This is a genomic window from Rossellomorea aquimaris, from assembly GCF_020171925.1.
In the GTDB taxonomy this organism is placed as follows: domain Bacteria; phylum Bacillota; class Bacilli; order Bacillales; family Bacillaceae_B; genus Rossellomorea; species Rossellomorea aquimaris_F.
The window spans coordinates 1-57,671 of record NZ_JAIVAR010000009.1 but is presented as its reverse complement, the minus strand read 5'-3'; the positions used below and the strand labels follow the sequence as shown (position 1 = coordinate 57,671).

Sequence of the window (57,671 nt, the reverse complement as noted above, 5' to 3'; positions counted from 1 at the left end):
ATATTCTGAGCGTGGATGACTCTTGTATATGGAGAGTGTAAAGGTGGGCGGGCGGTGAATTCAATTGTGGTTTGAGGATTACTGATTACGACCAGAAACTCTATGTGCTGCGGAACCATCATCCCTTGTTTTAAAAGCCATTTCTTGAATAAAAGGGTAAGTTTCTCAACTTGCGAGATGGGGTCGATGAATCCTTCCTGTGTATCCCCTAGAATCCGAGTGCACTGCCTTATACTGGGATCGATGCGGATGATACCAGCCAAATTCTTGACTTCAATAATGACAATGTAACGTGTATTGATGATGAGAGTATCAATTTGAAAATATTGAGTACCGATCTTGAGCCTGACGTTGTGAAAAATCGAATAGTTTTTCTCTTCCAGAAACCCCAACTGATAATCAACTGCCTTTTCTCCCTTGTAACCAGCCGTTATTTTCTTCAAATCGGACTCGATTCGGGGGATCGCTGTATGATTTTTTCTAATCCTTTTTAACAATGCTTTGTTTTGGTGAATCCTGATTGGAAATTCTCGTTCTTTTACGACCAAACTACCACTCCTTTTGTTTTGATTCCTAATATATATTCTCTTCATTGATGTGAAGTCCTTTATTTTTTCTTGGATTTTCCATTTGCGCGTGATTTTTTCGTTTTATGCGCCATTTTTGAGATTTGCGCGTGAAAATTTCAATTCGCGCGCGATTTTTTGGTTTTGCGCGCAATTATTTCATTTTGTGCGTATTTTAGCATTTTTTACCACAAAACCATCTAATAATGCACCCCCCCACAAAAAAACAAACAAAAAACACGACAACCCAAAAAGGTCATCGTGTTCTCATCAAACATATTAGTTATTATTATAAGACTTGCGTCGTCCGCCGGAAGATTGTGGTCTGCCACCGCCGCGTCGGTCTCCACCGCCACGGTTTGATCCACCGCGTGAACCGCCGCCACGAGGGCCGTTGCCTCCGCGTCCGCCGCCTTTACCGCTGCGGGATCCGCCTTTTTTATAGCCGCCGCCGCCGCGATTGCCGCCTCTTGATGGCAATGGACGTTCTTCTGTGATTTCAACAGGAGTTGTGTCCGGCTCTTTTGTCAGGACTTTGATCGCTGCTGCCACGGCTTGGATTGGATCGTGGTCATTCAGGAATTCTTCTGCGAATTGAGAGTAATCCTTCAGATCGTTTTCTTTTGCCGCTTCGATCAGCTTATCCAAAGCCAGGCGCTGTTGTCCTTCAAGCGCTTCGTTCAGGCTTGGTGGCTTAAGGCCCATCATTTTCTTCTTCGTTGTTTGTTCAACAACGCGAAGGTAACCCATCTCCCTTGGTGTTACGAATGTGATGGACATACCTTTTTTACCTGCACGTCCTGTACGTCCGATACGGTGAACGTAGCTTTCAGGATCTTGAGGGATATCGAAGTTGTAAACGTGCGTTACGCCTGAGATGTCAAGACCACGGGCTGCAACGTCCGTTGCGATCAGGATATCGATGCGGCCTTCCTTGAACTTTTTAAGAACCGTCATACGGCGCGCTTGAGAAAGGTCGCCGTGGATTCCTTCTGCAAGGTAACCGCGGATGCTTAGCGCACGGGATAGTTCATCTACGCGACGCTTCGTACGACCGAATACAATCGCAAGTTCAGGTGATTGTACGTCGATCAGACGTGATAGTACATCGAATTTTTCTTTTTCAGTTACTTTTGTGAAGTATTGTTCGATATTTGATACCGTCACTTCTTTGGACTTCACTTTGATGAGCTCAGGCTCTGTCATGAAGCGCTCTGCGATACGGCGGATCGGATCCGGCATTGTAGCAGAGAATAGAAGTGTTTGTCTTGTGCTTGGTACGGTTTCAAGGATGCTCTCGATGTCTTCGATGAAGCCCATGTTAAGCATTTCATCCGCTTCGTCCAGTACCAATGTCTCAACGTTATCAAGCTTAAGCGTACGACGCTTGATGTGGTCTAGTAGACGTCCTGGTGTTCCGACGATGATATGCGGATTCTTTTTCATTGCACGGATTTGGCGTTGGATGTCCTGTCCGCCATATACGGATAAGACGCGTGCACGCTTATCTGCTCCGATGCGGTATAGTTCTTCAGAAACCTGGATGGCAAGTTCACGTGTAGGCGCGATAACCAGTGCTTGGACGTTCGGGTTCTTCATGTCGATCTTCTCGATCATTGGAATTCCGAATGCCGTTGTTTTACCAGTTCCTGTCTGTGCCTGACCGATGATATCCTTACCTTCCAGACCTGCTGGAATTGTACTTGCTTGAATTGGGGTTGCTTCTTCAAAGCCCATACGTTTAATTGACTTTAACGTAGATGCGCTTAAGTTTAAATCTGCAAACTTTGTCAATGCTATTCATTCTCCTTTTGATTTACATCTTTTATAACTAATCAAATGTGCTGATTATATTTTTAAATCGGAACGAAATCTTACACACCGAAAGACTTCGGTATCTAATCTAAAATCGTCTATATGAGATGTTTATCCATAAATATTGATTGCAATATCCATTGGAATGCTTGCCGCTTAGGACACTTCGTCGCTGCGGATTTTCGCAAGGTTCATTGCAAAAAAATACACTCTTCTAAATCGAAGAGCTGGCACGTCAACAAATAGTACAATGTTGTAGTAATGTTACCACTTATAGAGATGAATTTCAATCTATTGTAAAATAGTCGCTCTATTCACTCTCCAAGAAATGGTAGATCTCTCCAAATAATTCGTGCTTATCTTCACTGTGGCAAATCAGGTGCTTTGATTTTGTGGAATAATATAGGTTTTTTTCTTCAGATGAGATGGTTTCATAGATATATTTCGCACTTTTTGGCGGGACTATCCCATCATTTTCTCCCTGCGCGATAAAGGTCGGGACGTCGACTTTATGAAGGAGTGGCCGTGCTCTTTGCACAACCTTTTTAAACTCGTAAGTAGAAAGGATCGGAGTATTGGTCACTTTAAATTTATAGCGGTTGTACAGTTCATTTTCAAGTATTTTCCCTTGAAGGCCTTCCTTGATCATCCCGCCGATGTCCTTCATGAGCTGCTTGATGTTCACATAATAGGCAGCTGCGCTCAAAAGGACGAGTTTGTCGACGTTATAGTTGACTGTCAGGTAGGAGGCGATCAAGCCCCCCATTGAAAAGCCGATCACATACACTTTCTCGCACTGCTCCAATAGGTTCTTCAATTGGTCTTCTGCATGCTCGATCCATTCGACATGCTTGACACCTCTTAAAGCCAATGTTTCACCATGGCCAGGCAGAGTGGGAACCACTATCTTCCAATCAGTTCTTTCTTTCAAATAGTCAGCCAGGGGTTCGACTTCATACGGTCCCCCCGTAAATCCATGAATAAGTAAACATCCAATCATCTTTATCCCCGCTTACTGCTAAAAAGATAGAGGGAGTATGCACTCCCTCCCATTTTGTTCAAATTCTCCGCATTCTAATCCTAAGGTTTATGTCAAAGAGTCGATGATGTCTTCTAGCTTCATTCCCCTTGACGCTTTGAAGAGGATCAATTCGCTGCCTTTGATTTGTTTTTTGAGCTCTTCAGAAAGCTCCTGTTTGTCCTGATAGGAATGGACACGGCTTTCCGGGAATCGTTCGAGGGCCCCTTTGGCAATGAATCCCGCAAGCTTTCCATACGTATACACGTGCTGGATCTTATCAGGGTCGATCGTCCTGCCGATTTCCAAATGGAACTCTTCTTCCTGGTCTCCGAGTTCGAGCATGTCTCCAAGCACGAGGACTTTATGTTCGAAGCCGTCAAGCTCGGATACAAGCTCGACCGCTGCTTTCATGGATGTCGGGCTTGCGTTGTACGCATCATTGATGATCTTCTCGCCTTTTTTCCCCTCTGACATCTCCATCCTCATCTTTGTGAGCTCTAGCGACTCCAGACCCTTCTTCATCCCTTCGATTCCGACACCGAATTCCTTGGCGATCAAGATCGCTGCCAGTGCATTATGGATATTGTGCTGACCGAGGACAGGTAGGAAGAATGTCTCTCCACTATATAGGGACGTCTCGAAATGGCTACCGTCGTTGCTCATGCTGATATTCAATGGATAGATGGTATTGCCTTCACTTCTACCGAACGTTTCGATCCGATTCAGGGATATATTCTTTACCCCTTCCTTGAGAAGAGGCTCGTCTCCGAAGTAAGCAAAGAGACCGTCTTTCTTCAGGCCTTTGACGATTTCCAGCTTTGCTTTTGCGATTCCTTCACGTGAACCGAGGTCCTGAAGATGTGATTCACCGATATTGGTGATGATCGCTGCGTCAGGCTGAGAGATTTCCGATAACAGTTCGATTTCCCCGAAGCCGCTCATTCCCATTTCAAGCACAGCCACTTCGGCGTCCTCAGGCAGCGCAAGGATGGTCAACGGCAATCCGATGTGATTATTATAGTTGCCCTGCGTTTTATGCACCTTGTATTTGGTAGAGAGCAGGCTTGCCACCATGTCCTTCGTCGTTGTCTTTCCGTTACTGCCCGTGATGCCGACGACTTTAAGGTCGAGCTGATGGCGGTATTGGTTCGCCAGTGACTGGAGCGCAAGCAGCGGATCGTCCACGACGAGGACAGGGATATCCGTTGGCGGATCCGGTACATTCTTATCCCAAAGGGCAGCCGTCGCACCATTTTCAATCGCCTGTCTGACAAATCGGTGGCCGTCCACATTTTCACCCTTGAACGGGACAAATAAGTTACCTTGTTCGATCTTCCTCGTATCGATGCACACCCCACTTATGACTTTGTCATGGAATGGGGTCAGATCGTTATGCACATGAAGCATTTCAACCGTTTCTTTTATTGTTTTTTCAAACATGTTCGTTCTCCTTTACAAGTTACTGATAAGAAAAAAGGTGCCAGCTGGCGACACGAATAAGGCCGATAAGCGTTTTTGGGCACGTTCTTTTTACACCTGATAGTCGATTGTCAGCTAGCTAAAATAGAGGCGGGACTGCTTTTAGATCCTCATCCTCCAGTCAGTCCCTCCTTGTTCACGTGTTACATTGTATGTTTGATTGTCTGTTTATCTTGATGGCGCTCCATACCGAGCTCGACTAATTTTCCGATCAATGCAGGGTATTCGACGCCTGTGTGCTTCCAAAGAAGCGGGAACATGCTGAATGGCGTGAAACCAGGCATCGTATTGACTTCGTTCATATAGATCTGTCCGTCTTCTGTCAGGAAGAAGTCTGCGCGGACCAAGCCTGAGCAATCGAGGGCCTTGAAGGATTGGATCGCGATCTCTTCCATCTTTGCGTATGTTTCCTGGTCGATTTCTGCAGGGATGATCAGTGCCGTATCCCCATCTTCATATTTAGCTTTGTAATCATAGAAATCCTTCTTCGGTACGATTTCACCCGCAACAGAGCATTCAGGCTGATCATTGCCAAGTACCCCAAGCTCGATCTCACGTGCCTTCACGCCTTCTTCGATGATGATCTTGCGGTCGAATTGGAACGCTTCCTCGAATGCAACCGCCAGCTCTTCCCTATTCGTACATTTGCTGATACCGACGGAAGAACCGAGGTTGGCAGGTTTTACGAAACAAGGATAACCGATTTCGCTTTCCACTAGTTGATACGCATTGTCAGGATTGGCCTTCCATGTGCTGCGGATGAACCATGTGTAGCCCACTTGAGGAATCCCCGCTTGGGCAAAAAGGTTTTTCATGATCACCTTATCCATGCCCGCAGAGGATGCAAGGACGCCGTTCCCCACATAAGGAAGGTTCAGTAATTCGAGCATTCCCTGAACAGTACCATCTTCACCGTTGGGACCATGAAGCAGCGGGAAGATCATATCGTATCCTTCGCTGCCTTCAGAACCTGCCGGAGTGATGGCTGTGCTCAATGCATTCGGGGAGATCACTTCTCCCTCGTTGAATTGCAAAGCCTTGACATCGTCTACAGGCGCATCCAATTGAGGGCCTTTGATCCACTGTCCTTCCGTCGAGATGAAGACAGGGTGAATTTCATATTTATTTAAGTCCAGGGCGCCGATGACCGCCTTGGCTGTTTGTAGAGAGACATTATGTTCGGCCGATTTACCGCCGTACAATAAACAAAGCTTGGTTTTCATGTATGAGTTACCTCCAATATTAACAATAGATGTTTCTATTTTATCACTTTCATCCTAAAGGGAAAGATTGATTGGAACGAAAATAAAAATTACCACCTTGGTCCTTGTTCAGACAGGGTTCCCCCCGCTGAAATTCATCTCTATATATGTATGTTTACCCAGCCTAGTCCCGATACAGTGATAAGGTCTTTATTTTATCTGAATAAACTTAAGATTCCGCCTATTCATTCACCTATTAAAATATAGTCCGATCGGGTGTATAATCCTCCTATCAAACACATTTGTATTTTTAAGGAGGACAACAAGATGAGAAAGTTTGGATTGTTGCCTAGGATCCTTGCGGGGATTGCGCTAGGTATTGTCATTGGTTCAGTTGCACCAGAATGGATCGTGAAATTATTTGCTACGTTTAATGGCCTTTTCGGTAATTTCCTAGGGTTCGCGATTCCATTGATCATCATCGGCTTCATCGCTCCCGGTATCGGTTCGATGGGTAAAGGTGCCGGTAAGATGCTGGGGTTGACGACAGGGCTCGCATACGGCTCAACCGTCCTTGCAGGACTGCTTGCCTTTGTGGTCGCTAAGAGTATTTACCCATCTCTTCTTGCAAATCAAACTTCTCAATCATTCGAAAATCCGGAAGAAGCTTTATTGAAAGGGTTCTTCTCGGTGGACATGCCTCCGATCATGGGCGTGATGACAGCTCTTTTGATTGCTTTTACAATCGGACTCGGAATGGCTGCCATTAAAGGCGATGCCCTCTTAAAAGGAATGAATGAGTTCAAGAATATTGTGGAATTGGTGATTGAAAAGATCATCATCCCTCTTCTGCCTCTTCATATTCTCGGGATTTTCGCCAATATGACACAAGGTGGACAAGTAAGTGCGATCATGTCTGTATTTGCAAAGGTATTTGTCATGATCATTTTATTACATGTTTTCTTTTTGGTCGTGCAATACACAACGGCCGGTACGTTACGGAAACAAAATCCTTTTGCAATGATGAAGGAAATGATGCCTGCCTATTTCACGGCGCTCGGGACACAGTCATCGGCTTCGACAATCCCGGTTACGCTTGAACGCACAAAGAAGCTTGGTGTCAGGGAGCGAATCTCTGATTTCTCTGTTCCACTCCTTGCTACCATCCACTTATCGGGTAGTACCATCACCCTCGTAAGCTGTGCGATGGCGGTCATGTTCATCCAAGGGGAGGCATTGCAATTCTCTCAATTATTCCCGTTCATCCTCATGCTTGGCGTGACGATGATCGCAGCACCCGGGGTCCCTGGCGGTGCCGTCATGGCCGCTCTTGGGTTACTTGAATCAATGCTCGGATTTGGTCCAACGATGACAGCGCTCATGATTGCCCTTTACCTGGCACAGGATAGCTTCGGAACAGCCTGCAATGTTACAGGCGACGGGGCCATCACCTCCATCGTCGACAAACTGACAAACAAGAAAAAAGCTTCCCTTTCAAACGTAAAAGCAAGCTGACTATGAAGGTACGTCCCTCATCGCTTTAAAGCGATGAGGGACGTACCTTCTTTTTTGCTGAACATTCTGTATAATGGAAGGAACAGGAAAGTTTAACCTGAAAACTAGAATCAGATGACTATAAAGGAGTGCATGGTTTGAATACAACACGTAATCGGGTCATAGTAAGAAAAATAACAGAAGACGACCTTGAAGTCCTTTGGGGTTACATATATAAAGACGAATCCCCGCAATGGAAACAGTGGGACGCGCCCTACTTCCAACATGTCAGAAAATCCTACGATGAGTATAGACAGTCTTTCTTGAACAATGTCGAAAGAAACGACGAACACCAACGGATCATCGAGGTAGATAACAAAATCATCGGGACGACAAGCTATTATTGGGAATACGAACCAACCAAATGGCTGGAAGCCGGCATCGTGATCTATGATCCCGCCTACTGGAACGGGGGATATGGAACGGAAGCATTGACGAAGTGGGTCGATCACCTTTTTGAAACGAAGGACATCGGCCGTGTAGGCATCACGACCTGGTCCGGAAACGAACGCATGATGAGGGCTGCCGAAAAGGTCGGCATGACGCTTGAAGGCAGGATGAGGAAGTGCAGATATTACAATGGCGTTTATTATGATTCGATACGGATGGGCATGATCCGGGAGGAATGGGAGCAACTCAAGGCCAACGGATGAACCGTTATAATAAAAATCACGACATAATCGGAAGCCGATACTTGATAAGTATCGGCTTCCATTCATTTATTCACTGACCCCACCAGCAACTTATTCCTCCCTCGAGTCACCGATCCAGTGCCTCAGCTTCTTCCTCGTCAAAAATAACAGCACAAGCAAGAGCAGGAACATGACGATGGCGACGTAAAGGTACATCCTGTCTTCACCACTCAGCCCCGAACCGAAGAAAACAAAACCGATTGTACCAGGGATGATCCCGATGGCCGTTGCAGCCATATAAGGCAAATACCGTACATTCCCCGCACCGGCTAAATAACTGACCAGATCAAAATTCAAAAACGGAACCAAACGGAGCAATAAAATATATAAGAATCCGTTGTCACTCATCTTTTTACGGATGCCGATCATTCTAGAAGATGGGTTCTTCCACCACTTCATCCCCAAAAACCTGGCGGCAGCGTAAGCGACCGTCGCACCTCCAAGAGCACCGATCAGAATGACTGCAATCCCATAAAAAGGACCGAATGCCAAGCCCGCTGCAATTGAAAAAATGGAGGTCGGAAACAAGACCAGCGGACGAAGAGTAAGGATGATGATGAATACGAGCGGTGCCCACCATCCGAACGATATGATCCAATCCCTAATATCATGCGGCCTCACTTCCCAAAAACTGTAGCTCCCCCAAAACACGAACAGGAGAAGGACAAAGAAGCCGAGCATCTTCATGATCTCTTTTCTCTTCAATTCCTTCCCCCCCATCCTCATTTAAGGCATTATATGCAATCTGCCCTCTGTTGTTTTCATTGTACTGCCACAAGGTCACAAAACCAACTTTACTGTTTGCATCACCCTTCCCTTTCTGGGTGTTTTGTCTTACTTTTATAATAAAGAATAAAGTGGTGAAACTTTTTCGTGCTTATTAAGTCTAATCGAATAGAGGTGATTGAACATGAAGAAACGGGTCATCGCATTGACCGGGGCCGTACTCATTGGTTTATCCGGGTGTGGAACAGCGGATGAAGAAGAAACGGAAGAAGTGACCGTCTCCACATCTGAATCAAGTCCAGCAGAGAAAGGAATTGTTGCAGGAAGCATGGAGCCGACCTTAGTAGAAATGGACATGCAAGAAGGTCAGATGATGTATCTCTACAAAATAAAAAACCAAACAGAACGGGAAAAACCATTCGTCTTTCCATCGGGCCAGAAAATCGATTTTGAGGTCACAAACAATAAAGGCGAAGTTGTCTATCGCGACTCGGAAAACAAGATGTATACGCAAGCCATCGAGGAACTCACACTGAAGCAAGGCGAGGAATTCACGCAGAAAGTCGCCTTGCCAAAGCTCGACAGCGGCTCCTACACGTTGAGTGTCTGGCTGACAGCCAAAGGGGAAAGCAACTATAAGGTAAAGAAAGACATTACCATCAAGTAATACCCGAGACCCGGGACAGGCCCTTCCTGATTGAAACAAACAGTCCCGATAAAAAAGGATCAGTCCCTGGAAAGGTGTTCATCAACTAAGCGTGAGCAGTCGATGAAGTCCCCTACACGGATTGATCCTTCTTTTCTTTTAAAATTGTAGTGACCGACAGGATGCCCCGGACTTCATCGTTGGCTTTTCATCACTTCGGCACTTTTATCGGATCGACGAACTCCAACTCTTTGTCTTCCGATCATAGATGAGCAGGCCATTAGCGGGGGATTTACTGAATTGCTGATAATCTTCCATCATTTCATCCATATTGAAATAGTCACCGATGACCCAGATCGGGATTTCGATCTTCCCTCTGCTCACGATGGCCTTCTCGATGGAGATGATTATGCCCTCTTTTATCTTTTCCTTGAAGGCAGTGATGATATGGGAACCAATATCCGGATACTGTTTTTCTTTCTTCTTCCCGAACAGTCCTTTACTGCCCTTCGTTGTTCCCAACCTAGAGGCCACGGTCGCCCCCAAAATATGATAGAAATCCGAGAAGTCACGGAAATATGTCTTATTGAACCACCCATCATCGTGGGAAAGGTATGCAAAGCGGTTATTCAGCTTGGAATAGAACGGTGCATTCAGAGGCTGCTTCAGGTGCCCCATATAGAGTAGCTCTGCGATTTCCTGCCCGTTCAGCTCGTTGACACCTGCTTCCTCATCAAAATCAATCCAGCAGAAATCCCCGTAGTTTTCGACATGATCATTTATGATTTTGTTCATCTCTTCTTGTTCAACATACTCAAGATGGGTGTGAATGTTAAACGCCCCGTGTTCGTACTGATGCTTGATCAACAGCAGGTTCTTCAGGGGCTTGGGCGTATTCAAAGCAAATTCTTGAAAATTGATGCCATACGAAACGACATATTGCCGGTCCATATTCTTATGTACATAGATGATGTCTTTTGCTTGCTTATTTGTTTTCAAAACATTCCCTCCATCTGATTTACACGATGCATATCTATTACTTATTATTTTAGCAAAGAAAGGTGGAAATCGTTCTTTTCTATTTCATTTCAAAATGATGACAAAAGTCGTAGGTAATTGTCGAAAAAAGTCATAAAGCGGGTAGAGGAACCCGATGGAACGCTCAAAACCTCCTAGGACGGAGGGCTGCTCGAAATCAACGCTTATCTTTTAAGTGTCAAATGACTTGTTTTTCATAAATATGGTGGTTCTGGCTTATTCGCTTTTGAAATGTTACATTTGATTGCGGTACGTAACATTTGATTTTTTTCTTCAAAGAAGGTTATGTAATATATGGAAAAGCTTAAACACCACTCGTTCATAAAGCCTCTTTTTACGACTTATTTCCTTAAGGCATCTCCACATGGTGGATAAAATGCCTGTCTCCCGCAGGACAGCCAGTAGAAATTTTCCTTCGTTTCTATTAGACTAGGAATGTGAAATCTTACGAAATTCAGGTGAATCAATTATGGAAACTCGCCAGCGTTTTGCTGATAAAATTGACTGGGGCCTTGTGTTTTTATTGATGATGTTTTTCATCGTCAGTGCGCTTGGCATAAGCAGCGCCCAAACGTCAGGACAATATGAGACAAACTTTGTGATCCGGCAGGCATTTTGGTATGTGGTCGGGGGAATCATCATAGGGGGAGCCCTATTCTTTGATTCAGAACAGTATAAACGGCTTGCCTGGTACATATATGGAGCAGGGATCTTCCTGCTTCTTATACTGCTTGCATCCCCTGAAAGCATCGCCCCTTATCGAAATGGGGCAAAGAGTTGGTTCATGCTCGGTCCACTCGGGTCGATCCAACCTTCCGAGTTCATGAAGACCTTTCTGATTCTTGCACTGGCCAGGGTCATTACGAATCATAACGAAATCACCCACAGGAAGACACTGCAGTCCGACTTTAAACTATTGGTAAAAATCGGACTGACCACCCTGCTTCCATTGGCCTTCATTATGAAACAGCCAGATTTAGGGACAAGCCTTGTTATCCTCGCAATCATGACGGGGATCATCCTCGTGTCAGGGATTACGTGGAAGCTGATTGTTCCAATCTATGCCTTTCTTGGTGTTGTCGGGGGCGCCTTGTTATCACTCGTCATCTGGGCCCCGGAATTCTTGGAAAAATACACAGGGTTCGAACCTTACCAATTCGGGCGGATCTACGCATGGCTCGATCCTTATAACTATGCCAAACTGGAAGGGTTTCACTTGATCAACTCCTTGAACGCCATCGGATCCGGACAGATATTCGGAAAAGGCTATAGCGATGGTGAAGTATATATCCCCGAAAACCATACCGATTTCATCTTCAGTGTCATCGGTGAGGAATACGGATTCATCGGCGCAAGCGTCGTGATCAGTCTGTACTTCCTATTGATCTACCACTTGACCAAGACGGCCCTGGATACGAAAGAACCATTCAATGCCTATGTGTGCGCAGGGATCATCTCGATGATTACCTTCCACGTCTTCCAGAACATTGGCATGACGATTCAATTATTGCCAATCACAGGGATACCGCTTCCTTTCATCAGTTATGGAGGAAGCTCACTGATGGGGAATATGCTGGCGCTTGGGATCGTATTCAGCATGAGGTATCATCATAAAACGTATATGTTCTCGTCCGAAGAATCTTAACGTTGCATTCATCTCCAAAATGTGTAAAATAAGAACTAACCAAATATAGGATATTCTTTGATGAAGAGAGTAATTCCGATGTGGATCTTATGAAGCGAGCCAGGGACGGTGCAAGCCTGGTGTGAAGCCCGGGGTGAAACGCACTTCTGAGAAGTCTTACCCGAAATATAGTAGGGAAAGACCGGATCAAACCGTTAACAAGTTGAGCGCCCTTCGGGAAAAAGAGTGGTACCGCGAGCAATGACTCGTCTCTATATAAATATAGAGGCGAGTTTTTTTATTGGTCGGGTTCTCTTTATAACAGGGAGAACGTGAGAAATGGGCCATACCTTCCCGGTTTGACTCCCCTTTCTCACTGCAGCGTCACTCACGGTTTCATTCGATGAGCAAGAAACAGCTTTTTATATCAATCGGAGGTGGATTGGATGGATTTAGTATCAGCTTTAGCCAAGGAATTGAAGTCTCAGGTCCTTACATCCTGGACGGAAGAGGAAGTAAGCATGTTGATTGAAACACCGAAACATACCCATATGGGGGACCTCGCGTTTCCATGCTTTCGATTAGCCAAGGAATGGAGAAAGGCACCCGCCGCGATTGCCGAAGAAATAGCGGAATCTCTCCATTCGTCATTATTGACCCATGTAGAAGCTGCCGGTCCCTATGTGAATGTACGGTTCAATCCCGTCGTCGCTGGAAGAGAAATCATTAAAAATATCATTACAGAGGGTTCCCGTTACGGCGATCATACCTTCGGTGAAGGAAAGACCATTGTACTGGATATGTCTTCTCCCAATATCGCAAAGCCCTTCTCAATGGGTCACCTCCGTTCAACCGTCATCGGGAACGCCATTGCCAATCTTGCAGGGAACTGTGGCTATGAGACGGTTAAGATCAATTATATCGGGGACTGGGGAACACAGTTCGGGAAGTTGATCGTTGCCTTCAAGAAGTGGGGAGACGAAGAAAAAGTAAGAGAGAATCCGATCGCCGAACTCTTCACCTTATACAAGAAGTTCCATGAGGAAGCAGCGACCGATCCTTCCTTGGAAGATGAAGGACGGAAAGCGTTCAAGCTTCTCGAAGAAGGTGATGAAGAAATCACCACACTGTGGAAATGGTTCAAAAGCGAATCCCTCGAAGCATTCAAGACGATCTATTCCCTACTGGGAGTGGAGTTTGATTCGTATAACGGGGAAGCCTTCTTTAACGACAAAATGGAAGCAGTAGTGGACCTCTTGGAAGAGCATAAGCTTCTTGAAATTTCACAGGGCGCAAAAGTGGTTCGCCTGAAGGATGAAACACTCCCTCCTTGTTTGATCAAGAAAACGGACGGTGCGACCCTATATGCCACAAGGGACTTGGCAGCGGCCCTTTATCGTCAGCGAGAATATTCTTTTGATGAAGCATTATATGTTGTAGGACAGGAGCAAACGGTCCACTTCAAACAAGTAAAAGAAGTGCTTGAGCAACTCGGATATGAATGGGCCCATAACATGAAGCATATCCCATTCGGCCTCTATCTGAAGGACGGGAAGAAAATGTCGACGCGTAAGGGCCGCGTCATCCTGCTAGAAGAGGTGCTTCAGGAAGCCATCGCGATGGCCGAGAAGAATATCAAACAAAAAAATCCGGATCTCAAAGATGGGGCAAAGGTTGCGCGTGATGTCGGGGTTGGCGCAGTCATTTTCCACGATGTTAAAAATGACCGCATGAACGATATCGAATTCTCCTTGGAGCATATGCTCACCTTTGAAGGCGAAACAGGACCGTATCTGCAATATACCCATGCGAGAGCACGGTCCATCCTGAGAAAAGCCGGGCTTTCCTCTTCCCTTTCCAACTATGATGGACTAGATGATCCGGCGAGCTGGGAAGTGATCAAGAAGCTGAGATTATTTCCTGAAACCGTGGAACGCGCGTGGAAAAACTATGCGCCCTCCATTGTGGCTAAATACCTTTTGGAGCTCGCAAAGTCATTCAATAGCTATTACGGGAACACGAAAATCATCAACGGTGATCAGCAGCAGGAAACCCGCTTGACCCTTGTATACGCTGTAGCAATGGTTTTATCAAAGGGATTGTCCATTCTTGGCATCGAATCACCTGATGAAATGTAGAAACCTTGAGTATCTTGTCATTATTTCCCGAGAAATGACTTTCACTGCGCCTTTACAAAAGGGTGGTTAGGAGCTATGTTGTTTTTTAAGGAACGAGTAGTGGTTGATTTGCTCTACAGGTACTACTTGAAGACTCCTTACTGAAATGGATATGTCATGACGCTCTCGACAAAAGATGATATACTTTTTTAGTATTCAAAAATGAAAGCACGTTTTACTATATTTTTTCAACCATAAAGGAGATATCTTATGTCTGAACTTCTTCACACGTTTGAAGCTTGGCTGATGGACTATGGGGTGTGGGGACTGATCCTCGTATCGTTCGCCGATTCATCCTTCTTCCCAATCCCGCCGGACGTCTTGCTGATTCCCTTGGCTATCGCCAAACCGGAAAGCGCCCTGCTTTATGCCTTTTACACGACAGCCGCTTCCGTGGTCGGTGCTTTATTCGGCTGGTGGATCGGAAAAAAACTGGGTCGGCCGATATTGGTTTACCTTTTCTCTGAAGAAAGGATTCAGAAGGTAGAGGGGTACTTCAAGAAATACGGTCCTATGGCTCTGCTCATTGCGGGTCTGACACCCGTTCCTTATAAAATCTTTACGATCTTTGCCGGGGTTTCAGGAGTCAGAATAAGAGTCCTTGTCATTTGGTCCATCATCGGGCGGGGTATCCGATTCTTCCTTGAAGGAATCATCATCCTGACCCTCGGTGCAAAGGCCAAACCTTTCATCGAAGAAAACTTCACCTTGTTGACACTTGCTGCCGGCGGGGTATTGATACTTGCCTACATCATTTATCTGGTCATCAAAAAGAAAAAGCAACCTGCATAAGGGTTTCGCCCATTTGCACAATAAAGGAGTATCGGACAGTGTCCGATACTCCTTTATTTCTTTTCCCCGACAATCAAGCGCATGTGATGCTTCAATACCACTAACGTTTGATCTCCTTGATCATATAGCTCCCCGTCCATATCGACCCGCTCATTATCTTCGAATCGGATACTGACTTCCGGTGCCTTGATGTGAATGATATCATTGGTGGGATCACTGACTTCGCCCGTACTCCTAAGCATGATGAATTCCTTCATGAGAGGAAATCCCGTCTTCTTCACGAGATACACATCAAGTAGTCCGTCCTCAAGGTCAATATCTACAGGAAGCGGATTTGCACCGATTGAACGGCCGTTCGCCGCAAGTACCATCACGACTTCTTCGTGAATGGTGTCCCCATTTGCAGTGACCGTCACGTTCAGGAGCTGGGGATCCTGTATTGATTGAAACGCACTGATATAGTAACTTAATTTCCCAAGCACACTCTTTGATCCCACATCGATGTTGTCACTTGTCTTGGATACGAGGCCCGCTCCCCAGAAATTGCTGAAATAGCGGTCCCCTGCCTTGACGATATCAATGTCCTTCTCCCGTTCGGATGAAGTGATGATTTCGACTGCCTGTCTCATATTCATCGGGACATTCAACGAGCGCGCAAAATCATTGCAGGTCCCCCCTGGGAGGATTGCGACTTTAGGTCTGGAGTTCAGGGAGGCTAGTCCATTCACTGCTTCATGGACCGTTCCGTCCCCTCCCATGATGATGACGAGGTCATATTCATGGCCCGTATCCCGGCAGATCCTTTCCGCATCTCCTTTGTCCTTTGTTTTGTGCACGGTCATGGTGTCACACTTGTCCAATAGAGGAGGGATGACGTCCTTCAACTGGACTTCAAGCTCCCCTTTACCTGCTTTCCCATTGCAAACCAACAAGATCCTTGAATAAAGCATCGTCATCACGTCACCAACTCTTATTAATAATAGGTGCTAATCCACACCATTTCCGCCAGTAAAACGGCTTTCTTCCCGATCGCATTCTTTCAAAAAAAAGAGGCTGACCCAAAAAGATGAAATGATCACCCTTAAAGGATCAGTCCTTTATGAGCCACTGCATTCGATTACATGAGTACAGACTTTCGCATTCTTGGGTCAACCTCTTTATTATGCTGTATTGGAGTCTTCTTGAGGCAGTGTCGATCGATGGGCAATCTTCAATCGCCCTTTGATATAGCTTTGGCCGTCACAAGCGATATGCGTATTCTGCATCCGATGTATCTCCATTTCCGCAAACATGGCCAATGCCCTTGAAACCTGGTCCAGCGCCATATTGACGCTACGCGGGTCAGGAGGCTGGTTCCCGCTCATACAGCGGTATGAAATATCATTGGCCCACTTTCTTATTTCCATTAAGGTCTGGACATCAAACATCACTCTTTCCATACCATCCCCTCCTTTTCATTACTAGTAGTATATCGTGAAATATAGGGGATTATGTCTGTCCAGCCTTTTATGAATCCTGTGTTAACGTCTTTGGCAATGGTTGATACTGCCGCAGGGAATGGAGGATCTCCCGTCTTGATTTCGTTTTAGAGACATTGACGCCGACTTTCGATAATTTGGTTATCACTCTTTTAAAGCGATCGTTCTCCTTTACCACGTTCGTCACCTCTTCAAATTATTTCTACACCTATTTGTACGTATGGAATAAAAAAAGGTTTCACTTTATTCTAGTTGGTTTACCTATTCCCGATAAATGAAACATTAATCCTATTTTTTGATTTTTTATTAGAATATTTCCGACTGAACTACACAATTTAAAGGTATGAAAACACTATTAGCGATTATCTTAGTCACTATGTCCCTAGCCTTTGGCCTTACAGGAAATGCTCACGCACAAGCTGAACGATCTTATATGGTAAAGAAAGGAGATACTCTTTGGAAAATATCAAAGAGATTCAGGGTCGGTTTGTCTGAAATCATTGATGCGAACCCACAGATCCCGAATCCCGACTTGATTTATCCAGGTCAGAGCATCCACATCCCAACCATCCAATCCATAAAATCGGTTGAGAGACAAGTGATCGACCTGACCAATCAGGAGAGGCAAAAAGCAGGACTCTCCCCGCTTCAGTTGGATTGGCAGCTTTCCAGGGTTGCACGATATAAATCCAGGGATATGAGGGATACAGGATACTTTGCTCACAGGAGCCCTCAGTATGGTTCTCCTTTCGACATGATGAAAAGCTTCAATATCCAATACTCATCGGCGGGTGAGAACATCGCTGTCGGTCAAACAAGTCCGGAGCAAGTGGTGCGGGAATGGATGAACAGCCCAGGACACCGCAAAAATATTCTTAACGGCACGTACACCCGGATCGGAGTCGGTTATGCCAAAGGAGGTTCGTACGGTACTTATTGGACTCAGATGTTCATTTCGAAATAATAATGTCCCCCGGCAGATTCCGGGGGATTTTTTTATGCCGTGTCCCTTTTCCCTCCCTGAGCATCCATGAGCGGTTACATCCCTCCCTTACAAGTAACTTCCTGCCGGAAAATGAATATCAAAATTGATTCTCCCCATACTAAAGATTGTACTGCCATAACAACCGAGGGGGAATTGAAATGAACGTACGCGATATTATGTCCACGAATGTAGAAGCAGCTTCCAACCAGGACTCTCTACAAAATGTAGCTTCCAAGATGCAATCAAGGAATGTCGGTTCTGTTCCAGTAGTGGAGAACGGACAGGTTGTCGGTATGATTACCGACCGCGACATCGCTACCCGTGGATTGACGAATGGTACGCAAGATCAAGTATCTTCCGTTATGTCACAGAACGTTGTGACCATTTCACCAGACGCATCAGCTGAAGAAGCTGCTGCATTAATGTCACAGCATCAAATCCGCAGGCTCCCGGTCGTCGAAAACGGTAATCTTGTCGGAATGCTGGCACTCGGGGATTTAGCAGTACAACAGAAAGCTGATCAAAGTGCAGGAGGCGCACTGAGTCAGATTTCAGAAAACCATTTGCGATAACGCTATGCAGAGGAGAAAGGGGCTGACATTCAGCCCCTTTCTCCTTTACTCTTTCTATTCCGACATTTTTTTCACTTTCAGGAAGGGATTTCTTGTTCTGCCCGAGAATAACTTTATAACGGAAATCTCAACTGAATCTAATGGGAGGTTTTAGAATGAGTCGTTCTGCTTATTATCGCAAAGAGGTCAGACACTTCAAACGTCAAAGCCGTAAGAAACTATTTGTCGACGGGATTCTTGATTTCTTGTTTATGCTTTTCGGTATTTCCATGATCACAGGTGTATTATTGTTTGTATTGACCTACTGGAACTATTACTGAACCTGATCCATTCACATAATGTTTAACGCTGCCATGGAGAATTCCTATGGCTTTTTATTTGGTTATCTGCTTGGAAAGTTCCTCCCACCTACACGAATAATATTATTCCTTCCACTTTCACTTATTATTTCAAAATAATTTCCTTTGACTCGCTTTGTGTCTCCATTGGTGTTGAACCTCAATAGATTCAAGTATTTACTATGACAGAATATTTCTAGCTCTCCGGAATTATTTGTTAAATTCAAATATTCAGATAACAACTTGACAATCGGTTTAAATTTTCAGATAATAATACACGTGACCGATACAAATTTTCGAGGGGGTTATCATGGAGATTCTAAACAATTTAGTCAACGAAGCAAATTCATATTTGTGGGGTTATATTTTAATCGGACTACTCATTATTTTAGGTATTTATTTCACAATCGGATCAAAGTTTGTTCAACTCCGTCACTTTGGCGAAATGGTCCGACTACTGGGCGATAAGGATGTTCAGCAGGCAGAGGGAGAGAAGCAAATCTCCTCATTGCAGGCATTCTTCATAGGAGCAGGAACTCGAATTGGTACAGGTAATTTAGCCGGTGTTGCAATTGCCTTAGCACTTGGAGGTCCTGGAGCGGTATTCTGGATGTGGCTTGTCGCCATTCTCGGCGGAGCGAGTGCATTCGTGGAAAGTACACTTGCCCAAATTTATAAAGTAAAAGACAAAGTAGGCTTCAAAGGCGGACCGGGCTACTACATGGAGAAGCAGCTCGGGAAACGCTGGATGAGTTCGATCTTTGCGGTCACAATCATTCTTTCCTTCGGTACTACATTCAATGCGGTACAAAGTAACACCATTTCCACTGCATTCAATAATTCATTCGGGATCAGCCCGCTTGTAATCGGACTTGTCTTGGCAGGTCTGACAGCTCTCATCATCTTTGGTGGCGTCAAGCGGATTGCGAGCTTCTCTTCTGCCATCGTCCCTGTCATGGCTGGCTTTTATATCATTTTGGCACTATTCGTTGTCATTACCAACATCACTGAGATGCCTTCTGTCATCGCCTTGATTTTCAAGAGTGCGTTTGGATTTGAGCAGGTGCTCGGCGGAGGAATCGGTGCTGCGATCATGAACGGTGTAAAACGCGGACTGTTCTCAAATGAAGCAGGTATGGGTAGTGCACCCAACGCTGCTGCGACCGCATCCGTTTCCCACCCTGTAAAGCAGGGGTTCATCCAAGCGCTTGGCGTATTCTTTGACACATTGCTTGTTTGTTCGGCAACTGCCTTCATCATCCTGACATCGGATGCATATGGGACTGGATTGACAGGCATCGAGCTTTCCCAGGCTGCCATGTCAGAGCATTTCCATTCATGGGCGGGGATTTTCCTCGCGATTGCAATCTTCACATTCGCTTTCAGTTCAATCATCGGAAGCTATTATTACGGAGAAGCCAACCTACCATTCATCAATAAGAGTAAAACGGGCCTTCTCATCTATCGCTTCATCGCGTTAGGTATGGTCATTTTCGGTTCCATGGCAAGTCTTGACATCGTGTGGGCGCTGGCAGATTTATCAATGGCACTGATGGCCATCACGAATCTGGTCGCGATCGGTATTCTTGCACCGATTGCATTCAAGGCGTTGAACAACTATATGGATCAGCGCCGTCAAGGCTTAGATCCGGTATTCTATGCAGATGACATCCCAGGTTTGAAGGGAGTCGAAAGCTGGCCGAAGCGTGAAACCGTGCGGAAGAAGGCTGTTAATGAATAATTAGATACTGGAACTAAACTTAGGTAATAAGCTTTACCAAAGTAAAACCCGAACTAATTTCCCCACGGAAAATTAGTTCGGGTTTTTTTAGTATTGTTTTCATGTACATCTGGATATTACACATGACGCCTTTCCATGAAATTGATGCCGATTCCCATCATGAGGACGCCCATCAGGATCAAGACGGATACCGGGAGCATCAATTGCTCCGTTCCCCAACCGTTGATGGTGGCTCCTTTCAATGCTTCCATCCCATAGGTGATTGGCACGACCTTTGATATGCCTAATAATATTGGCGATTTAACGATTTCAAGCGGCCAGAAAGCACCCCCGATCATTGCCATGCTTACGGCGACAATCGGGATGACAGCGCTGAAATGCTGGACCTTTTTAACAATTCCGGTGATTAGCATCGAAAGCGACACAATGGTGAATACATATGGTACTAGCAGCAACAACACGGTCGTGAAGTTTCCGTAGAAATTGACATCGGTAATGTACCGGAAGACAAAGAAAATCAGGGCAAGCTGGACGTATCCAAGGATGAAACTATGAACAAGGTTTCCTGCATACATCTCCCATTTCCTGGTCGGCGAGAGGATGATGCGGTCCCAGACTCCTTCATTCTTTTCGTTAAGGATCGTCGATACATTAAATGCAATCGTATAGATTACAAAGAAGAGAGAGAATCCGAAAAGCGATTGCAGCTTAGGGTCATATACGAATGTATCATCTCCTTTGAATGATGCCTCCTTGATGGAGAAGACCGGCGCAGTTTCCGCTTCATGGAACCATCCTGAAACTTCCGCTGACGGAATCCCTTCACTAAGGGCTGCTTCCTCAACTGCCTTTTTATACTTCATATCACTGTAAGCTTTGCCCACTACTTGCTGCAATAACGATGTTGTTCCGGTATTCGAGGAGATCATGATGCGAAAATCATCAGGCATCAGGATCAGTCCGCTTTGTCTCTCCCCTTCACTTACGTATTCCTTCAATTGCTCCTCAGTCATTTCTTGGAATTGGAAAGCCTCGGCTCCCTTCAGCTCATCCACAATTCGATCCATCTCCTCAGAGTCGCCCACTACGCTATATGGAATCGGGATTTTATTCACTTCTCCCTGGCTTGTAAAAAAAGCAAACATCACACAAACACCTGTCATGATGACAAAGAGCCATGGCTTACGCAGAAATAGTTTCAATTTCGCAAAGAGGATCCCTTTCATATCGCACCCCCACCTTTCTTAGGAAATAACACGGCCGCGATGACAAGGGCGATTACGCTGAATATGGCCAGACTCCATAGTTCAGTGGTGATACTGGATAAGGGATAGCCCTGGAAGATTTTAAAGTACGCCTGCATCCCCGCCCCGTTCGGCGTCAGACTCCCGATTTCCTGAATAAAATCGGAGGAGAACATCCCCCCGAAGCTGCCTCCGATAAAGGCAAAGACCGTGATGATGACAGTCGAAAAAATGTTCGAGAATGCTTCCGAGTGTGCCCGGTAGTTCAAGGACGTGAGCAGGGCACCGATGCTTCCGACCGCCAAGCAAAGGGCAAGCGTCACAATGAGGAAGGACGTCAGATCCGGCCAGGTGACACCGTAGAAGAGCGCACAGATCCCGAACAGAATGCCAAGCTGAAGCAAGGCAAGTATGATCGTCGTCAATAGGATCGCGATGAAATATTTCCAGATGGACACATCCGCCAGAACCATGCGGTCAAATACATGATCCTCTTTTTCCCGATACGCAAAAGATCCCATATTGGAGGCGATGTATAAAACGAACATGACACTCATCCCCACTGCATAATAGGTAGTCGACGTAAGGGGTGTCCGTTCTTCTACATGAGAAATACCACCCTTCACCTCCTGGCTGATGGCACTGATGGGGAAATTCGCCCCATTGGAACGGCCCATGACCGAACCAAGCGAATATTGCTCTTGAAAGCCTGTGAGAAGGTCCCGTACAAGATTGGAGGCAAGCTCTTCCCCTTCATTGCGATAAAGCCTCAGCTCCGTCCTTTTCCCTTCATCTAAAAAAATGGAAGATAGTACCTGTTCGGTGAAACCTTCCGGAATTTCAATGATGGCCGAATACGAGTCGTCTTTCTTCACTTTTTCAAGGGAACCTGGCTCGATTTCTTGGACGGAAAGGTACTTCTTCAGTTCCTGATTCTCCAGTACCTGATCCCTTAACAATTCGCTCGGAAGTAGTCTTTCAGCTGCTTCTGCGATGGCGGCCTTCGACTCTTTGGGAAGTCCGGAGGCCTCAAGCTCCTTTAAAAAAAGGCTCAGTTCCTCCCCGCTGTCCCCCTTTTCCACGATGGCGATTTTCGCCTTTAAACGAACTTCCTCCCCGTTCATCACCCCACCAAGGGCAAAGCCCAGAATGGTGATCAATATGAGCGGCATCCCGAGTAAAATCAAGAGAATCTGAGGGTTCCTGATCATCAAGAGGAGCTGTTTCTTTATGAATTGTATAATCATTGTGACTCCCTCCTAATCTCTCAGCGCTCTTCCTGTCAGATGAAGGAACACATCTTCAAGGGTTGCTGTTTTGCGATCGATCGTCACGATGGTGGCTCCCGTTTCATCTGCAATCTGGAAGATTTGATTGAATGGGTGTACTTCTTTCGGTACGACGACCGTGACCTCTTTATCCTGCGACGTGACCGTCTTCAGATAGGCAATCTCTTTTAAACGATCAACAAAGGCGTCCGAACTTCTTTCAAGCTTGATCAGGATGGTGGATTCCGCTGAAAGGATACTCTTGATTTCATCTTTGGTCCCGGACGCGATGATATGGCCTTTATCCATGATGTAAATACGGTCGCAAAGAAATTCGACCTCTTCCATGTAGTGACTTGTATAGAGGATTGTCATGTTCTTCTCACGATTCAACCGTTTCACCTGCTCGAGTATATAATTCCGGGATTGGGGGTCGATTCCCACGGTAGGTTCATCCATGATGAGGATCTCGGGATCATGTAGCAGTGCCACGCCAATGTTCAGGCGTCGTTTCATACCGCCGGAGAACGTCTTCACGACATCATTCTGCCGCTCCTTGAGGCCGATTTGATCGAGGATATCCGCTATTTTATCCTTCAATGCTTTCCCTCTCAAACGGTGGATCTTCCCGAAGAACTCCAGATTCTCCCTCGCCGTCAAGTCATTGTATAAAGCGATTTCCTGGGGGACGACCCCAAGCACTTTCCTGAGCATCTGAGGGTGCTTCAGAATGCTGTCATTGTGAAGCCTGACATCCCCTTCAGAAGGTGAAATCAAGGAGGAAATCATCGATATGATCGTCGACTTCCCTGCGCCATTCGGTCCAAGCAGTCCGACGGTTTCCCCTTTCTCCAGGAAGATGTTCACCCCTTCCACTGCTTTATGTTTCTTAAAATCCTTCGACAAGCTGACCACTTCCAACATCGGCCCCAACTCCTTTATTTTCTATAATTCCATTCTACTGTCTGAACCCTTCTCCTTCACACTTACCTCTGTCACGACTTTAGTAGATTCCTGTATGACCTCCGTCACTAATTAAACCTATCACATAAAAAAGCTGACCTTACGGTGAAGGTCAGTCAGGCGATGCTATTCTTCACTGCGTAGATGGCCAACTGCGTCCGGTCGCGAAGCTCCAGTTTCTGCAGGATTTGCGTCAGATGGTTTTTGACCGTGCCCACCGATAAATGCAGTTCCCCTGCAATCTCCTTATTCGTCCTTCCCTTCCCGACCAATTGAGTGATCGATAATTCCCTGGGGGTCAGGGGAGGGATTTGCTGACGGTCCATTTGATGGGACAGCAGCTTGGGAACGACTTTCGCCGCTACTTCATCCTGAATGGTCATTCCACCATTTAAACAGCTATGTACAGAATGAATCAGCTTCTCCGCTTGTGATGTTTTCAGTAAAAAACCGTTCGCACCTTCCTTTAACGCCTGCAAAGCATATTCGTCATCATTGAATGTCGTCAGGATGAGGATCTTTACATCGGGCCATTGACCTTTAATGATCCTGGTCGCCTCCAGACCGTTCATCTCCGGCATCCGGATGTCCATGATGATAAGGTCGACTAGAAATCTCTCCATCTGTTTGATGGCATCATGGCCATTTTCGGCTTCTGCCACCACCTTCAATGTCTGATCTTGTTCAATCATCATCTTCAGTCCCTGACGGACGATCCCCTGATCCTCCACCAACAAGATTTTCTTCATGCGGTGATCCCCTCCTTCACTGGAAATGCGCCTCTCAGGATAAATTCTTTATCGGTCTGGTGGACCTCGAGTCTCCCACCAAGCTCTTCTATCCGTTCCTTCATATTTGTCAATCCGAATCCGAGCTGAAATTGCCGATCTTGATCGATTTTATTCGTAATGACAAATTGAAAATGACCGAGCGCCGTTTTACCCAGCATGACCTTCACTTCCCTTATGGAACTATGCTTCATGGCATTTGTGATGCCTTCCTGGATACTTCTATAAACAGCGATCGCCTGCTTATTCGACAGACGGGTGGACAGTACGCCATGCTGGGTCGTCAGTTCCACCATGATGCCGCTTTCGGACTCCAATTTCCTGATGAGCTGGATGACAGATTGGATCCCTTCAACCTCCCCTTCCTTCAGCGCCTTCACCGCTTCCCGTGTATCCTCCAGACTATCCGCAGCCAGTTCCTTCAGCTCTTCGAAAAGATGACGGCCGTGCTGGATGGATAGGATTTCGATTTTCATCATAAGGGCCGTCAGTTTATGTCCCACCGAATCGTGGATGTCCCGCGCAATCCTTGTCCGTTCCTCCGCTTTCGAATGCCGCTCTGTCACGTAAAGGACTCTCTTCAACTTCCGATATTCCCCTAGCAGCTGATCATAGAGATGTCTTTGTCCTTCCCTGTCTGCAATCAGCTCATTGAACTTTAACGTCAAAACCATCAGCATGAGCATGAAGGGCAGGGCCGCCATGACATCATAGCCCCAGTAAAGCAGTGCTTCTGCCACGAGGACCGTCATGACACTGTACAGAAAAAGCCTAAATCCAGAGGGATGTAGATGGATACTTGCATCGAAAAGAAAATACCCTATAATCATCCATGAAAGGGACGGAGCCGATACGAAGTACGTCGTCATGAAGAGGAGCAAAGGCTGACACATATAGATGAAAACCGGCTTTCCGGTGACGGGAGCGATAAAGAAGAGGGCAAACGAAATGGCACACAGGATGAAGAGGATGATGACTGCATGTGCATCAATCGAAGCTATGTAAATATATGTACCCCAAAGGATACTTAAGAAGAGTGTTCGTATGAATGCTTCATTCACCATGATCCGTCCTTTCCCTCACTTACTTTGAAACTACTAAAATCGTTGATGTAAGTCAATATCAATATTGGCATATTTTAGTATTATTCCCGAGGGGGAAGGAGATATACTTTCTTCATCGACTCAAGGAGTCTGCGAAAAGGAGCATTGCCATTTCAACGATAAAAAAGCATAATAAGGACAGAACATTACGGACTGAGAGGAATGAAGACATGAGTGTACATAAAGACATCACAAAGCATTCTGCTAAACAAAATCAGCTTGTGCAGGATTTCATGAGATTGGATCATGAACGCGAACGTGCAATCGAGGAAGCCGTGAAGCTGTGTCAGGAAGGCAAGCCGTTTACGACCGACCGGATCAATGAAGCCACAGAAAGAATCAACTCGCTTGCACGTCAAGGAGTTGTACCGCAAAGGAAGATCGTGACCAGGGAAATGGTCGAAGAGTATGTAGGGAAACTGAATCAACAATAATCATAAAGAAGGCTGACCTCTTTTGTGGAGGTCAGCCTTTTCTGTTTCATTATGCTTTCAGCGCACTGTTCCAGCCGTCATAGACGAATACCGGCTGCCCTTCGTTTTCTGCACGTTCGATGATGACATAATTCTTATGGGCCACGACTGTTTGATCATCTGGAAGATCGAGCAATTTGGCAACATCCTTATCCATCTTAACAATGACGGTGTTTTCCCTTAATGAAGTGACCACTCCGTTTATGATTTGCTTCTTCCGTTTGAATTCAATCGTATCACCGAGATTGGCATAGTCCTTTGAGTACAAGAAGTTGTTATTCATGAGTTAGGTCCCCTTTGTCAAATAGTGTTTTATGTAGGGTGTGTATTATTTCGGTCTACACCCCGTGAGATTTACAGAAGAAACACCTGATTCAATTTATAAATACGTTTAATCTATCGTTATTTCTCCTTGTACCACCTTTTGAAAATTTTGAAACCTACCAAAATTCTTTTTATAAAACGAAACCATCTTTACTGCAAAAAAAAGACGCCCTCGGATTTTCCGAAAGCGTCTCTAAGTCTAATAGGCTAAAGCCTGCTTCTTCTCTTCTTTCATCAATACCAGACAGAGGAGGATCCCAATGAATGATAGAACGGAGAAGAATAGATAGACTGCGTATATTGAAAATGTCTCGAGGATGAAGCCGCCGACGAAGGTGCTGAACCAATTCCCGAGGCCATTTCCGATGGCTGAGTAGATGGTCACAGCCGTTGCCGTGATATGGGACGGAGTGATCTCCCTTATATAACGTAGTCCGGCCGGGACGAAGAGGCCGATTGCAAGTCCTTGCATGACAGCGGAGCTATACACAAGCCACAGGCTCGGTTCGGTAAAATAGAACAGCCAGCGTAGCATGGAAGCGGCTCCTGCCAAAGCAGCCACAGTCAACAATCCAAATCGGTCGATCCAGCTTCCCGCAACCCTCATGAAAGGAACCTCTGATAAAACCGCAATCAGGAAAGCAAGTCCGATTCCCGCGTATGTCCCTCCAGAGCCCTCCACAAATAATCCAAAGTACGTATTATTGGCGAGGTTCGGTCCGAATACCATGAACGTGACGGCTAAGAAGATCAAGAATTTCTTATGTGTGAAAAGTTCCTTCATTCCCGCTTTTATATCAAGCTTCGCCACTGCACGTTCCTTTGGAAAACGGAATGCAAGCAATGCCGACATTAACAGACAGATGAAGAATGCATAGAAGATGATCTTCGGTCCGATGAAGCCTTCAGACAGCTTACCCATGACATAGACGGCCACCCCGAAGCCCAGTGAACCAAACAAACGGATATTACCGTAATTGTAGCGGACCTTGCTTGTATATTTCAGGCTGATACTATCAGACACCGGTATGATGGCACTTTGGAAGACTGCCACCATGATGGCGATCAGCAGGATTCCATAATAAAAATCGGTCACCAGATAACCGAGCGCGAACAATCCTGCCACGAATGACGTAAAGGCCAGAACCTGGGTTGGACGATTGGTCGCATCACTCACCATCCCCCAGATCGGTTGAAAGAAGATCATCATGATCGGACCGACCGACATGATGGTCCCGATCTGATAGCCATTCAAACCGACGCTCTCACTCAAATAGACGCTCAATAGTGGATATAGGCTCCCCACCCCGAAGAAGGTAAGAAGATAAAATCCTTGTAAAGTAAAAATTTGATTGCGTATTGTTTTCTCCACTGCCGTATCCCCCAGATGTTTTTTTATCCCTATAATACTAGCTCGATTTAAATGGAATGTAAATGAATATTCCTTTTTATGGATAGCCTCCAACTGCAATAACCGATGAAAAAACGCATCACATCAGATATGTACACGCATTCATTTAACATTCATCATTTCTCACTGTTTACTGAATTTGAGAAAATGAACCCTTCACGGATTGACTTTTTTACATAAACGCCTTAAAGTATGTAAGTATAATTTCACAAATGAATAAAGATTCTTCTTATCCAGAGAGACGGAGGGACTGGCCCTATGATGTCTCGGCAGCGGACTCTTCCCGAGTGCTGTGCCACATCCAGCAAGCGTAAAGCTTGAAAGATAAGAAGAGTGTTTCTTTTATGGAAACCTCTTCTTATCCGGAAGAGGTTTTTATTTTTATCCAACGAGGCAGGACTCTTTTCTGAGGGTTCGAACAGCTCCATGGACGGATTGTTCTGCCTTGTCGGTCTTGTGATCCCATTCTACTTCATCATCAATACTCAATGTTCAAAGGAGTTGTTCAAATGCTTAACGAAAAAGGAAACCTACTGGCTTTATTGCCATTACTCATATTCGTTTCTCTCTTTCTCGGTGCGGGAATCATCTCAGGTGACTTTTACTCATTCCCTGTACTCGTTTCCATCATCATCGCAGCAGTCGTTGCACTGCTCATGAACCGTAAGGAATCGCTGAATGCCAAAGTGGAGCGTTTCGCCAAAGGGGCAGGACATCCCGACATTATGATCATGGTGTTCATCTTCCTGATGGCAGGGGCGTTCTCAGGCGTCGCTGAAAAAATGGGTGCCGTTGATTCGACTGTGAATCTCGCCCTTTCCGTACTGCCGGAAAACCTTATTATTGTCGGTTTGTTCATCATTGCAGCATTCGTTTCATTATCAATGGGGACGTCAATGGGGACAATCGCTGCACTTGCTCCAATCGGGGTCGGCATCAGTTCCGGAACGGACATCGGGATGCCGATTGCCATGGCCACCGTCATCGGCGGCGCAATGTTCGGTGACAATCTCTCATTCATTTCCGATACGACGATTGCAGCTGTCCGAACACAGAAAACCGAAATGAAAGATAAGTTTAAAGTGAATTTCTTCATTGTTCTACCGGCGGCCATTGTGACGATGGTGATCTTATACTTCATCACGGCGGGTAACCAATCAACCGTTGATGCGGAGGCATTCAATTGGGTGAAAATCCTCCCTTATCTCGGCGTCATCATCGGGGCACTTGCCGGATTGAATGTGTTCGTTGTGTTATTCGGGGGCATCGTGCTCTCAGGCATCATCGGGTTTGCCGATGGAAGCTTCACACCTTCCAGTTATTTCGGCAGCATTGCAGACGGAATGACCGGCATGGCCGAAATCGTGATCCTGACCGTCCTGATTGGGGGAGTCGTCGAACTGATCCGTTACAACGGCGGGATACAGGCACTGCTCCATCTCGCTACCCGCAAGATCCGCTCCCCTAAAGGAGCACAGCTTGCGACTGCCGGTCTTGTAGGGTCGACGAACCTATGCACGGCCAATAACACCATTTCGATTATCATAGCAGGTCCACTTGCGAAGGAAATCGGAGAAAACTACGGAGTGGATGCCCGTAAATCTGCCAGCATCCTGGATATCTTTTCTTGCTCCGTACAAGGGATCATCCCTTATGGAGCACAGGCATTGTTAGTGGCAGAAACGGCAGGGATTTCGCCACTGAGCATCATTCCATATGCGTTCTACCCGATTTTGACAGCCATTTGTGGATTACTTGCCATCCGCTTCGCATTGCCGAAATTCACTCGGTCAAACGCAGCCGAGCCTGGAACTATCCGTTCATAAATTTGAAAGAGCCAGACCAAGGTCTGGCTCTTTCTTTTTGTCTTTAAATGAGCGAGTCGCTCATTATCCGGTTAAAGGGACTCGTTCGTTTCCCCTATCATCACTGTTCTTGAACACTGACCGGAATGATATCCATTTCAACATCCGTAAATGAATAGTCATCTTTATTCCCATCCTTATATCCCCAGTATCCGTTCGTTTCATTTCCTTTCCTGAAGGTCAGCTCAAAGCCCTTCCCTTCATTGAAGCTGTAGCTCTTTACACTGTCTTCAAGTGCATTGTCGACCAGACTGTAAGAGATAAAGTGACCAAAAGAACCATGCGGCGTGAGGACTCCAGAATGAGGAAGGGCTTCATACTCGTAGTATTCAGCTCCGGTGGTCGGAACTTTATGGTCGCTTATATTGAATTCATTTGTTTCCAGGTTGAGAGAATCACCCGACGTGAGCCATGATAGTTTTATATCCCTATACTCACTTGGTGCATCTTCAACCTGCTCAGAATCTGAAAGATCCACAATCGATACCCCACCTTTCCCCTTGATGGTGAGGGAGTCCGTCGCATTATCGAAAATCAACGCGGTATCTTCATCGATCCCATATGAATATTCCCCTGCTTTACCATGGGCCGCTGCCGTAGTGATGAGCCTTCCGACCCTTGCCTTCTTATCGAAATGCTGGTCGATGATGCCATAAGGGAAGAACCCCAGCCCTTGTTGCAAGTATAGGGCTCCGCCCTCTTGCTGGGTCATGCTGTCATATTCTTCTGTAAATCCTTTAAGGAGTGCATCATGGCTGCCGCCACCTGCCAGCATGACGTCACTCATGATGGCCGCCCCGGCACTCGTACCGCCCAGTACAGCCCCTCTTTCGTAAATCTTCCATATACTTTCAAGTGCCTTGGACCTCGTTCCATCTTCATTGAGGAGGGTGTCCGTAATCCTCGTTTGGTCACCACCCACAAACCAAATCGCATCGTACTCCAATAGTTCATCCGCGAACCCATCATCATTCTTATTCTGCAACCATTGAGATTCGTCTTCATCGGAATCCTTATAGTCACGATTGGCCAGTGGGAGAATCGAAATATTCCCCTCGTTGACACCATAGGACATCAAATCCGATTTAAACGCATGGGAAGACTTCAGACTTGAACTGGCAGCAGGGATGATTCCGATCTTTCCTTCTTCCCCTGCCCTTTCAATGAAGGCATGATATACCTCTTCATTGCTGCTTCCCAAAGCTCCCCCGACGATGACAAGACTACCTTTTGTCTCTTTATTGAACGATTGCTTATGATAAGTGAATGCCGAATCCTTGTATTCACCGGATAAAGAACGGTCTTCTTCAAAGGAGAGATTGACGGGTGTTGCATCCATCTTTACATGAACAAATGAATAGGAATCCTTTTGTCCATCCTGATAGCCCCAATATCCGTTCGTATCTTGTGCTTTGTAGAATGATAGCCTGAACCCGCTTCCCTCATCATCATACAGATAACTTTGAACCCGGTCGGCCCTGCTGTTATCAACCAATGAATAGGATAGATAATGTTGCAGTGTTCCATAAGATGTCAGGACACCGGTTGCCGGTAAAGGATTGAAATCATAGTACTCATATCCTTTCGTTTCAAGCTTGTCTGTTGAGACCTTGATATCCTTTGTCAGGAAATTCAGCGTATCACCAGGCGTTAAATAGCTGACATCTACATTTTTCATTTCCCCCCCTGAAAGAGTTGCACCTTGAACATCCACGACTGCAACTCCGCTCCTGCCAAGGATCCTGACTTCCTGTTCCATATTATTCACGACCATGGCCGTATCTTCATCTATCCCGTATGCTAGCTCTCCTTCGACGCCATAGTTGAAAGCAGCAGCTGATAATCGTCCCAATCGCGAACGCTCATTGAAGTGCTGATCCACGATTCCTCCTTGAAAGAAACCAAGACCCTGTTCGATATAGACCGGTGCATATTCCATTGAAGGATCAGCATCGTCACGGTCCGTGAATTCCTGACGCAGGCCACCCAGACTATCCCCAACGGTAATCATGACTTCACTCATGATGGCTGCGCCGGCACTTGTCCCTCCGAGTACTGCGCCATTCTTGTAAATCTCCCAAATCGCTTCAAGAGCCCGAGTCCTCTCGCCATTTCCCTTCAACAAAGCATCTGTGATCCTGAGCTGGTCACCGCCGACAAACCAGATGCCTGTGAGACCCTTGATGTTCTCTGCGACGGATTTTTTGTTCACATTCCCTTTCCATTGATTCTCATTGAGTTCAGTCCCACTGAAATCATGTGATGAAATTGGTAGGATTTCAATCGCGGATTCGCTGACCCCATAACGGATCAAATCCTGCTTGAACTGGTTTGATGACTTCAAAGAACCCGATGCAGCCGGGATGATGCCGATTTTCGCTTGCTTCTTACCTCCCGCCAGTTTGATGAATTCTTTATAAACATCCCTATTACTGCTTCCCAGTGCCCCTCCGACAATGACAAGGTTCCCCTTGATTTGGTGATTTCCTTCTCCAGCATATGTATGGATCCCCCCCATACTCCCAACAGCCAGCATGAAACTAAATAGTACTAAAAGGACTCTCATCTTTTTTCTCCTCCCCATTCTGGATTCATCCTTTTACTAGCAATTTTCATGCCAACCCTAAATTCACTGAATAATCAATCTTATCAATCGTTGCTCTTGTTAATTGGTTTCTATTGGTGGGTAAGATAAAATCCAGTTCAACCATTAAAAAAGGCAGCCTCTAAAATGTAACGGATAGTGAAAACAGCAATAAGAGAAAATTTTATAAAATGATATACTTTTGAACAGGGGGAGATAAAATGATTTTAGAAGATAAAAGAAGACCAGATGTGGTTTTGGAGAAGGTTATAAAGAAGATCAATATTCAGGGTGAGTACAAGGCTTTTGTAGAGGAGTATACAGCTAGCTTGCTTTCAGAGTTCAATGGGAAGATTCACAGTATTTATATGTGTGGCTCAATTCCGAAAGGTACTGCTAAGCCATTTAAGTCTGATGCAGATTTTACAATCGTATGCGAAAGACCAGAAGATATCGATTATGATAGAGTATCATGTCTGAAGGACCAGATTTTACAAAAATATCGATTCGTAACTAAGATTGATACGGTTATTTGTTCTCTGGATGATGTAAGAAGTAAGCCCAATGAATGGGGATTTTCGATCAAGATAATCTGTGTTTGTATACATGGTACTGATATTGGCGAAGAAGTACCGCCTATTCTTATTTCACCAGAGTTCATATTAGACTTGAATTCAGACACTCAAGATGCAGTGGATCGCGTTCGCGGTTTTCTATCTAATGCCAATGATGACACTCTGAAATCTAGATATATAAAAGGTTACTCAAAGAGATTAATTCGTGCATTATACTCTTTGGTTTTAGAAGATACAGGGGTTTGGCAAGATGACATTACTAAGATGAAGAGTGCCATATCAGATTATTGCACGATTGATTCAGCTTTAGTTGACTATCTGCATGCGTGTTACTTGGATAGTAATGTAGATGTTGAAGAATTTCTGGGGATTGCAGAAGAAGTATATCGTTATATTGAGAAGGCTTTAACGGCATTGGCTGCTTCCAGAACTTCCTTCGACTACTAACAGGCTATTTGAAACAGGGATTATAATAAGTAAAATGTCCCCGTCTCAAACAGCCAAAACGTTATCCAATACCTTTACACAAGACAATTTAAACCAATACAAAAAGAAGCCTATGAAATAGTAACGGGTTTGGATGAAGAGTACAAACATTAAATAACGTACTATGCTCATTTTATAGTACATTTTCGCTTTTTGTACTCCAAAACCGAACAACTTACCAAAAAGAGGTCTGCCTTTCTCTTATGAATTATAACAAGTCATTCACATGATACAGTTTACCCGATTCAATATCCGTGTCGGTCACTAGGTCCACGAGTACGCCTGCTACGGTGTCCGTATCCCTTAACATGCCTTGCTCCTTGTAACGCTTAAAGTTTTCGACATCGGCAAATGCCTTTTCAGAAGAGGAACGGATTGTCCCTTGCATATCCGTATCCATGATCCCTGGACTGAATGCGATGACTTTATGCCGGCTTCCGTTTTTCGATAGCTCGAGATGAACCGTTTCCGTCAGCATATTGAGACCGGCCTTGGTTGAACAATACGCACTCCAGCCGTAAACTGGCCTGCTTCCTGCCCCGGAACTTACATTGACCATGATAAGCTCGCTATCAGACCCCTCTGACGCTTTCAGCATTTCATTCGTTGTTATCATGGGGGATAGGAGGTTGACATTCACACTCTTTTCAAGGTCACTGTTTTCAACTCCACCGGAAGGGTTGATCGGTGTGACCACACCGGCATTTTGAACAAGGAAAATGCGATCGGCACCGCTATTGAACACGCTGCTTCCTACTTTCTTCATGACTTCCCCGGTTTCTGAAGGGTTGGATAGATCGCATCCGACATACTCATATGAGAGTCCTGCTTCCTTACATAATGCCTCCAATCGTTCATTATCTGAACGGGAAATGTTAATGAGGGAAACACCTTTCCCGATAAAAAGTTTGGCGATCGACTCACCTAATCCTCGTGTTGCTCCAGTAACAATGGCATAATCCATGTGACACTCTCCTTTCTTATATGTTTGATTATATAAGGAATATGGTGAATCACAAAAAATTTTGACTATAAAAAGCTCCACGATTTGAAATCGTGGAGCTTTCCAACTTATCGTTCATTCATGATCATTGTTTTTTTGAAGAACCTTCAAGCCTGATCCCATATCAGAAGCCAGAATGTAGTTGCGATCCGCAAATACACCCCATACAAAAGAGTTTTCAGGGACGTAACGCCCGATTTCTGCCGGGTTTGCCGGGTCTGTGATGTCCACCGCTCTTACACCACCTGCATAGTGTGATAAATAAAGGCTATTCCCGACCACTTTAGGATCATGAACGGTATTCGCGAACGTCACCCCGTCTTCCACGTCATCAACGAGGTCCGTCTTGAAATTACTCAAAAGCTTCGGATTGGTTTTATCCTTGATATCGAAGATCCTCGTGTATCCATAGGATTCTTCAAATCCCGCCCGCTGCGGAGCATATACTTCCCTCGTCTCGATCAGGACCGTCCCTCCCTTGGCCACTTGGGCTGAATGTGCGGACCCTTGCTGATCGGATGCATATTCCGTTCTTCCTAAATAAGTAGGGTGATCCGGGTCGCTGATGTCCAGCATGATGGTACCGAGATCCCAATAAGACAGGAACGCTGTCTTGGCATTTTCATCCGTCATGACGCTATGATTGAAGACCGGGCGAGTCTTCCCATCCGGGGCATTCCAGTGGTAACCATTAAAGTCCGCCGGTACTTCTTCAAGCTGTCGGGGATCAAATTCATAGATTGTCTCAGGATTTGTCGGGTCACTTACATCAATCAGGGAGAAATCCTTCTTCTCTCCGTGTGTATAGTAATCCGCATAGTTGCTTGCCGCCAGCACAAATGCACGGTCCCCTTGTTTGGCCAAGTATAACTCATGTGTTCCCGGTGCCCGCTTATCCACTGCCCAGAACCCGAGCTTTTCAGGGTGGTAAGGATTGGTGACATCATAAAGGAGGACGCCTCCTACAGAGTCGGGGTTTTTTCGATCAAGCTGTTGGACGCTGACGGCGGCCAAGTCGCCATTGAAATCCTTCGTATTTACTTTCTGCACAATGACTTTTTCAGTCCATGTTCCTGGGATATCATCTGCAAAGACAGCCACTTCTTCAGGGCTTTCTGGATCCTTGAGGTCAAAAACGCGTACGCCCCCATTACCTCCGTTCTTCGTATGGGTACCGACGTATGCAAAGCCATTGTGTGCATAAACATCAGCCGTATTGTTTTGTACCCCGTCTTTCTCCTCCACCTGTACCGATGCCACCTCATGCCATCCATTCAGATTTTTGCTGCCTTCAAGCTGAGGGATGACGGCTTCCGCCCCTGCACCCTCTCCTTTTTCTATGGAAATATCATCTAGAACGTCATGGGCGATTGCACTTGGTGTCATCATGGCAAAAGCTAATGCTCCGGTTAAAACTGATTTTAGAAATAATTTTCTTTTCACTTAAACAGCCTCCCTGACTTTATTACCATTAATTTCAATTTATGGTTTTAACTGTTTTATCACATAAAACATGGCTTGTCAGTAGATTCAGGTAAAAACAGATTGAAAGCACTACTTATTTTCGTACTATTTAGATTATTTAGTTCGTAAGTCAGGTAGGGGTGTCTACTTATTTACCCATGAAAAAAACATGCCCACATTTTGAGCATGCTTTTGTCGTATATTCACCTATCCAGCGAATCCCACGCCGTTGTCGGACGGTCGGAGGGATAGCCGTGTTTGTTCCGGTAGGCCTTTCGTTCTGGTGTGAAGTCCCACCAATTCTTTTCACTGTCAGGATGCTTGGCATGATGGACAACGCACCTTAATGAATCTTCTACACAAGGGTCCATCCACACTCCATAGACTTTCTCCAGCTTGATGATCAGGTCTTCCCCTTTTTCTTCCTTGATCGCATCGAACGAATAAAACTGCAAATCTTCGACTACGTTATGGGCCATGTTTGGACCGATGGAGGGAATTTGTTGAAAGACCGACATTCCCACCAGGTACCTGGACCTTTCAAACGGGATTCCCACCCTCTCACTCAGTTCTTCAGGTGATAGTTGATTGACGTCACCCAGTTTGATTTTTGCTTTTCGAAGAGATTTTCTCTCTTCATCTGTCAAAGGAAGTTTCGGGCTTTTACGGGTCATGTTCCTTCACTCCTTCTATCCTTTATGGGTATGCTGGTTTGTTAGTCGGAAGTCGGCCACTGCTGGGCGATACGATTTCTTTTTCTCTGTTTTGTGTTTCTTTTTAATCGGGGTTTTATTGATCAGCACCCCGACTTTTTGCTGTTGGATTTCTTTTACTCCCTGAACGATGAGCTGCATCGCGATGATACTGATCATGAATGCGACGAGCGGGGCGAGAACAATCCAGTACTTACCGGTCATCAAGGAGTATCTGGCGGAACTGATGAGCCCTGACCATTCAAACGTACCTGATTTAGGCGGATCTGGTAAGTCCCCTCCCGAGATGATCGTCCCGCCGAGAAATAGGTGGAACAGTCCCAAATGCACCAGAATCAATAATGTCTGGATAAACTGCTGGCCGAAAATGATGAACAGCCTAGGGGCAAGATGCGGGAAAAGGTGTGTCCACAACAGATGCTTATTACTCCCTCCCAATAGTCTTGCAGATAGTACAAAATCATTCCTCCCTATCAACTTCAGCTCATTCCCGATCAACACCGTTGTCAACGGTAACACCAGTATCGTAAGGACCATCGCTTCAAACACAAGGCGCTCAAACATCGAGTGATCCCAACCAAGTACAGGCAGCCCCCATAGCACGGGCCTTAAGAGTAGATACGCAATCAAACTAAGCGGAAGAAAGTGAATCGAATCAACCAGTCGGTCAAGCCAATTCTTCCTCCGTTCCTTTAAATGAAAATGATAGAAGACCCCTAGGTAAAACCCGCCGATGACACGCATCAACGCCACGATCAAAGCAAATAGCAACGTATATTTAGCCCCGACGATCAATTGGTCCATGATGCTGTATCCGTAAATATCCGATCCGAGGATCATCTCTCTCGACGGTTCATGCGGGGGCCCGGAAACGATCCGGCCTTCCGCATTTTTTAAATATTTAATGTAATGGATGGGCTTCTCTTTAAACAGTGGATAAAGGAAGCTGTAAATGACCATGACAAACAGCGCACTGCACCCCAATGCGAACTTAGGGTTGTGCATATGCTTCCACCATAACCTTCTTAGTGCACCAAGCCATCCCCAAACCTTCCAATCCGTCCATTTGACTTTATCTTTTTTATAGTTGCTATCATCCTGTTGTCCGGCTGTATTCACCCACAGGTAAACACCCTGATAAACGACGAAGAATGGAGTGAAGATGAGGATGAGGGAGATGGCGATCACCATCGGCCTGAAATCTTGAACGATGTAGTACGTGATCCCCCTCATATTAAAGATGGTTTCAATCACAAATAAACTTGATAGCATCCCCCATATGATGATTTTCCCATGGTAAAAAAGGCTTGGAGAAATGTTTTTCATGACATGGGAAAACAGGATCCGCCCTTTGGACAGCCCTTTACTTTGTGCAAATTCAATATGCGGTTTTAACAGCTCCTCTTCCGTGATCAAGAGTAGAATCCTGAAGAACGAAATCATCGGTATGACCGAGAGAGTGATCATAGGTGCGAGATAAATTTTTTCGTCTCCCAATTCCGTGAACTGCATGAGCTCAAAGCCGAATTTTTTATAGATGAATACAATGAAAAGCTGAAGCATGAAAGCAAACATAAGATCCGGGACCGTTTCCAGTAGATTCAGCAGTTTCTTTATAGGGGCTGACAACCAACGGGGCAGATAAATCGTGATGACCGTCAATAGTAACCCTAGTACGAGCCCGATCGCAAGGGCGCCACCTAAAACCTGCAATGAATACACGTACGGCTCCCAAAGCATGTCCATGAAATGTTCCGTATACCCTTTATAGGAGTAGCTCCAATTCTCTTTATCCCAAAACGCAAAGAAAAATGTGACGGCCTCCTCTGCGTAACCGATAAAGTTGTATAAGCCTCTTTCCCGCATGGCTTGAGGAGCGACGCTGATCGCAATGATGCCGATGAAACCGAGAAAATAATAGAACAAGAATTTTAGCGGAAACCTCAATATCCTCATGTTAATCCCCTTTTTCTTCTTTTTCCTTCAGTCTAATGGATATTGTAAATTTTTTCAATTTTATTTCAATTTAAACAATTTTGTTTCAGCCGCTCCCACAAAAAAAGACCAGGAAAGACCCTGATCCTCATCGTTATGATTCTGTTATGCCAGCAGCTGACTCGGGCGTCCAAGAAAATATCCTTGCCCAACTGAAATGCCAAGCTCCTTAGCGACCATCATATCAGCTTCCCGCTCGATCCCTTCCAGGATGATGAGCGTCTCATTTCCATAGAACTGATTGAAAAATGAGATGAATCGCTGTTTCCTTTCGTTTATAGCCAAATCCTTTGCGAAATACCGGTCAAGCTTGATGATGTCCGGTTCGAACTCGATCGACTTCTTGATTGAAGCCGTCCCTTGTCCGAAGTCATCAATGGCAAATAAGACCCCATATTGCTTAAGACTTGTGAGGACGTTAGATAATAACGGATTCTGCCAAAGTTCTTCCGTAGTCGATTCGTTCAATTCAAACACAAGCCTCCCCTCGAGGCCAGGGTTCGTCTCCATGAGATAATCGAAGTATTTAAGGAAGCTCGGGTGAAGGAGTGTCGTCACATACACATTGACGAACAGCATCCCCCTCTCTTGATGACGGCAAAACCCTTCGATTGCTTTGGAAATCGATAAGGTGTCGAGCTTATATAATATGTTCGCCTTCATTGCCGTATGGAAGAGTGCCTCCGGATTCACTTGATGAATATTCCTCATTAACGCTTCGTACCCATATAGATGCTGAGAACCGTCTATTGTAAATAAAGGCTGATATTCATGATAGATAAAGTCGTTCTGAAAGATTGTAAATATATTCATAAGACCCCTGTTCTCTCTTTAGTTTTGATGTACGCATCGTTCGTTTCAGAGCACAAAAAAAACCACACCAAAAACGCCTTGTCACGTTCGTATGTGGTCGGTTGCGCTACTAGCTCCCCTGAACGCAAGCGCCCATCTATCATCCAGGTTCATAGCTCCCAATGCGAAAATTCTCTTATTATGTAGAAATAGTTTATAATAAGTAAAATATACCACATATATAGTTCATTTGGTTCATTTTTTCACTACTTTTTCGAAAATTTAGAAATAAGTCATTTATTTTGACACGAACGGATTGTCTTTTATCCAATAACGCCAAGGATAATCCCTGGCCTCCCCGGTATTATCGATCCCGATTCTCTTGCCAGCCACAATCTCTTCCGGTGAAAATCCCTCGGCGATGACGAGCGGCGGCTCTGTATAAAATCTTCCATAGTCCTCCATTGTGATCCCTAACGCCTTCGTCAATTTACCTGGTCCGTTCGTCCAGTTCTTCATTGGATGTCCCTTCCTTCTTTCGCTCATGAGATCAAGTCCTTCCAACGGCTCGACCGCCCTGATCAATATCGCATGGGGGGTACCAGGGGATGATGATACCACATTGACGAGGCAATGGGTATGCATCACATATGTATAAACACGTCCCGGTTCATGGAACATGACTTCCGTCCGTTTAGTCCGGCGATTTCCAAAGCTGTGGGCAGCCCTGTCCTCAGGACCGAGATAGGCTTCTGTCTCTACGATAGATCCCGCAGCTATTCCTTCCGCTGTTTCCTTTATTAGGACACAGCCTAAAAGTGCTTGTGCTAGTTGCAAGGTCGGCTGTTCGTAAAAGGATAGGGGCAACGGTGTGTAATCCATTTTCATTTCACTTCCTTTCTCTCGACTGTCGTTTCGCATCCTTCCAACCAATTGTGGGCTGCTCTTTCCTTGTATGCTAATTCTTTTGATCCGTAAGCATTACTTTTATGATAATGGCTTGATCTTTCTTCAGTACTTTGGATAACTCCTCCTCATCACTGAACATCTCTTCCGTTAAAGGGACCGAGGAACCCCTATCATGGAATGTAGAGATCGCAAGTATCTGGGATTCGTTTTTCTTAAGGTTCATCTTATCGATCGTTTTCATACTCCTTCCCAGATCCGGTCCCGGGAAAGACAATTGCTCGACCATGGTCGCCTGCTCACCGTTCCTTGCAAGCGAGACATGGTAACGGATAAGATGGTGATCCACTTTTTCAAAGAAATAAAGCGTGGCTTTCCCTTTCTCGCCTCCTAAGGAAAATTCCTTCTCAACAGACTCTATTTTTTCTCCGTCTTCATATCGTTCGATGTAGTACTTCAATACAGGAAGGGAATCATTTAGAACGAAGTCAAAGTCAAAGGCATATCCATTCGTCATATTCGTTGCTGTCATCACTTCGTTTTCTTGTTTTGAAAATTCATGGTAGCTTACGACCTGTTCGCTCGAAGCTGAACAGGAAACCAAGATGCCGAATGACAGGGCAATAAGGGATCGGATTCGTTTCAACTTACATATCCCCTTTCAAGGATTTTAATCGTTCGAGCTGGATGGCCTCCACCTTCCTTCCCTTTCTGCCCGTAGTCGTTTCTGCCATCGCCAGCGAATTCCAAACCGCTTCTTCCACACAGTCCACGGCCATTTTAAAAAGAGTTGAAATGATCTCCCCATCTTCCTTTATAAACGTGTAGGAGTATGTATTCCCCTCCGGCGGTTCATGTGGGATTCGGTGTGCGGTGGAGAATGCGAGTACGATATCCCCACTGCCATGTGCTGCGTATGAGCCCGTTCTGGATAAACCGAATGCAGCCCGCTTGGCGAGCCTTTTGAGCTGCCTCTCACTCATGGGGGCATCGGTTGCCAGGATGATCATGATCGACCCATCCGGGACGTCTTCCTTTTCTTCCTTATTTTCCACTTCGAAAGGAAGGTCTTCTCTACGGCCGAAATTCGTCACCACTAGCGTACCGACCGTGAACACATCTTCTGAGAAACGGTGTTTTCGGGAACTCGTCCCGATTCCACCTTTGTATCCTAGGCATAGCATACCGGTACCGGCTCCTACACACCCTTCTTCCACCCCATGATTGTGAGCATCCATTATGGCCGCCTTCGCATCATCGGGTGTGACGTGGAGTCCCCTTATGTCATTGAGATACCCGTCATTGCATTCCCCGACGAACACATTGACCGTCCCTGCCGTATCCCCGATCTCAGGGCATCCCTCCATCAAATGCTCGGTGGTCCCTCTCATGACATCCCCGACGGATAACGTGTTGGAAAGCATGACCGGGCTTTCGAGTACCCCTAACTCCTCAATTTGGATGGTTCCCGCCGTCTTACCGAACCCATTGATGACATGCACTGCCGCCAACACTTTTTCGCGGAATAGATTTCCTCCGTGCGGTAATACGGCTGTAACCCCGGTACGAACACCTTCGCCCCAATGAAGCGTGCGGTGACCGACCTTCACCCCTTCTATATCGATGATGCTGTTCGTCCTCCCTCTAGAAAATGAACCGATCTGCACCCCAAGTTCCTGAAGTCTCTTTCTTTCCATCGACTTTCTTTCCCCCTTCAAATCCTCACGTATCAACTATGTTCTATATCTGCCCAATGAATACCTCCATGCGCTTAAGGCAGCCGCAGCCTTCATCTTTTCTTCACAGTGCTGACTGCCACATATTTCAGAGGATATCATCATGTGGAAGGGAGATGATAATACTTGTCTTCAACCCTGACCGTGTGATCAGGATGAAAGCACCACAAACAATTTTGGAGGATGGACGATTGAAAAAGCCTATAACTCTTTTAAGCATATGTACGTTGATACCCATCATGCTTTTAACGGCATGTAACACGAATGACGGCAATAACTTGAATACTAACACCCGCGATGTCACTTATCGCCCGGTTAACTATGGTAACGAGGATAAGCCAAGGACAGACCTGGATCGCAACAGAGTGACCAACATGAACGGGGTGGATTTGAATGGCGGAAATCAAGCGGCACTCCACCGCTTCATCGCCCCTCTTGATCCCAACGGCCAGTTACGTGAATTCACTCACCTTGACCCGGGTGAAGAATACAATTTCGGACCTGAAGGAAATGAAAAGGCACAACCACCAAAACAGCCTTCACAGGAACCAAATGCGGGACAACCGGAGCCACCTGCACAGAATCAACCTGAACAAAATGCACAGCCTTCTGACGCTAGCGGTTTTGTCAAACAAGTCATCGACCTGACCAACAAGGAACGGACGAAGAATGGACTTTCTGCGCTTAAAGCTGATGGAGAACTGGAGAATGTAGCCGAAATGAAATCAGAGGACATGAAAGATAAAAATTATTTCTCTCATACCTCCCCGACCTATGGTTCCCCGTTTGAAATGATGCAGAACTTCGGAGTGGACTATTCCTCCGCGGCAGAAAATATCGCTGTCGGCCAGGAAACGCCTCAATCCGTCGTGAACGCCTGGATGAACAGCCCTGGGCATCGTAAGAACATCCTGAACGGAAAACTGACCCATATCGGTGTCGGAATCGCGAAGGACGAAAGCCGCGGGATATACTGGACACAGATGTTCATTGCTAAATAAGAAAAAGGACGCGATCCCTATCGCGTCCTTCTTTTCTTACAAGTCCAACTTCATAAATTTATTCAGATCACTGAAGCCAAGCTTCTCATATAACTTAATTGCTTGTTCATTACTGCTGTAAACATTCAAGCGTACTTCGTCATAACCCGCCTCTTTCAGCTCATCAATTGCCTGCTTCAACAGCACTGTGGCATAACCATTTCCTCGAAACCCTTTCTTTACATAAACATCATTGATCCAACCGATCTCTTTACCGGTCACCCAATCGCCGCTTTTATCAACCTGCACCCAGCCCGCAAGCTTCCCATCCGTTCTCGCTGCAAGGAAATAGGCACCAAAATTCCGAGAATGTTCATACGCCCTGATCATTTCTTCCTTATGGTGCTCATAAGGAATCCCCACCGCTTCCTCCCGATTCACTCCTGCAAGATCATATATTTCATCCACTTCCGCTTCTGTTGCCCTTCCAACTGTCATGGACACGCTAGATCTCTCCTCACTTCATGATTTATCACTGATTGAATCATCTGCTCATGTCCATATACATCCCAAGTCGCAGTTTAAATTCAATCCCCGGCGTCATTGTTGAATAAGAAAACATCCATTACAATACTATTATAATCTGGAAAAACAAACCAAAGCGAGGGGTATGGATGAAAAATTTGTTTGCAATCATCATTGCGGTATTGGCACTAGCGGCTGTGTATACCATTCTGAACGATCAAACATCACTTTTTGGGAAGGAAAATAAGTCAGGGGATTCAATAGCGGTGACAAAAGGAGTGAAGGTGATCGACTTAAGGCTCGAAAGCGGTGAAACAGACATCATTCCGACCGATCAAGACGAAGTAAAGGTCGAAATCGATGGAACAGGGAAACTGACACTGACCGAAAGAGGAGACACGATCCAGGTGAAGGTCAAACATAAATGGTATCAATGGATTGCCTTCAATAAAAAATCGGATATTACGGTCTACATCCCGAAAAGCTACGACCGGGATTTGAACATTGAACTTGGTTCGGGTGAAGCCGTATTTGATGGAGGTTCAGAATCCTCGAAGATGACATTGGATGAATTAACGGTGGAGATGGGATCGGGGGACTTGGATCTATCCAATTTGGATACGGCGGTGTTTAAGCATAAAGGATCTTCCGGCGATGTGACCATCGACGAATTAAAGACCCTTGATGGTAAGGTGGACCTCAGTTCCGGTGACGTTGATATCATGAACTATGAGGGTCCTCTCAGCGGTGACGTTTCTTCGGGCAGGCTGACCGTTATGATGAAGTCATTGACAGGGGATGTGTCGTTTGACGTCAGTTCCGGTGATGTGGACCTGGACCTTCCCGATGACGCCAGCTTCACGCTGAACGGCCATGCAAGCTCGGGAAACGTTTCAACAAGCTTCCCGTTGAAGGATAGGAAAAAAGAAGATGGGGATCTGAGCGGAAAAGCAGGTACCGGTGAATATCGCATCGATGCATCGGTTTCCAGCGGAAGTGTAGAAATCCATTGATTTAAAAAAGGTGTCAGACCTGTAAAATCGGCCTGACACCTTTTTTATCCTTCCTTTGATTCGATGATTTCCGCTCCCGCTTCCCGGCCGATGGCAAGGATCGACTGATTGATGCGCCAAACGTAATAGAGGTGGTGGATGATATCCAATTGTGAATGCAGCCTGCTTGGCGCGAGCTTCTCGATTTGAGCGCGCTCCTCATCCAGACTCCTTAATCGGCCTTTCACAATGGTTCCTTTCAGGAGTCCCCGCAGCGTTTCAATGTTTTCCGTAAGCTTCTTTTCTGTTTCTTCCATTACACGATGCAATGGGTCTGTCACCTTCGGATCCGCTTTACGATTGGATGAAGCGAGAAGGTGTTTCGCATAATAGTTGATCGCGGTTGTCACCGTAATCCATCTGCCGAAACCGGAGCGTGTGAGAGCACCGGGCCGTTGAAGGATGGAGGCCGCTTCATCCCTCACAGCCTGCAGTTTCTGATCAAGATCGAATGCTTGATCAGTCAGCGGTACGCTTTCCGTTTTCATAAAGCTCTTTAAATAAAGGGAAAGGTAGCTTTGCAGCTCTTCAAAGAATGCATCAAATGCGTCACCCACCTTATCCTTTGTCCTCTTCGGAAACACAAAGGCTGAAACGCTCAAGGCAATCATTGCCCCCGCAATGGTATCCACTACCCTTGCACCCATCAACCCAACGCTGATCCCGCCTAATAGCAAGTCATACATGAATGCGATCAGCATCGTGATGAACAAGCTCATCAACGTGTATGAGACAGAGAATACATATAGCGCCATGAATAAGACAAGGAAAAGCAGGAATACCTCAAGCTCCGATTGTCCCGAAACAAGCTTTGCCGCACCGAACCCGATAATCGCACCGATGACGGTCCCGATCGACCGCTGGAATGCCTTCACATATGTCCTGCCCACCGATTCTGTTCCTATCTGGACGATGAACGTGGTCAAGAGCACCCAATAAGGCTGGGTCGGAGAGATCAGTTCCCCGACGATGATCGCAAGCGTACCCGCGACAAGTGCCTGGATCCCTTTCCGCGTCTGCGGCTTGAGTGATCGATCCTTGGAAGGTTCCGCATCCTTCTCTTCCGGCACTTCCTCTTTTACTTCCTTGGTCACGTTCTCCTCTTCACCAGGCATCTTAAGTGACTCCTGGATGGTGATGGCCGCTTCCAGTACGTGATTGGCAATCGATTCGATCCTCCTCAACAGGTACACGCCTTTAGGCTTCTCCTCTCGATTCAGTAAATCCATCAGCAATAACCGCAGCCCTTGAATGGCTTTTTCCGCTTCCTCAAGATCATGGGGGTCATAATGATGGGCGAGGACCTCCGCATCCCTCAATGAACGGATGACCCAAACCAGAAACCTCCTCACTTCCGCCGAGTCGAGGGCATCGAGCTCCTTCATGCGCCTCAATGAATCCGTCAGGGTCTGGACTAGCATCTCCGTATCAAAGACATAAAGGCGAAGTTGCGATGAATCGAGTCCCGGCCACAGCTTCTTCAAATCCTCATCATTGATCTCGGAAGACACGATCCTCGCATAATCATTCAGTCGATTCACATTCCGGTAAAGCAGCTTTCTCCGCTTTTCGCTCGTTTCCGGATCTTCTATCATCTTGATCAAGATGGTGAACGTCACATTCGACTGAATATGAAACGACCGCATACTCCTCCTAAGGACATGGACGGAACCCTTGAACAACACAAAACTATAAAAATAAACGTACACAACCCCGATGATGATCCCAATATAAAACCACATCAGATGCGCCGCATTCAATTGCAGGATGAATGACATGTAAATGGCCATGAACCCTGCCATCCCAAGTGAAAAATAGCGGATCGCAAAACGCGAAAAATAGAACGCCGAAAAGATGACAAGGACCATCAATCCGTTTACAAGTAGACTGTGATGGGCCAATAACGCTCCGACCGTGATTCCACACGCGACCGACACGCCGATCAGGACCGTTGTCACTTTCTTCTTCTTCTCGGTATCATCCATCACGACCATGACACCAAGCATGCCGACCAAGCCCCCGACGATCGCCGGTGTAATCGTTGGATAATTCCATAGCTTCAACAGGAAAATCATCGTAAAAACAGCCGAAATCAAGCTGATCGTCGCCTTCCCCGCCTGCTGGAACCTCTTCCGTCCGGGATCGGATGCCAGGAACCTCCCCAACCAGATATATTGTCTATGTAAATGCTTCATTTCATCATCATACCTTTACCGTTACTCGAAGTTGATTGCTTATATCGTACCCTTCTCATGAAAAAAGTAACCTTGACTGCCGGAACAGAAGGTTACTTTTTTTGTTGGTGCCACATCAGGAACGATTTCCATTGTGTTTATTTGTTTGATTATACGGGTTTTGGGGGTTGGGGTAAAGGAATGTGCTTGCTCCATTAATTTTACGGTTTATCAAGCAATACAAAAAAACCTCTGCCATTTCAAAGGCAGAGGTCTTTCTATCCAATCCTTACTCAACCGTAACCGACTTAGCCAGGTTACGCGGCTTATCTACATCGCAGTCGCGGTGCAGGGCAGCATAGTAAGAGATCAATTGTAATGGGATGACTGAGATAAGAGGTGTTAACATTGGGTTAACCTCTTGGATGACGAAGCGGTCTTCTTCGTCTTCCAAGCCTTTCATGGAAATGATGCAAGGGTTCGCTCCACGAGCCACAACCTCTTTCACGTTTCCACGGATGCTTAAATTTACTGCTTCTTGAGTTGCAAGAGCGATGACCGGTGTTCCTTCTTCGATCAAGGCGATCGTTCCGTGCTTAAGCTCTCCTCCGGCAAATCCTTCTGCCTGGATGTAAGAGATTTCTTTCAGCTTAAGGGCACCTTCAAGACCTACATAGAAATCCAGGGAACGTCCGATGAAGAAGCAGTTGCGTGTTGTTGAAAGATATTCGCGTGCGATCTCTTCGAATTCTTCCTTCGTATCACATAGCGCTTCCATAGCCGTTGCCACGATTCCAAGCTCTTGGATCAAGTCAAAGTCCTGAACCGTTCCACAAGATTGGCCGGTTACGTGAGCAAGGATCGCCAGTACCGCCAATTGAGCTGTGTACGCTTTAGTGGAAGCTACTGCGATTTCAGGTCCAGCGTGAAGGAGAAGTGTGTAATCCGCTTCACGGGATAGAGTTGATCCTGCTACGTTTGTAATCGTAAGGGCTTTGTGGCCCATCTCTTTGACTTGAACAAGTACTGCACGGCTGTCAGCTGTTTCACCACTTTGAGAAATGAAGATGAATAATGGCTTCTCTGATAGAAGAGGCATATTATAGTTGAACTCACTTGCAACATGCACTTCTACAGGGATACCTGCGCTCTTCTCGATGAATTGCTTTCCGACAAGTCCAGCGTGGTAGCTTGTTCCGGCAGCGATGATATAGATGCGGTCCGCTTCTTTCATTGCACCGACGATCGGCTCATCGATGTGAAGCTCGTTGTTATCGTTTTGGTATGCTTGAATGATCTTGCGCATCACCAATGGCTGCTCATCGATTTCTTTCAGCATGTAGTGTGGATACGTTCCTTTTTCGATATCGCTTGCATCGATTTCAGCCGTGTAAGGAGCACGCTCCATTACTTCACCGATCAGGTTCTGGATTTCAACCTTCTCTTTTGAAACGATAACCATTTCTTTGTCCATCAGTTCAACGAATTGATCCGTTACTTGGATCATCGCCATCGCATCACTTGCCACAACGTTGAAGCCTTCACCAAGACCAACCAGCAGCGGGCTTTTGTTTTTACCGACGAAGATCGTTTCATCGTTTTCAGCATCGAGTAGTGCAATTGCATACGAACCTTTCAGGAGCATCAATGTTTGACGGAACGCTTCCTCCACCGCGTTTCCTTCTTCAACAAGCTTTTCGATCAATTGAACGATGACTTCTGTGTCTGTTTCACTTTTGAACTCGACATCCGTCAAGTATTGACGTTTTAGCTGTGAGTAGTTCTCGATTACACCGTTGTGAACGATCGTGAAACGACCAGATGTACTTTGATGAGGGTGAGCATTCACTTGGCTTGGTACACCGTGTGTCGCCCAGCGCGTATGCCCGATTCCTGTGTTGCTTGCCACGTTTTCGTCAACGATGGCACGAAGATCGGCAATGCGTCCCTTTTCTTTGAATACGTGGATGCCTTCGTCATTTTGAACAGCGATTCCTGCTGAATCATATCCGCGGTACTCAAGCTTCTCAAGACCTTTTAATAAAATTTCCTTTGTATCTGAATTTCCAATATAACCTACGATACCACACATAATTTAATATCCTCCCTGAGTGAAAAAGGGGACAGGATATCCCGGGGACAGCCTGCCCCCTTATCTCAATTGTCATTTGAATTCGTCTGTCACTGATGATCTTTCCTTTGTGCATCAAGTTGCCTCGATGTTTTTGGAAAGGATCTTTCGGTTCCGTGACAAGGGGAACCGGGAGGCATCCGCCGAACGCTCGATAAAACCTCCACCTCGTCAACTGGACGGCTCGTTCCCATCCAGTCCTGGCGCTTTCAAAAAAAGTACTTCGTACAATCCACCTTTCCATATCTGAATCACATGTCCTGTTTCCAAATTATTTGAAAATCAAAAACAAAATCATCATACACCAGCAGTAAACCTTGCGTCAATAAAAATATGGATGCATGGCGTAGTTGTCACCACATTGTTATCTTACCGCAATATTTGAGGAATAAACATCCGGTTTTGAATAACAATCTCACATTATTAAATATGCATAAGGGGTACATAATGTACCCCTTATGCATCAAAAGCGGCTATTCGTTTAATCCCATTTCAGCTTTAACCACTTGGACAATCTCATCCACATATTGTGCACAAAGTTCTTCAGTCGGTGCTTCCGCCATTACGCGGACGAGGGGTTCCGTACCGGATGGGCGCACAAGGATGCGTCCGTTCCCGTCCATTTCAGCTTCCACTTTTTCAATGACACTTTTGACCTTTTCATTATCCGTCACATGATGCTTATCCGTTACACGCACATTCACAAGCTTCTGAGGGAATTTCTGCATTTCCCCAGCGAGCTCCGACAATGTTTTGCCCGTGACCTTCATGATGTTCACAAGCTGGATCCCGGTCAATAGTCCGTCACCGGTCGTATTGTAATCAAGGAAGATGATATGGCCCGATTGCTCACCGCCAAGATTGTACCCATTATTCTTCATTTCTTCCACTACATAGCGATCGCCTACTGCTGTCTGGATGCTTTGGATCCCATGTTCTTCAAGTCCTTTGTGGAAGCCAAGATTACTCATCACGGTCGATACAACGGTCGATTGCTTCAGTCTGCCTTCAGACTTCAGATATTTACCACAGATGTACATGATCTGATCTCCATCTATGATGTTGCCGTGTTCATCCACGGCGATGATCCGGTCTCCGTCTCCGTCAAATGCAAGGCCGACATCGGCTCCCTTTTCCTTCACCATTTCAGCAAGTGCCTCAGGATGGGTGGATCCGACACCTTCATTGATATTCAGGCCGTCCGGGGATGCCCCCATTGTAGAGATATCCGCGTCGAGGTCAGCAAAGAGGTGAGTTGCCAAGGAGGACGTGGCACCATGAGCGCAATCCAATGCGATATGTAAACCATCGAAATCTTCGTCGACCGTCTGCTTTAAGTATTGAAGGTACTTCTGACCGCCTTCAAAGTAATCGCTCACCTGACCAAGGTCCGCTCCGATCGGACGTGGAAGGCTGTCTTCTGTTTGATCCAACAGTTCTTCGATCTCAAGCTCCTGGGCATCGGATAATTTAAAGCCGTCCGGACCAAAGAATTTAATTCCGTTGTCGCCAACAGGATTATGGGATGCTGAGATCATGACACCCGCTTGTGCACCAAGCGCTTTCGTCAAATAGGATACCCCAGGAGTCGAGATGACCCCAAGGCGCATCACTTCCGCTCCGATCGAGAGTAAGCCGGCAACCAGTGCCCCTTCAAGCATGTGCCCGGAGATACGTGTGTCCCTTCCAATCAGGATCTTTGGACGCGTCGCATCCTTTGTCAGCACATATCCGCCGAATCGGCCAAGTTTAAATGCCAATTCCGGTGTCAATTCCGTATTCGCTACACCTCTTACACCATCTGTTCCAAAATACTTACCCATTGTCATTCTCTCCTTTTCACACTCTTATGCTGAAGTGTTCTTTTCTTTAATCTGTATTTTCACTGTATTTTGAGAAAGCGTCCAATCAACATCATCGGGACCCTTGGCATCGATCTCGACTTCGTGCTCGCCAGGTTCCAGACCGCTCAGGTCAAGCGCCAGGTTGAAGTCATCTTTCGTAATCTTATCGACAGTCCCGTTTTCACCTTTCAGCGTCGCATCGACCGCACCGCCTTCAGGGGCGATGATGGTGACTTCATACTCATCGCCCAGTCCTTCGGGGTTCACTTTCAGGCCTGATAGTTTCTTCTCGGCTTTTGTATCAACATCAATCTTGATCTTCACTTCTTCAGGGGCTACTTTATTCAAGCCATCTTTCAAGGACAATGGCACCGAAATGGTCGTATCCTTCGTGATTTTACTCAAATCGACCTCAGCTGTCATCTCCTCGATCGTATCAAGTACGTCTTGCCTACCGAACACGTTGACCGTCTTTGGATCAGCCGACATGGATACAAGCGTCGTCCCTTCAGGCAAAGAGCCTTTTTCCTTGATGGTCACAGGGACTTCCTTGTTTGGGTTCACAACCGAAACGGTGACATCCACATATTCAGGTTCGATCTGGACATTGAGTTTATTATATTCACGGTCGAGTACCTGTACTTTCGCTTCCCTTGTGACATTTTCGTTTATTTCCCTGTCTGTATCAAGGGTTGCTTTCACATACCTGATCTTATCGATCTGATCTTTCGCCCCCGTCACTTTAACGGTTTTCGGATCTACGGACAATCCTTCTGCTTCATACCCATTCGAAAGCAGGCCTGAATTGAACTCCGGCTCCACCTTGAATTCCTTGGTCACTTTCTCCTGCACGGTGACGGTCACGAACTCTGGGTTGATCTTCACAGTCAATTTATCCGATATATTATCAATTTCAACAGGAATCTGATGTTCTCCGATGCCTACATCATTCAGGTCAACGAAGACCTGAAAATCCTTCAATGTCTTGGTAGGCTGTACGATCGCCTTCGGTCCATCCACCGTCAGGTTCACGGTTTCAGGAAGACCCGAGACAACAAGATTCTCTGAATCATAAAACACTTCGAGAGGTACGTTCTGGATCGTATCGACAGACGTCTGTGGATTAGCGCTGTTATTCGCCGTCTTCTGGAAATCATCGAAATTCACCGATAAGTAAAGGATGAAAGCCAGTAGCAATCCAACCACACGCATGAACCATTTGGATTCCATGAATTTATCCATTTTCTTTCTTCCCCCTCCAGCTCCATTTTGATGAGGAAGCATTCGTCTTATCACCGATCAGCTCCACCGTAAGGATTTCCTTGAAGCGCTCCAACGACAGATCGCGATGCAGTTCTCCGTTCTTCGTTATGGAGATCGCACCGGTTTCTTCTGAAACGACGATCGTGATACTATCCGTCACTTCACTCACCCCAAGTGCCGCCCTATGCCTCGTTCCAAGCTCCTTCGAAATGAATGGACTCTCGGAAAGCGGGAGATAACAGGCAGCAGCCGCAATTTGACGTTTCTGAATGATGACCGCTCCATCGTGAAGCGGGGTGTTCGGGATAAAAATATTGATGAGAAGTTGAGAAGAGATCTTGGCATCAATCGCGATACCGGTTTCTATGTAATCACTCATCCCCGTCTCCCTTTCAATGGAAAGAAGGGCCCCTATACGGCGTTTAGCCATGTAGCTGACCGCTTTGGTCATGGACTCGATCATCTGTTCCTGTTCTTCCTCCTCCTGCATGCCGGTCCGGGAGAAAAGATGTCCCCTCCCCAGCTGCTCCAGTGCCCGGCGCAACTCAGGCTGGAAGATGATGATGATGGCGAGGAACCCCCACGTGAGTGCCTGCTCCATCATCCATCCAAGGGTATCAAGTCCAAAGATGCTACTAAGACCCCTGACGATGATGATGACGAAGATCCCTTTTAATAGCTGTACCGCTTTGGTACCCTTTATGAGCATGATTAATTTATAAATGACAAACCATACCAGAAGTATGTCTACGATACCCGAGACATAATCCAGCGCAGAATAATCTGAAAATAAATCGATAAACGGCATATTACATCCTCCAATAGCTTAATCGAAAGCGTAAGCCGCCATGTGGCTTCTTTTTTCGTAACCTACCTATTATAGCACATTCTCTCTCTATCATTGGAAAGAACCCCATGGCTTTGTATCCTATCTCTGAATTTCACTTCACCCTGCTTAGGAGACGGCAAACGTTCCCGGCATATCCTAAAGCATGACGCAAAAAAACTGACATGAAAACCGGATTCCCCTGCATGTCAGTCTGCATGGGATGAAGATGACTGATTTCATCCCTTTAATCATATCCTATTTTTCATCAAGTTGCGAATTTCCCCATTCAACTAAATCTTTCGCACCGCTTTTGATCTGGTACCAAAGCCATTCGAACGCAGCATCGATTTCCTTGATTTCACCTGTCACCGTCCCTGCAGAGGCAAGATACTGCTTTCCATTGATGACCGTTACGTCACCGGTGACTTTTCCTTCTATTTTCACATCGCCGTTCCGGACGGTCAAATCCCCTTTGACCACTTTGCCTTCAGGTACCACGACGGTATGATCCTCTACAACCAACGCCTCATTTTTCGTGAATGAAAAGTCCTGGTTGTCATTCCAAGAGGCAAATACGCTTCCCGTCATGAAAAAGATGAATAAAGCGGCCGCTGTCAGCAGCGGATGATGGCGCAGCCATCTTTGCACACCCACTTTTTTCTTTTCCTTCGGCAGTCGATCCATGACGCTATCGGTAAAATTGTCCGGAGCACTGATATGGGATGTGCTTTGGACAAAGGCGATCGCTTTTTTCAATTCATGAAAGTGATGCTGACAATCCTCGCATTTCTGCAAGTGCTGCTTCAATTCTCGTTCGTGATCACTCTTGATATCTCCATCTAAATAGTCGTGCATATAGTCGATCATTTCTTCAGGACAAGTTTTCATCATCACTCACCCTCTCTATAAAGATTTTAATTGTTTACGGAGCGCCTCCCGCCCCCTATGTACCCTTGTCTTGACTGTACCCAAAGGCATATCGAGTATTTCACTGATTTCTTGGAGAGGCAATTCCTCGATATATTTTAACACGATGACCGATCGATATTTCTCCGGAAGCTTGGAAATTTCATTCTGTATCGTTTCCTGAAGCTCCATGTTCTCGACTTCATCCTCTGGCATCTGGACATCGGCTGCCACCTGGGAATACATCGTCAACCCGTCGGTCCCGGCCACTTCTGCATCCAAGAAATAGTCCGGCTTCTTCTTACGTATCCGGTCTATGCATAGATTTGTGGCGATTCGGAAAAGCCACGTCGAGAATTTTCTTTTTTGATTAAAGGTTTCTATATTAACATAGGCCCTGATAAACGCTTCTTGGGCAATGTCTTCAGCTTCATGCCGGTTGCCAAGCATCCGATAACAAATTTGAAATACTTTATCTTTATAAAGCTCGACGAGTTCGGCAAAAGCATTTTGATCGCCTTTTAACACTTGTTTTATCCGCTTTTTCACTAATGCTTCCATATCTGCTATACCCCCGCTCTATGCGGCTATATTTATATACGTTTCACTCATTAGAAAGGTTTCAACTTTTTTAATATTTGCCGGTATATTTACTTATTAGGATTACATCCACTTTCATGACGACTTCCGCTGTTTTAACCCCACTGAAGGTGCATTCCTATACCTCTTTTTTACATTAATTTTTTTCATAATATTATCCTAACAAATTTTTGATAAAAAATGTTTACAATTTATAGAAAAGGGGTATAAAGGGACTAACATTTAATGTACAGGGGGAAGTTTCATGAGTGGAAGGGTTCCAAATGAGCTGTTGTACCAAATCGAGGACTGCCGTAGACAAATGGTGGAACTTGCAAAAGAATCTTCATACGCAGATGAGAAAGTGGTACATATCAGCACAAGGCTTGATGATCTTTTAAACCAATATCAATTGGCAAAACACAATTGAAAGGATATAGAAAAAGGCTGAAAACCCAGTAGGGTCTTCAGCCTTCTTTGTTGTGGTCAAAAAATATAAGCAGCTATATTATAGAAGCTTCTCTCCGAACAGGGACCCCATCAAGGCAACAGCCACCGTTGCGGTTTTATTCTTTTCATCAAGAATCGGATTCACTTCAACGAATTCCGCAGACGTAATGATCTTCGATTCCTCAAGCATTTCCATTGCTAAATGACTTTCGCGGTAACTGATCCCACCAAGTACCGGTGTTCCCACTCCAGGGGCATCGCTAGGATCCAGGCCATCCAAGTCAAGTGACAAGTGCACACCATCCGTTTTCTCCTTCAGATAGCCGATCGCATCTTCCATCACCTTCGTCATACCCATACGGTCGATTTCATGCATCGTATACACTTTAATCCCTTTTTCCTTAATCAATTCCCTTTCCCCTTCATCCAGTGAACGTGCCCCGATAATCACGATATTCTCTGGTTTGATCTTAGGGTGGTTCCCTTCGATACTCGTCAAGTCCTCGTGGCCGATCCCCAGGCTGACTGCAAGTGGCATCCCGTGAATATTCCCGGACGGTGATGTCTCACCTGTATTCAAGTCGCCATGGGCATCATACCAAATGACTCCAAGATTCTCATAATGTTTGGATACACCAGCCAATGTACCGATGGCAATACTATGGTCACCTCCGAAAATCAGCGGGAAGTCACCTCTTGAAATGACACCATCCACTGTCGACGCAAGCTTTCCACTCGCTTCAGCAACCGCTTTCAAATTTCTCAAATTAGTATCAGGGTTATTATGTACTCGCTCTGCCTGGCCGATTTCTATATCACCAAGATCGTTGATTTCATATCCCAGATTCTCAAGGCGCTCAACGACCCCTGCATAACGGATGGCACTTGGCCCCATATCCACTCCGCGTCTCATTTGTCCTAAATCCATTGGTACACCGATGATTGAAATATTTTTGTTCATGTTGCATCCTCCTATCCCAATTGTGTTGAACTATCTATATTGTATCCTGATTTCAAGGGATGACTCAACTGGACAGGATTGTGTATATATATGCGAAGGGGCATTCGGATGTGGGTGTGTGTTTGGGAGGCTGGAAGTCCTAGGTGGATTGGTGGTGGATTGGTGGCGGATTGGTTTGAGTTGGTTGGGTGGTGAAGATTTTTCGACAAGAGGTGCAATTTTTAAGATCCTGGTGCAATTATTGAAAAGATAGGTTGAAATCCTACTCGTTCGCTTCAATTTTCTATATCTCAAGCGTCATTTCTGTTATCAACGAGGCATTTTTATCAATTACAGTCTTAATTTTGGTGAAAATACCAATTTTGCAGCATCAACCACCTTCATTCCAGGCACAAGCCCTACACACATTCAATGACAAAACAAAAAACCCCGATTCAAGTAAGAATCAGGGTTTTCAATGTCGTATGTATGGTGGAGCCTAGCGGGATCGAACCGCTGACCTCCTGCGTGCAAAGCAGGCGCTCTCCCAGCTGAGCTAAGGCCCCATGAATAGATATAGAAATTTCTCACATCCGTGGTGGGATGTGAGAAACTTTGATGAGCCATGAAGGACTCGAACCTTCGACCCTCTGATTAAAAGTCAGATGCTCTACCAACTGAGCTAATGGCTCTAATGGCTGGGCTAGCTGGATTCGAACCAACGCATGTCGCAGTCAAAGTGCGATGCCTTACCGCTTGGCTATAGCCCAATATTGACATAAAAAAGGGACATTACTATTATGTCCATTTCATTTTGGAATATACAATGGTGGAGGGGGGCAGATTCGAACTGCCGAACCCGAAGGAGCGGATTTACAGTCCGCCGCGTTTAGCCACTTCGCTACCCCTCCAAATTGAGAGAAAATGGTGCCGGCAAGAGGACTTGAACCCCCAACCTACTGATTACAAGTCAGTTGCTCTACCAGTTGAGCTACACCGGCATGTTAAGTTGTTTGCTGATGCTTGTACAATATACTCAGGATTGAATACATTGTAGGGATTAAGGAAGAATATTTTGCTCCGCTACGCTTCGCAAAGTTAAGGAAGGATCTTTTCACTACGCTGTCGCTCCGTGAAAAATCCATGGTGGAGGATGACGGGATCGAACCGCCGACCCTCTGCTTGTAAGGCAGATGCTCTCCCAGCTGAGCTAATCCTCCGTTATGTATATATTTTAAAAATGGTGACCCATACGGGATTCGAACCCGTGTTACCGCCGTGAAAGGGCGGTGTCTTAACCGCTTGACCAATGGGCCAGTCTATCTTTTTAAAAAATAAAAGCTTCCAACCGGGCTCGAACCGGTGACCTCTTCCTTACCATGGAAGCACTCTACCTGCTGAGCTATGGAAGCAATGGCTCCGCAGGCAAGATTCGAACTTGCGACCGATCGGTTAACAGCCGATAGCTCTACCACTGAGCTACTGCGGAATGATTATAGCCTGGCGACGTCCTACTCTCACAGGGGGAGATCCCCCAACTACCATCGGCGCTGAAGAGCTTAACTTCCGTGTTCGGCATGGGAACGGGTGTGACCTCTTCGCCATTATCACCAGACAATATTGCTTACAATGACAAATATTATTATATAATATTTTCAATGAATTTCAAGGGTAAATTTAAAAAATTTATTCCCTGAAAACTAGATAAAGGATTGATGTCAAGATTACCGGTATTGCCGTGTTGTTCATTTAAAAATGACTCTTTGTGGTTAAGTCCTCGATCGATTAGTATCAGTCAGCTCCACATGTCACCATGCTTCCACCTCTGACCTATCTACCTAGTCATCTTCTAGGGATCT

At 45.8% G+C, this 57,671-nt stretch carries 51 protein-coding genes, 9 tRNA genes, 2 rRNA genes, 2 riboswitches and 1 other annotated feature (1 of these 65 running past the window's edge); of the genes, 16 read left to right on the top strand and 46 right to left on the bottom strand.

The window, feature by feature from the left end:
* The 5 genes from LCM10_RS19160 to LCM10_RS19140 form a co-directional block, all read right to left on the bottom strand.
* Positions 1-548: the 5' portion of a nuclease-related domain-containing protein gene (locus LCM10_RS19160; RefSeq protein ID WP_224877982.1), read on the bottom strand. The gene continues 418 nt to the left of window position 1, outside the view; 548 of the gene's 966 nt are visible here — the first part of the coding sequence; it begins with the start codon at positions 546-548; the stop codon falls past the left edge of the window.
* Positions 549-845: 297 nt separating this feature from the next.
* A complete protein-coding gene (locus tag LCM10_RS19155; protein WP_224877980.1) occupies positions 846-2,360 on the bottom strand; it encodes a DEAD/DEAH box helicase in 1,515 nt (504 codons plus the stop codon).
* 331 nt (positions 2,361-2,691) lie between these two features.
* Positions 2,692-3,381 carry an alpha/beta hydrolase gene (locus tag LCM10_RS19150; RefSeq protein WP_224877978.1) on the bottom strand — a complete coding sequence of 230 codons (690 nt, stop codon included), beginning with the start codon at positions 3,379-3,381 and terminating at the stop codon, positions 2,692-2,694.
* Positions 3,382-3,468: 87 nt separating this feature from the next.
* Positions 3,469-4,842 carry a UDP-N-acetylmuramoyl-tripeptide--D-alanyl-D-alanine ligase gene (locus LCM10_RS19145; RefSeq protein WP_224877976.1) on the bottom strand — a complete coding sequence of 458 codons (1,374 nt, stop codon included), beginning with the start codon at positions 4,840-4,842 and terminating at the stop codon, positions 3,469-3,471.
* Between the two features lie 182 nt (positions 4,843-5,024).
* The gene (locus LCM10_RS19140; RefSeq protein ID WP_224877974.1) at positions 5,025-6,104 is read right to left on the bottom strand and encodes a D-alanine--D-alanine ligase; all 1,080 of its coding nucleotides are present in this window, start codon (positions 6,102-6,104) and stop codon (positions 5,025-5,027) included.
* A 306-nt stretch (positions 6,105-6,410) separates the two neighbouring features.
* Between LCM10_RS19140 and LCM10_RS19135 the strand changes: the two genes are divergently transcribed.
* Together LCM10_RS19135 and LCM10_RS19130 are read left to right on the top strand one after the other, a co-directional pair.
* On the top strand, positions 6,411-7,598 hold the full coding sequence (locus LCM10_RS19135; RefSeq protein WP_224877972.1) for a dicarboxylate/amino acid:cation symporter: 1,188 nt from the start codon (positions 6,411-6,413) through the stop codon (positions 7,596-7,598).
* Positions 7,599-7,726: 128 nt separating this feature from the next.
* The gene (locus LCM10_RS19130) at positions 7,727-8,290 is read left to right on the top strand and encodes a GNAT family N-acetyltransferase (RefSeq protein ID WP_412103423.1); all 564 of its coding nucleotides are present in this window, start codon (positions 7,727-7,729) and stop codon (positions 8,288-8,290) included.
* Between the two features lie 90 nt (positions 8,291-8,380).
* Here LCM10_RS19130 and LCM10_RS19125 read toward each other — a convergent pair whose 3' ends face one another.
* A complete protein-coding gene (locus LCM10_RS19125; protein ID WP_224877968.1) occupies positions 8,381-9,034 on the bottom strand; it encodes a TVP38/TMEM64 family protein in 654 nt (217 codons plus the stop codon).
* Positions 9,035-9,239: 205 nt separating this feature from the next.
* Between LCM10_RS19125 and LCM10_RS19120 the strand changes: the two genes are divergently transcribed.
* A complete protein-coding gene (locus LCM10_RS19120) occupies positions 9,240-9,722 on the top strand; it encodes a BsuPI-related putative proteinase inhibitor (RefSeq protein WP_224877966.1) in 483 nt (160 codons plus the stop codon).
* Between the two features lie 204 nt (positions 9,723-9,926).
* Here LCM10_RS19120 and LCM10_RS19115 read toward each other — a convergent pair whose 3' ends face one another.
* Positions 9,927-10,700: a hypothetical protein gene (locus LCM10_RS19115; RefSeq protein ID WP_224877964.1), complete on the bottom strand. Its 774-nt coding sequence runs from the start codon at positions 10,698-10,700 to the stop codon at positions 9,927-9,929.
* 508 nt (positions 10,701-11,208) lie between these two features.
* Between LCM10_RS19115 and LCM10_RS19110 the strand changes: the two genes are divergently transcribed.
* The 3 genes from LCM10_RS19110 (at position 11,209) to LCM10_RS19100 (ending at position 15,332) form a co-directional block, all read left to right on the top strand.
* Positions 11,209-12,384, top strand: coding sequence for an FtsW/RodA/SpoVE family cell cycle protein (locus LCM10_RS19110; protein WP_224877962.1), 1,176 nt, complete (start codon positions 11,209-11,211; stop codon positions 12,382-12,384).
* A gap of 48 nt (positions 12,385-12,432) precedes the next feature.
* Positions 12,433-12,640, top strand: a binding site (T-box leader).
* Positions 12,641-12,809: 169 nt separating this feature from the next.
* The gene (gene argS / locus LCM10_RS19105; RefSeq protein WP_224877960.1) at positions 12,810-14,501 is read left to right on the top strand and encodes an arginine--tRNA ligase; all 1,692 of its coding nucleotides are present in this window, start codon (positions 12,810-12,812) and stop codon (positions 14,499-14,501) included.
* A 249-nt stretch (positions 14,502-14,750) separates the two neighbouring features.
* Entirely contained in the window at positions 14,751-15,332 is a 582-nt protein-coding gene (locus tag LCM10_RS19100; protein ID WP_224877958.1) for a YqaA family protein, read from the top strand.
* A 53-nt stretch (positions 15,333-15,385) separates the two neighbouring features.
* On the opposite strand, the gene LCM10_RS19095 is transcribed toward LCM10_RS19100, so the two are convergent.
* The 3 genes from LCM10_RS19095 to LCM10_RS19085 form a co-directional block, all read right to left on the bottom strand.
* Positions 15,386-16,288, bottom strand: coding sequence for a diacylglycerol/lipid kinase family protein (locus LCM10_RS19095; RefSeq protein WP_224878030.1), 903 nt, complete (start codon positions 16,286-16,288; stop codon positions 15,386-15,388).
* A gap of 204 nt (positions 16,289-16,492) precedes the next feature.
* Positions 16,493-16,771, bottom strand: a complete 279-nt coding sequence (locus LCM10_RS19090; protein ID WP_224877956.1) for a hypothetical protein — start codon at positions 16,769-16,771, stop codon at positions 16,493-16,495.
* Positions 16,772-16,838: 67 nt separating this feature from the next.
* Positions 16,839-16,988 carry an Lmo0850 family protein gene (locus LCM10_RS19085; protein WP_224877954.1) on the bottom strand — a complete coding sequence of 50 codons (150 nt, stop codon included), beginning with the start codon at positions 16,986-16,988 and terminating at the stop codon, positions 16,839-16,841.
* 165 nt (positions 16,989-17,153) lie between these two features.
* Between LCM10_RS19085 and safA the strand changes: the two genes are divergently transcribed.
* The 4 genes from safA (at position 17,154) to LCM10_RS19065 (ending at position 20,446) form a co-directional block, all read left to right on the top strand.
* Positions 17,154-17,774 carry a SafA/ExsA family spore coat assembly protein gene (safA, locus tag LCM10_RS19080; RefSeq protein WP_224877952.1) on the top strand — a complete coding sequence of 207 codons (621 nt, stop codon included), beginning with the start codon at positions 17,154-17,156 and terminating at the stop codon, positions 17,772-17,774.
* 179 nt (positions 17,775-17,953) lie between these two features.
* Complete coding sequence (locus tag LCM10_RS19075) at positions 17,954-18,367, top strand: CBS domain-containing protein (RefSeq protein WP_224877950.1); 414 nt, start codon at positions 17,954-17,956, stop codon at positions 18,365-18,367.
* Between the two features lie 155 nt (positions 18,368-18,522).
* Entirely contained in the window at positions 18,523-18,687 is a 165-nt protein-coding gene (locus tag LCM10_RS19070; protein WP_224877948.1) for a hypothetical protein, read from the top strand.
* A 328-nt stretch (positions 18,688-19,015) separates the two neighbouring features.
* Positions 19,016-20,446, top strand: a complete 1,431-nt coding sequence (locus LCM10_RS19065; protein ID WP_224877946.1) for an alanine/glycine:cation symporter family protein — start codon at positions 19,016-19,018, stop codon at positions 20,444-20,446.
* Positions 20,447-20,562: 116 nt separating this feature from the next.
* On the opposite strand, the gene LCM10_RS19060 is transcribed toward LCM10_RS19065, so the two are convergent.
* The 5 genes from LCM10_RS19060 to LCM10_RS19040 all read right to left on the bottom strand — a co-directional run bounded on the left by LCM10_RS19060 (position 20,563) and on the right by LCM10_RS19040 (position 25,773).
* Positions 20,563-21,672: an ABC transporter permease gene (locus LCM10_RS19060; protein ID WP_224877944.1), complete on the bottom strand. Its 1,110-nt coding sequence runs from the start codon at positions 21,670-21,672 to the stop codon at positions 20,563-20,565.
* Positions 21,669-22,937 carry an ABC transporter permease gene (locus tag LCM10_RS19055; RefSeq protein ID WP_224877942.1) on the bottom strand — a complete coding sequence of 423 codons (1,269 nt, stop codon included), beginning with the start codon at positions 22,935-22,937 and terminating at the stop codon, positions 21,669-21,671. The genes LCM10_RS19060 and LCM10_RS19055 overlap by 4 nt, the downstream gene beginning before the upstream one ends.
* A gap of 12 nt (positions 22,938-22,949) precedes the next feature.
* The gene (locus tag LCM10_RS19050) at positions 22,950-23,882 is read right to left on the bottom strand and encodes an ATP-binding cassette domain-containing protein (RefSeq protein WP_224877940.1); all 933 of its coding nucleotides are present in this window, start codon (positions 23,880-23,882) and stop codon (positions 22,950-22,952) included.
* 155 nt (positions 23,883-24,037) lie between these two features.
* Complete coding sequence (locus LCM10_RS19045; protein ID WP_224877938.1) at positions 24,038-24,670, bottom strand: response regulator transcription factor; 633 nt, start codon at positions 24,668-24,670, stop codon at positions 24,038-24,040.
* Positions 24,667-25,773 carry a sensor histidine kinase gene (locus LCM10_RS19040; RefSeq protein WP_224877937.1) on the bottom strand — a complete coding sequence of 369 codons (1,107 nt, stop codon included), beginning with the start codon at positions 25,771-25,773 and terminating at the stop codon, positions 24,667-24,669. Before LCM10_RS19040 ends, LCM10_RS19045 begins: the two co-directional genes overlap by 4 nt.
* Before the next feature lie 209 nt (positions 25,774-25,982).
* Here LCM10_RS19040 and LCM10_RS19035 point away from each other — a divergent pair, with 209 nt between their 5' ends.
* Positions 25,983-26,246 carry a YpbS family protein gene (locus tag LCM10_RS19035; RefSeq protein WP_224877935.1) on the top strand — a complete coding sequence of 88 codons (264 nt, stop codon included), beginning with the start codon at positions 25,983-25,985 and terminating at the stop codon, positions 26,244-26,246.
* Between the two features lie 49 nt (positions 26,247-26,295).
* On the opposite strand, the gene LCM10_RS19030 is transcribed toward LCM10_RS19035, so the two are convergent.
* Both LCM10_RS19030 and LCM10_RS19025 read right to left on the bottom strand, forming a co-directional pair.
* Positions 26,296-26,568: a DUF2187 family protein gene (locus tag LCM10_RS19030; RefSeq protein ID WP_224877933.1), complete on the bottom strand. Its 273-nt coding sequence runs from the start codon at positions 26,566-26,568 to the stop codon at positions 26,296-26,298.
* Between the two features lie 240 nt (positions 26,569-26,808).
* A complete protein-coding gene (locus LCM10_RS19025) occupies positions 26,809-27,981 on the bottom strand; it encodes an MFS transporter (RefSeq protein WP_224877931.1) in 1,173 nt (390 codons plus the stop codon).
* Between the two features lie 265 nt (positions 27,982-28,246).
* Positions 28,247-28,351: riboswitch (SAM riboswitch) on the top strand.
* Positions 28,352-28,529: 178 nt separating this feature from the next.
* On the opposite strand from LCM10_RS19025, the gene LCM10_RS19020 reads away from it, so the two are divergent.
* Positions 28,530-29,846 (top strand): Na+/H+ antiporter NhaC family protein, encoded by a 1,317-nt coding sequence (locus LCM10_RS19020; protein ID WP_224877929.1) that lies wholly within the window; start codon positions 28,530-28,532, stop codon positions 29,844-29,846.
* Between the two features lie 100 nt (positions 29,847-29,946).
* On the opposite strand, the gene LCM10_RS19015 is transcribed toward LCM10_RS19020, so the two are convergent.
* The gene (locus LCM10_RS19015) at positions 29,947-32,451 is read right to left on the bottom strand and encodes a cyanophycinase (RefSeq protein WP_224877927.1); all 2,505 of its coding nucleotides are present in this window, start codon (positions 32,449-32,451) and stop codon (positions 29,947-29,949) included.
* A gap of 269 nt (positions 32,452-32,720) precedes the next feature.
* Between LCM10_RS19015 and LCM10_RS19010 the strand changes: the two genes are divergently transcribed.
* Entirely contained in the window at positions 32,721-33,491 is a 771-nt protein-coding gene (locus LCM10_RS19010) for a nucleotidyltransferase domain-containing protein (RefSeq protein WP_224878028.1), read from the top strand.
* 247 nt (positions 33,492-33,738) lie between these two features.
* Here LCM10_RS19010 and LCM10_RS19005 read toward each other — a convergent pair whose 3' ends face one another.
* The 8 genes from LCM10_RS19005 to LCM10_RS18970 form a co-directional block, all read right to left on the bottom strand.
* On the bottom strand, positions 33,739-34,494 hold the full coding sequence (locus LCM10_RS19005; protein ID WP_224877925.1) for a (S)-benzoin forming benzil reductase: 756 nt from the start codon (positions 34,492-34,494) through the stop codon (positions 33,739-33,741).
* A gap of 114 nt (positions 34,495-34,608) precedes the next feature.
* Positions 34,609-35,976, bottom strand: coding sequence for an LVIVD repeat-containing protein (locus tag LCM10_RS19000; RefSeq protein ID WP_224877923.1), 1,368 nt, complete (start codon positions 35,974-35,976; stop codon positions 34,609-34,611).
* Between the two features lie 224 nt (positions 35,977-36,200).
* The gene (locus LCM10_RS18995; protein ID WP_224877922.1) at positions 36,201-36,671 is read right to left on the bottom strand and encodes a helix-hairpin-helix domain-containing protein; all 471 of its coding nucleotides are present in this window, start codon (positions 36,669-36,671) and stop codon (positions 36,201-36,203) included.
* Positions 36,672-36,686: 15 nt separating this feature from the next.
* Entirely contained in the window at positions 36,687-38,666 is a 1,980-nt protein-coding gene (locus LCM10_RS18990) for an ABC transporter permease subunit (RefSeq protein ID WP_224877912.1), read from the bottom strand.
* 144 nt (positions 38,667-38,810) lie between these two features.
* A complete protein-coding gene (locus tag LCM10_RS18985; RefSeq protein WP_224877910.1) occupies positions 38,811-39,518 on the bottom strand; it encodes an EAL domain-containing protein in 708 nt (235 codons plus the stop codon).
* A gap of 86 nt (positions 39,519-39,604) precedes the next feature.
* Positions 39,605-39,686: riboswitch (cyclic di-GMP riboswitch) on the bottom strand.
* A gap of 108 nt (positions 39,687-39,794) precedes the next feature.
* Positions 39,795-40,385, bottom strand: a complete 591-nt coding sequence (locus LCM10_RS18980) for a DNA-3-methyladenine glycosylase (RefSeq protein ID WP_412103422.1) — start codon at positions 40,383-40,385, stop codon at positions 39,795-39,797.
* Positions 40,386-40,455: 70 nt separating this feature from the next.
* Entirely contained in the window at positions 40,456-41,049 is a 594-nt protein-coding gene (locus LCM10_RS18975; protein ID WP_224877908.1) for a hypothetical protein, read from the bottom strand.
* 1 nt (position 41,050) lies between these two features.
* Positions 41,051-42,100: a P1 family peptidase gene (locus tag LCM10_RS18970; RefSeq protein WP_224877906.1), complete on the bottom strand. Its 1,050-nt coding sequence runs from the start codon at positions 42,098-42,100 to the stop codon at positions 41,051-41,053.
* 230 nt (positions 42,101-42,330) lie between these two features.
* On the opposite strand from LCM10_RS18970, the gene LCM10_RS18965 reads away from it, so the two are divergent.
* The gene (locus tag LCM10_RS18965) at positions 42,331-43,140 is read left to right on the top strand and encodes a CAP domain-containing protein (protein ID WP_224877904.1); all 810 of its coding nucleotides are present in this window, start codon (positions 42,331-42,333) and stop codon (positions 43,138-43,140) included.
* Positions 43,141-43,176: 36 nt separating this feature from the next.
* Here LCM10_RS18965 and LCM10_RS18960 read toward each other — a convergent pair whose 3' ends face one another.
* Entirely contained in the window at positions 43,177-43,617 is a 441-nt protein-coding gene (locus tag LCM10_RS18960; protein WP_224878024.1) for a GNAT family N-acetyltransferase, read from the bottom strand.
* A 176-nt stretch (positions 43,618-43,793) separates the two neighbouring features.
* Here LCM10_RS18960 and LCM10_RS18955 point away from each other — a divergent pair, with 176 nt between their 5' ends.
* The gene (locus tag LCM10_RS18955) at positions 43,794-44,657 is read left to right on the top strand and encodes a DUF4097 family beta strand repeat-containing protein (RefSeq protein ID WP_224877903.1); all 864 of its coding nucleotides are present in this window, start codon (positions 43,794-43,796) and stop codon (positions 44,655-44,657) included.
* 44 nt (positions 44,658-44,701) lie between these two features.
* Here LCM10_RS18955 and LCM10_RS18950 read toward each other — a convergent pair whose 3' ends face one another.
* The 7 genes from LCM10_RS18950 to sigW form a co-directional block, all read right to left on the bottom strand.
* Positions 44,702-46,891 carry an FUSC family protein gene (locus LCM10_RS18950; RefSeq protein WP_224877901.1) on the bottom strand — a complete coding sequence of 730 codons (2,190 nt, stop codon included), beginning with the start codon at positions 46,889-46,891 and terminating at the stop codon, positions 44,702-44,704.
* A gap of 268 nt (positions 46,892-47,159) precedes the next feature.
* Positions 47,160-48,962, bottom strand: coding sequence for a glutamine--fructose-6-phosphate transaminase (isomerizing) (gene glmS, locus LCM10_RS18945; protein WP_224877899.1), 1,803 nt, complete (start codon positions 48,960-48,962; stop codon positions 47,160-47,162).
* A gap of 512 nt (positions 48,963-49,474) precedes the next feature.
* Positions 49,475-50,824 carry a phosphoglucosamine mutase gene (glmM, locus tag LCM10_RS18940; RefSeq protein WP_224877897.1) on the bottom strand — a complete coding sequence of 450 codons (1,350 nt, stop codon included), beginning with the start codon at positions 50,822-50,824 and terminating at the stop codon, positions 49,475-49,477.
* 24 nt (positions 50,825-50,848) lie between these two features.
* Entirely contained in the window at positions 50,849-52,087 is a 1,239-nt protein-coding gene (locus LCM10_RS18935; RefSeq protein WP_224877895.1) for a YbbR-like domain-containing protein, read from the bottom strand.
* On the bottom strand, positions 52,080-52,916 hold the full coding sequence (cdaA, locus tag LCM10_RS18930; RefSeq protein ID WP_224877893.1) for a diadenylate cyclase CdaA: 837 nt from the start codon (positions 52,914-52,916) through the stop codon (positions 52,080-52,082). Before cdaA ends, LCM10_RS18935 begins: the two co-directional genes overlap by 8 nt.
* A 276-nt stretch (positions 52,917-53,192) precedes the next feature.
* Positions 53,193-53,825 (bottom strand): anti-sigma factor family protein, encoded by a 633-nt coding sequence (locus LCM10_RS18925; RefSeq protein WP_224878021.1) that lies wholly within the window; start codon positions 53,823-53,825, stop codon positions 53,193-53,195.
* Positions 53,826-53,840: 15 nt separating this feature from the next.
* On the bottom strand, positions 53,841-54,404 hold the full coding sequence (gene sigW, locus LCM10_RS18920; protein ID WP_224877891.1) for an RNA polymerase sigma factor SigW: 564 nt from the start codon (positions 54,402-54,404) through the stop codon (positions 53,841-53,843).
* Between the two features lie 283 nt (positions 54,405-54,687).
* Between sigW and LCM10_RS18915 the strand changes: the two genes are divergently transcribed.
* A complete protein-coding gene (locus LCM10_RS18915; RefSeq protein WP_224877889.1) occupies positions 54,688-54,852 on the top strand; it encodes an aspartyl-phosphate phosphatase Spo0E family protein in 165 nt (54 codons plus the stop codon).
* 78 nt (positions 54,853-54,930) lie between these two features.
* Here LCM10_RS18915 and rocF read toward each other — a convergent pair whose 3' ends face one another.
* The 12 genes from rocF to LCM10_RS18855 all read right to left on the bottom strand — a co-directional run.
* A complete protein-coding gene (rocF, locus tag LCM10_RS18910) occupies positions 54,931-55,833 on the bottom strand; it encodes an arginase (RefSeq protein WP_224877887.1) in 903 nt (300 codons plus the stop codon).
* 469 nt (positions 55,834-56,302) lie between these two features.
* Positions 56,303-56,378: transfer RNA gene (locus tag LCM10_RS18905), tRNA-Ala, on the bottom strand.
* A gap of 53 nt (positions 56,379-56,431) precedes the next feature.
* Positions 56,432-56,504: transfer RNA gene (locus tag LCM10_RS18900), tRNA-Lys, on the bottom strand.
* Between the two features lie 3 nt (positions 56,505-56,507).
* Positions 56,508-56,582: transfer RNA gene (locus LCM10_RS18895), tRNA-Gln, on the bottom strand.
* 57 nt (positions 56,583-56,639) lie between these two features.
* Positions 56,640-56,723 (bottom strand) — tRNA-Tyr (locus tag LCM10_RS18890).
* 14 nt (positions 56,724-56,737) lie between these two features.
* Positions 56,738-56,813: transfer RNA gene (locus LCM10_RS18885), tRNA-Thr, on the bottom strand.
* 143 nt (positions 56,814-56,956) lie between these two features.
* Positions 56,957-57,032: transfer RNA gene (locus LCM10_RS18880), tRNA-Val, on the bottom strand.
* Between the two features lie 21 nt (positions 57,033-57,053).
* Positions 57,054-57,128 (bottom strand) — tRNA-Glu (locus LCM10_RS18875).
* A 23-nt stretch (positions 57,129-57,151) separates the two neighbouring features.
* Positions 57,152-57,224, bottom strand: a tRNA-Thr gene (locus tag LCM10_RS18870).
* A gap of 2 nt (positions 57,225-57,226) precedes the next feature.
* Positions 57,227-57,301: transfer RNA gene (locus LCM10_RS18865), tRNA-Asn, on the bottom strand.
* Positions 57,302-57,310: 9 nt separating this feature from the next.
* Positions 57,311-57,427, bottom strand: a 5S ribosomal RNA gene (gene rrf, locus LCM10_RS18860).
* Positions 57,428-57,577: 150 nt separating this feature from the next.
* Positions 57,578-57,671 (bottom strand): 23S ribosomal RNA (locus LCM10_RS18855); the annotation flags it as partial.

Bases quoted from the DNA above. Each gene is read 5' to 3' on its own strand.
- LCM10_RS19150 (WP_224877978.1), bottom strand. From the start codon at position 3,381: ATGATTGGATGTTTACTTATTCATGGATTTACGGGGGGACCGTATGAA.
- LCM10_RS19145 (WP_224877976.1), bottom strand. From the start codon at position 4,842: ATGTTTGAAAAAACAATAAAAGAAACGGTTGAAATGCTTCATGTGCAT.
- LCM10_RS19140 (WP_224877974.1), bottom strand. From the start codon at position 6,104: ATGAAAACCAAGCTTTGTTTATTGTACGGCGGTAAATCGGCCGAACAT.
- LCM10_RS19135 (WP_224877972.1), top strand. From the start codon at position 6,411: ATGAGAAAGTTTGGATTGTTGCCTAGGATCCTTGCGGGGATTGCGCTA.
- LCM10_RS19120 (WP_224877966.1), top strand. From the start codon at position 9,240: ATGAAGAAACGGGTCATCGCATTGACCGGGGCCGTACTCATTGGTTTA.
- LCM10_RS19110 (WP_224877962.1), top strand. From the start codon at position 11,209: ATGGAAACTCGCCAGCGTTTTGCTGATAAAATTGACTGGGGCCTTGTG.
- argS (WP_224877960.1), top strand. From the start codon at position 12,810: ATGGATTTAGTATCAGCTTTAGCCAAGGAATTGAAGTCTCAGGTCCTT.
- LCM10_RS19100 (WP_224877958.1), top strand. From the start codon at position 14,751: ATGTCTGAACTTCTTCACACGTTTGAAGCTTGGCTGATGGACTATGGG.
- LCM10_RS19095 (WP_224878030.1), bottom strand. From the start codon at position 16,288: ATGACGATGCTTTATTCAAGGATCTTGTTGGTTTGCAATGGGAAAGCA.
- LCM10_RS19090 (WP_224877956.1), bottom strand. From the start codon at position 16,771: ATGGAAAGAGTGATGTTTGATGTCCAGACCTTAATGGAAATAAGAAAG.
- safA (WP_224877952.1), top strand. From the start codon at position 17,154: ATGAAAACACTATTAGCGATTATCTTAGTCACTATGTCCCTAGCCTTT.
- LCM10_RS19075 (WP_224877950.1), top strand. From the start codon at position 17,954: ATGAACGTACGCGATATTATGTCCACGAATGTAGAAGCAGCTTCCAAC.
- LCM10_RS19070 (WP_224877948.1), top strand. From the start codon at position 18,523: ATGAGTCGTTCTGCTTATTATCGCAAAGAGGTCAGACACTTCAAACGT.
- LCM10_RS19065 (WP_224877946.1), top strand. From the start codon at position 19,016: ATGGAGATTCTAAACAATTTAGTCAACGAAGCAAATTCATATTTGTGG.
- LCM10_RS19060 (WP_224877944.1), bottom strand. From the start codon at position 21,672: ATGAAAGGGATCCTCTTTGCGAAATTGAAACTATTTCTGCGTAAGCCA.
- LCM10_RS19055 (WP_224877942.1), bottom strand. From the start codon at position 22,937: ATGATTATACAATTCATAAAGAAACAGCTCCTCTTGATGATCAGGAAC.
- LCM10_RS19050 (WP_224877940.1), bottom strand. From the start codon at position 23,882: ATGTTGGAAGTGGTCAGCTTGTCGAAGGATTTTAAGAAACATAAAGCA.
- LCM10_RS19045 (WP_224877938.1), bottom strand. From the start codon at position 24,670: ATGAAGAAAATCTTGTTGGTGGAGGATCAGGGGATCGTCCGTCAGGGA.
- LCM10_RS19040 (WP_224877937.1), bottom strand. From the start codon at position 25,773: ATGGTGAATGAAGCATTCATACGAACACTCTTCTTAAGTATCCTTTGG.
- LCM10_RS19035 (WP_224877935.1), top strand. From the start codon at position 25,983: ATGAGTGTACATAAAGACATCACAAAGCATTCTGCTAAACAAAATCAG.
- LCM10_RS19030 (WP_224877933.1), bottom strand. From the start codon at position 26,568: ATGAATAACAACTTCTTGTACTCAAAGGACTATGCCAATCTCGGTGAT.
- LCM10_RS19020 (WP_224877929.1), top strand. From the start codon at position 28,530: ATGCTTAACGAAAAAGGAAACCTACTGGCTTTATTGCCATTACTCATA.
- LCM10_RS19015 (WP_224877927.1), bottom strand. From the start codon at position 32,451: ATGAGAGTCCTTTTAGTACTATTTAGTTTCATGCTGGCTGTTGGGAGT.
- LCM10_RS19005 (WP_224877925.1), bottom strand. From the start codon at position 34,494: ATGGATTATGCCATTGTTACTGGAGCAACACGAGGATTAGGTGAGTCG.
- LCM10_RS18995 (WP_224877922.1), bottom strand. From the start codon at position 36,671: ATGACCCGTAAAAGCCCGAAACTTCCTTTGACAGATGAAGAGAGAAAA.
- LCM10_RS18990 (WP_224877912.1), bottom strand. From the start codon at position 38,666: ATGAGGATATTGAGGTTTCCGCTAAAATTCTTGTTCTATTATTTTCTC.
- LCM10_RS18985 (WP_224877910.1), bottom strand. From the start codon at position 39,518: ATGAATATATTTACAATCTTTCAGAACGACTTTATCTATCATGAATAT.
- LCM10_RS18980 (WP_412103422.1), bottom strand. From the start codon at position 40,385: ATGAAAATGGATTACACACCGTTGCCCCTATCCTTTTACGAACAGCCG.
- LCM10_RS18970 (WP_224877906.1), bottom strand. From the start codon at position 42,100: ATGGAAAGAAAGAGACTTCAGGAACTTGGGGTGCAGATCGGTTCATTT.
- LCM10_RS18960 (WP_224878024.1), bottom strand. From the start codon at position 43,617: ATGACAGTTGGAAGGGCAACAGAAGCGGAAGTGGATGAAATATATGAT.
- LCM10_RS18955 (WP_224877903.1), top strand. From the start codon at position 43,794: ATGAAAAATTTGTTTGCAATCATCATTGCGGTATTGGCACTAGCGGCT.
- LCM10_RS18950 (WP_224877901.1), bottom strand. From the start codon at position 46,891: ATGAAGCATTTACATAGACAATATATCTGGTTGGGGAGGTTCCTGGCA.
- glmS (WP_224877899.1), bottom strand. From the start codon at position 48,962: ATGTGTGGTATCGTAGGTTATATTGGAAATTCAGATACAAAGGAAATT.
- glmM (WP_224877897.1), bottom strand. From the start codon at position 50,824: ATGGGTAAGTATTTTGGAACAGATGGTGTAAGAGGTGTAGCGAATACG.
- LCM10_RS18935 (WP_224877895.1), bottom strand. From the start codon at position 52,087: ATGGATAAATTCATGGAATCCAAATGGTTCATGCGTGTGGTTGGATTG.
- cdaA (WP_224877893.1), bottom strand. From the start codon at position 52,916: ATGCCGTTTATCGATTTATTTTCAGATTATTCTGCGCTGGATTATGTC.
- LCM10_RS18925 (WP_224878021.1), bottom strand. From the start codon at position 53,825: ATGAAAACTTGTCCTGAAGAAATGATCGACTATATGCACGACTATTTA.
- sigW (WP_224877891.1), bottom strand. From the start codon at position 54,404: ATGGAAGCATTAGTGAAAAAGCGGATAAAACAAGTGTTAAAAGGCGAT.
- LCM10_RS18915 (WP_224877889.1), top strand. From the start codon at position 54,688: ATGAGTGGAAGGGTTCCAAATGAGCTGTTGTACCAAATCGAGGACTGC.
- rocF (WP_224877887.1), bottom strand. From the start codon at position 55,833: ATGAACAAAAATATTTCAATCATCGGTGTACCAATGGATTTAGGACAA.